The organism is Algoriphagus persicinus (assembly GCF_035156415.1).
Classification (GTDB): domain Bacteria; phylum Bacteroidota; class Bacteroidia; order Cytophagales; family Cyclobacteriaceae; genus Algoriphagus; species Algoriphagus persicinus.
Genome location: NZ_JAYEEY010000028.1, coordinates 1 through 57671, shown reverse-complemented (window position 1 = coordinate 57671; position 57671 = coordinate 1). Strand labels below are relative to the sequence as shown.

General features: G+C 41.3%; 40 protein-coding genes and 1 pseudogene. 35 read left to right on the top strand and 6 right to left on the bottom strand.

Features of this window, described 5'->3' with window-relative positions; translation table 11 throughout:
* The first annotated feature begins 178 nt into the window (after positions 1–178).
* The 24 genes and pseudogenes from U3A58_RS18320 to U3A58_RS18205 all read left to right on the top strand — a co-directional run bounded on the left by U3A58_RS18320 (position 179) and on the right by U3A58_RS18205 (position 39972).
* Positions 179–1081, top strand: a complete 903-nt coding sequence (locus tag U3A58_RS18320; RefSeq protein ID WP_323825849.1) for an alpha/beta hydrolase — start codon at positions 179–181, stop codon at positions 1079–1081.
* Positions 1082–1167: 86 nt separating this feature from the next.
* Entirely contained in the window at positions 1168–2061 is an 894-nt protein-coding gene (locus tag U3A58_RS18315) for an alpha/beta hydrolase (RefSeq protein ID WP_323825848.1), read from the top strand.
* A 113-nt stretch (positions 2062–2174) separates the two neighbouring features.
* Positions 2175–2933: a hypothetical protein gene (locus tag U3A58_RS18310; protein ID WP_323825847.1), complete on the top strand. Its 759-nt coding sequence runs from the start codon at positions 2175–2177 to the stop codon at positions 2931–2933.
* 38 nt (positions 2934–2971) lie between these two features.
* Positions 2972–3688 carry a hypothetical protein gene (locus tag U3A58_RS18305; protein WP_323825846.1) on the top strand — a complete coding sequence of 239 codons (717 nt, stop codon included), beginning with the start codon at positions 2972–2974 and terminating at the stop codon, positions 3686–3688.
* Between the two features lie 60 nt (positions 3689–3748).
* Positions 3749–4375 carry a hypothetical protein gene (locus U3A58_RS18300; protein ID WP_323825845.1) on the top strand — a complete coding sequence of 209 codons (627 nt, stop codon included), beginning with the start codon at positions 3749–3751 and terminating at the stop codon, positions 4373–4375.
* A 79-nt stretch (positions 4376–4454) separates the two neighbouring features.
* Positions 4455–4976 (top strand): hypothetical protein, encoded by a 522-nt coding sequence (locus U3A58_RS18295; RefSeq protein ID WP_157370083.1) that lies wholly within the window; start codon positions 4455–4457, stop codon positions 4974–4976.
* 82 nt (positions 4977–5058) lie between these two features.
* Positions 5059–7194: an alpha/beta hydrolase domain-containing protein gene (locus U3A58_RS18290; RefSeq protein WP_323825844.1), complete on the top strand. Its 2136-nt coding sequence runs from the start codon at positions 5059–5061 to the stop codon at positions 7192–7194.
* Positions 7195–7249: 55 nt separating this feature from the next.
* A complete protein-coding gene (locus tag U3A58_RS18285; protein ID WP_323825843.1) occupies positions 7250–7942 on the top strand; it encodes a DUF6090 family protein in 693 nt (230 codons plus the stop codon).
* A 25-nt stretch (positions 7943–7967) separates the two neighbouring features.
* A complete protein-coding gene (locus tag U3A58_RS18280; RefSeq protein ID WP_323825842.1) occupies positions 7968–8795 on the top strand; it encodes a DUF6090 family protein in 828 nt (275 codons plus the stop codon).
* Positions 8796–8807: 12 nt separating this feature from the next.
* The gene (locus tag U3A58_RS18275; RefSeq protein ID WP_323825841.1) at positions 8808–9599 is read left to right on the top strand and encodes a hypothetical protein; all 792 of its coding nucleotides are present in this window, start codon (positions 8808–8810) and stop codon (positions 9597–9599) included.
* 16 nt (positions 9600–9615) lie between these two features.
* Positions 9616–10341: a hypothetical protein gene (locus U3A58_RS18270; protein ID WP_323825840.1), complete on the top strand. Its 726-nt coding sequence runs from the start codon at positions 9616–9618 to the stop codon at positions 10339–10341.
* 10 nt (positions 10342–10351) lie between these two features.
* Positions 10352–11083 (top strand): gamma-glutamylcyclotransferase family protein, encoded by a 732-nt coding sequence (locus tag U3A58_RS18265; protein ID WP_323825839.1) that lies wholly within the window; start codon positions 10352–10354, stop codon positions 11081–11083.
* 29 nt (positions 11084–11112) lie between these two features.
* Positions 11113–12297 (top strand): annotated as a pseudogene (locus tag U3A58_RS18260) (DmpA family aminopeptidase).
* Between the two features lie 154 nt (positions 12298–12451).
* Complete coding sequence (locus tag U3A58_RS18255; protein WP_323825838.1) at positions 12452–13363, top strand: amidohydrolase family protein; 912 nt, start codon at positions 12452–12454, stop codon at positions 13361–13363.
* A gap of 27 nt (positions 13364–13390) precedes the next feature.
* Entirely contained in the window at positions 13391–13600 is a 210-nt protein-coding gene (locus U3A58_RS18250) for a hypothetical protein (protein WP_323825837.1), read from the top strand.
* 377 nt (positions 13601–13977) lie between these two features.
* Positions 13978–23850 (top strand): ATP-binding protein, encoded by a 9873-nt coding sequence (locus tag U3A58_RS18245; RefSeq protein ID WP_323825836.1) that lies wholly within the window; start codon positions 13978–13980, stop codon positions 23848–23850.
* On the top strand, positions 23840–29680 hold the full coding sequence (locus tag U3A58_RS18240; RefSeq protein ID WP_323825835.1) for an ATP-binding protein: 5841 nt from the start codon (positions 23840–23842) through the stop codon (positions 29678–29680). The genes U3A58_RS18245 and U3A58_RS18240 overlap by 11 nt, the downstream gene beginning before the upstream one ends.
* On the top strand, positions 29677–30837 hold the full coding sequence (locus U3A58_RS18235; protein ID WP_323825834.1) for an FIST signal transduction protein: 1161 nt from the start codon (positions 29677–29679) through the stop codon (positions 30835–30837). Before U3A58_RS18240 ends, U3A58_RS18235 begins: the two co-directional genes overlap by 4 nt.
* 24 nt (positions 30838–30861) lie before the next feature.
* Complete coding sequence (locus U3A58_RS18230; protein ID WP_323825833.1) at positions 30862–32001, top strand: FIST signal transduction protein; 1140 nt, start codon at positions 30862–30864, stop codon at positions 31999–32001.
* Positions 32001–33089, top strand: a complete 1089-nt coding sequence (locus U3A58_RS18225) for a sensor histidine kinase (RefSeq protein ID WP_323825832.1) — start codon at positions 32001–32003, stop codon at positions 33087–33089. The genes U3A58_RS18230 and U3A58_RS18225 overlap by 1 nt, the downstream gene beginning before the upstream one ends.
* Positions 33090–33118: 29 nt before the next feature.
* Positions 33119–35737 (top strand): ATP-binding protein, encoded by a 2619-nt coding sequence (locus tag U3A58_RS18220; protein WP_323825831.1) that lies wholly within the window; start codon positions 33119–33121, stop codon positions 35735–35737.
* Positions 35734–35883, top strand: a complete 150-nt coding sequence (locus U3A58_RS18215) for a hypothetical protein (RefSeq protein ID WP_323825830.1) — start codon at positions 35734–35736, stop codon at positions 35881–35883. Before U3A58_RS18220 ends, U3A58_RS18215 begins: the two co-directional genes overlap by 4 nt.
* 85 nt (positions 35884–35968) lie before the next feature.
* Entirely contained in the window at positions 35969–37921 is a 1953-nt protein-coding gene (locus tag U3A58_RS18210) for an ATP-binding protein (protein ID WP_323825829.1), read from the top strand.
* A 2-nt stretch (positions 37922–37923) separates the two neighbouring features.
* Positions 37924–39972, top strand: coding sequence for a tetratricopeptide repeat-containing sensor histidine kinase (locus tag U3A58_RS18205; RefSeq protein ID WP_323825828.1), 2049 nt, complete (start codon positions 37924–37926; stop codon positions 39970–39972).
* A gap of 183 nt (positions 39973–40155) precedes the next feature.
* Here the strand turns inward: U3A58_RS18205 and U3A58_RS18200 are convergent, their stop codons facing one another.
* On the bottom strand, positions 40156–41430 hold the full coding sequence (locus tag U3A58_RS18200; protein WP_323825827.1) for a hypothetical protein: 1275 nt from the start codon (positions 41428–41430) through the stop codon (positions 40156–40158).
* Between the two features lie 571 nt (positions 41431–42001).
* Here U3A58_RS18200 and U3A58_RS18195 point away from each other — a divergent pair.
* From U3A58_RS18195 to U3A58_RS18180, 4 genes are all read left to right on the top strand, one after another.
* Positions 42002–42901 carry a sugar phosphate isomerase/epimerase family protein gene (locus tag U3A58_RS18195; RefSeq protein ID WP_323825826.1) on the top strand — a complete coding sequence of 300 codons (900 nt, stop codon included), beginning with the start codon at positions 42002–42004 and terminating at the stop codon, positions 42899–42901.
* Between the two features lie 70 nt (positions 42902–42971).
* Entirely contained in the window at positions 42972–43790 is an 819-nt protein-coding gene (locus U3A58_RS18190) for an alpha/beta hydrolase (protein ID WP_323825825.1), read from the top strand.
* A gap of 152 nt (positions 43791–43942) precedes the next feature.
* Complete coding sequence (locus tag U3A58_RS18185) at positions 43943–44080, top strand: hypothetical protein (RefSeq protein WP_323825824.1); 138 nt, start codon at positions 43943–43945, stop codon at positions 44078–44080.
* A gap of 10 nt (positions 44081–44090) precedes the next feature.
* Complete coding sequence (locus U3A58_RS18180; protein WP_323825823.1) at positions 44091–45632, top strand: M20/M25/M40 family metallo-hydrolase; 1542 nt, start codon at positions 44091–44093, stop codon at positions 45630–45632.
* Positions 45633–45940: 308 nt separating this feature from the next.
* Here U3A58_RS18180 and U3A58_RS18175 read toward each other — a convergent pair whose 3' ends face one another.
* Positions 45941–46771: a hypothetical protein gene (locus U3A58_RS18175; protein ID WP_323825822.1), complete on the bottom strand. Its 831-nt coding sequence runs from the start codon at positions 46769–46771 to the stop codon at positions 45941–45943.
* A 309-nt stretch (positions 46772–47080) separates the two neighbouring features.
* Here U3A58_RS18175 and U3A58_RS18170 point away from each other — a divergent pair, with 309 nt between their 5' ends.
* The 4 genes from U3A58_RS18170 to U3A58_RS18155 are packed head-to-tail and all read left to right on the top strand — an operon-like array spanning position 47081 to position 50729.
* Complete coding sequence (locus tag U3A58_RS18170; RefSeq protein ID WP_323825821.1) at positions 47081–48850, top strand: MutS-related protein; 1770 nt, start codon at positions 47081–47083, stop codon at positions 48848–48850.
* Between the two features lie 44 nt (positions 48851–48894).
* On the top strand, positions 48895–50037 hold the full coding sequence (locus U3A58_RS18165; protein ID WP_323825820.1) for a 5-(carboxyamino)imidazole ribonucleotide synthase: 1143 nt from the start codon (positions 48895–48897) through the stop codon (positions 50035–50037).
* Positions 50037–50552: a 5-(carboxyamino)imidazole ribonucleotide mutase gene (purE, locus tag U3A58_RS18160; RefSeq protein WP_323825819.1), complete on the top strand. Its 516-nt coding sequence runs from the start codon at positions 50037–50039 to the stop codon at positions 50550–50552. The genes U3A58_RS18165 and purE overlap by 1 nt, the downstream gene beginning before the upstream one ends.
* 36 nt (positions 50553–50588) lie before the next feature.
* Entirely contained in the window at positions 50589–50729 is a 141-nt protein-coding gene (locus U3A58_RS18155) for a hypothetical protein (protein WP_323825818.1), read from the top strand.
* Here U3A58_RS18155 and U3A58_RS18150 read toward each other — a convergent pair.
* Together U3A58_RS18150 and U3A58_RS18145 are read right to left on the bottom strand one after the other, a co-directional pair.
* Positions 50726–51187, bottom strand: a complete 462-nt coding sequence (locus tag U3A58_RS18150; RefSeq protein WP_323825817.1) for a hypothetical protein — start codon at positions 51185–51187, stop codon at positions 50726–50728. The two genes, U3A58_RS18155 and U3A58_RS18150, sit on opposite strands and share 4 nt — an antisense overlap.
* Before the next feature lie 15 nt (positions 51188–51202).
* On the bottom strand, positions 51203–51550 hold the full coding sequence (locus U3A58_RS18145) for a DUF3127 domain-containing protein (protein WP_323825816.1): 348 nt from the start codon (positions 51548–51550) through the stop codon (positions 51203–51205).
* 348 nt (positions 51551–51898) lie between these two features.
* On the opposite strand from U3A58_RS18145, the gene U3A58_RS18140 reads away from it, so the two are divergent.
* Entirely contained in the window at positions 51899–52501 is a 603-nt protein-coding gene (locus U3A58_RS18140; RefSeq protein WP_323825815.1) for an RNA polymerase sigma factor, read from the top strand.
* Entirely contained in the window at positions 52476–52709 is a 234-nt protein-coding gene (locus U3A58_RS18135) for a hypothetical protein (protein ID WP_323825814.1), read from the top strand. The genes U3A58_RS18140 and U3A58_RS18135 overlap by 26 nt, the downstream gene beginning before the upstream one ends.
* 33 nt (positions 52710–52742) lie before the next feature.
* Here the strand turns inward: U3A58_RS18135 and U3A58_RS18130 are convergent, their stop codons facing one another.
* The gene (locus U3A58_RS18130) at positions 52743–53612 is read right to left on the bottom strand and encodes an alpha/beta hydrolase (RefSeq protein WP_323825813.1); all 870 of its coding nucleotides are present in this window, start codon (positions 53610–53612) and stop codon (positions 52743–52745) included.
* Between the two features lie 183 nt (positions 53613–53795).
* Positions 53796–55232: an aldehyde dehydrogenase family protein gene (locus U3A58_RS18125; RefSeq protein WP_323825812.1), complete on the bottom strand. Its 1437-nt coding sequence runs from the start codon at positions 55230–55232 to the stop codon at positions 53796–53798.
* Positions 55233–55671: 439 nt separating this feature from the next.
* Between U3A58_RS18125 and U3A58_RS18120 the strand changes: the two genes are divergently transcribed.
* The coding region (locus tag U3A58_RS18120) for a DUF7507 domain-containing protein (protein ID WP_323825811.1) at positions 55672–57671 on the top strand (2000 nt) is incomplete at its 3' end.

The following is a 57671-nucleotide window of genomic DNA, read 5'->3' as shown; positions in this document are numbered from 1 at the left end:
AACTTCAGACTTTGTTTGTCATTATTTAACAAGTGAAGAATGGACAGGCATTAAAGAATCAAAAAAAAACAATTTCAGACTGGAGAACAATCTTTCCTGATTGGCATGAAGAAATAGTTGGTATCGTTCAAGAAAAAGATAAAGTCGTAAACCGATAAGCCCAATTATAAAATTTAATATGAAATATTTACCCCTGTTAATTCTAATAGTACTTATCCTCATCCTAAGTATTTTAGACGTATCCGCTCAGGTAGAATGGTTATCTACTCCAGAAAGTATTAACCAATTTCGTGAACAAGTAGAACGAATAAAACCTGATTCATCAAAATTTGATGTTGATATTTATGATAAAACTATTCAATTAAAAGGTAGACAAGTGGACATTCGAATATATAATTCGGATGTAAACACCATAAAGCCTGGATTAATTTATGTTCATGGAGCTTGCTGGGTTGCAGGAAGCCTCAATAGTCATGATGAAATTTGTAGATACCTATCTAAAAAAACGGATGTGGTTGTAATAGCAATTGATTATCGACTAGCACCTGAAAACAAATATCCATCTTCACATAACGATGTCTATGATGCATCAGAATGGATATTTAACCATTCCAAAGAACTGGGAATTGATAAGAATAAATTTGCCATATCGGGTGAAAGTGCTGGCGCTTATTTTGCCGCAGCTACAGTCTTAAGAGCAATTGATACAGAAGACAGTCCTGAATTTCGGTTCCAACTTCTTGTTTATGCTGCCCTTGACGGGGGTGGGTCATCATGGACTGAATGTAAGGACTTATATTTTACAAGCAAAGAAGAAGTTAGAAGTAGATATGGCTCACCTCTCTGGTCTGATAATCTTACTAGGATACCTCTGACCTTTAATATTTTTGGTCAGTATGAAATATCAAGGGCTGAAGAAGAACTATATATCAGAAAATTAAAAGAAAATGGAGTGGAAGTTAAAAGCTTTATGTATAAAGACAACGGACATGATGTGGTAAATTGGGGTTCTGTCAAATCTGAAACAGACGCTCATTTAAAAGCTATTGAATACATAAAAGAAGGATTTGGATTAAAATAAAAATTCCTAACAATGTATAAAAGCAAATCGAGTTGGAATCCGTTTCTGCTATTATACTAAACGTCAAGCAAATAAAACTATCCGAATTGAAGAAAAAACTAAAGTCATTATCAATTATCAGCTTGATTATTTTGTCATCATGCTCTAAAGAATTGACATCTATTGGAAATCTGTCCTCCGCAGAAAAGGAAACGGTCTACAAAGAATTAAAAGATCTCTCCTACGGCACAGATGCGGAACAGGTCATGGATATTTACCTTTCCAAGCAGGCAAAATCCTTTGGTAAACGCAATTACACGATTGTCTTTCTCCACGGAGGAGGCTATTATTTTAGCGACAAAAGTCAGGAGGAAAGATACATCGAACCTTACCTGAGGAAAGGCCTGAATGTAGTCAATCTGAATTACCGTCTTAAAATAGGCGTTCCCCTGGCCACAGCTGATTTGACCCATGCCTTGAATTTTCTCAAAGCCAATAATGCTGACTATGGATTGAATTTGGACAATGTGATTGTGACAGGATTTTCTGCGGGCGCGCACATTGCGACCAATGTTGGCCTTGCGCAAAACAACCCCGAATATCCTTATAAACTTAGTGAAGGCATTGCGATCACAGGCATTATCAACTTTTCCGGCCCAGTGGATGGGTTGGATGTGGTGGAAAGAATATTTACTGAGCATGAGAATGAACAGTATAAAGCCGTAGGCCGAGCACTATTCTCCCCTGCCGATTATGAATCAAAAGAAAATATCGCCATCTATGAACCGATCACTTATTTTGACCCAAAAGATCTGCCCATTTTTCTCTGGAATGGAGGCTTGGATGATCAGATTCCTCCCGTGACTTTTGAAAAGTTCGTTTCCCTGCTATGGAAAAAGAAAGACATTCTACTCTTTATACCCCATGGAGGACATAACCCGACGAAGGAAGAATTGGAATATGCAAATATCGAGATATTTAAATTCTTGAATAATTTATAAAACGAAAGAAAATTCTGGATATATAGGGTAAATTGAAAATACATTCAGCCTCAGGCTAGCTAAATATTGATATGGCAGTTTTGGGCTTGAAAAAGTATTAATCCAAACCACCATTGATTAAATTTTTCAGGAGAATAAGGCAAAAATTACTAGAACAGGGAAACCTCAAAAGGTATCTGATTTATGCTATTGGAGAAATTCTATTGGTAATCATCGGTATTTTGATAGCGCTATTTATAAATGACTGGAGAAATGACTTGAATGTTCAAAAAACAGAAGCCTTGATCATAGAATCCCTTCATATCGAATTTTCTGCAGGTAATGTTGCAATTCAGGAATTCATTGAAATAAATGAAAATATCATTACCACCAATAAAAGTTTACTATCCTACTGCCTGAATGTTGAAACCGAATTTGATGAGCCTACTTTCGACAGCTTATTTTATTATGCAGCATGGTCAGAGAGTTTAAGGCTTAACCAAGGAGTGTTTAAAGAACTTCTAAACACAGGTAATCTATCCAAATTGTCCAATACCAAGCTTAGAGTTTTATTATCCTCTTGGGATGAACTTTTAGAAAAAGTAGGGAGATCAGATCAAGTGGGATTGGATTACCTCCAAGATAAATTAATGAATTATTTTGATCAGAATCTTTCCTATGCGATGATGTCCAAAGATGAGAAATTAGGATTGGGAAATTTGCAGCTAAAAGGAAGGGAAAGAAGTATAGATAAGATCAGCGTAGCAACAGATTTAGAGTTTGAAAATTTTATTTTCAATCAAATCTGGTTTACTCAGAGTAAGGTGAATAGGGCAAAAGAATTACTCGCCTTAAATATTGAAATCATAGACGAGATTCAGAAAGCAAGATAGGTAAACCATTCTACTGAAAACATATACATCAACCTACCATGGAAAAAGGATTTAAAAATATTGCTTTATTCTTTGCTGTCACTGCCGCAATTGTTCTCATTGGTTTTTTTCCCACCTACTTATCCCATTTTCCATATTTTGAAGGTTTTGTGGCCTTACACCATTTCCATGGTTTTGTTATGGCATTGTGGTTGGTGGTTCTCATTGTTCAGCCCATCCTGATCAACAAGAGGAAATACCATTGGCATCGCTTGATTGGGAAATTTTCCTACGTTCTCGTACCTATTATTGTGATTTCAATGGTGCTTGTGTATCAAAGGTCATTTGTCATTAGCGTCGCAGAAAATGGGACAGACCATATCAAGAGTCTTTCCATGTTGTTTTTACCCCTGACGGATATTCTACCATTTACTGTTTTTTACCTATTGGCAATAATCTATAGGAAGAAGGTAGCCAATCACCTAAGGTTTATGATTTCTACAGCTATAGTGGTTGGTAGTGCGGGAATTGTAAGAATATGTATGGTTTGGTTGGGAATGGATTTCGTTGGGGCAATGTATGCCAATGCCGTACTGATGATTTTGGTTTTAGTTGGGCTGGTTATGTATGACTTATATCATAAAAAACTTTCTGAAAACAAGTCATTCGTAGTTGCCTTACTTGTTTTGGGCATTCCCAATTTGCTTTTGATGTATGTTCCTTATACAGCATGGTGGCAGTCCTTTACGGAGGGAATAGTAAAAGCCATGAATTGAAAAAATGTATTGAAAATTGATAAACCCTGATTTGGCAATGATTACATAAAATTTCTAAAAATGGAAAAGGCATATAAAAATTTAGGGTACTTCTTCCTGCTTTTGGTTCCATTTGCTTTTTTGGGATTTTATAAAAGGTATTTAAGTCAATTTCCGGAATTTCAGGAGACCACAACCTACATTCATATACATGCAGCAATTGCTTCAATTTGGCTTTTTATGCTGATCATTCAGCCCTTTTTGATAAGGAACAGGAAATATAAGCAGCACCGGATAGTTGGAAGGATTTCATATTTTGTTTTCCCCTTGCTCATTCTTTCATTTATTCCTGGAATCATGCGGATGGCAAGTTCTGGTAGCCCAAATTTATTTTTCCCTTTATCAGATGCCATCATGTTGATTATTTTGTATTCGTTGGCAATATATCATAGAAAGAATGTTGCAAAACATATGAGATATATGATTGGCATCGCATTGGTATTTCTTGACCCTACGCTGGGTAGAATAGGTGTGTTGCTTTTAAATCTATCGGATAACATAAATCAGAATGCGCTCTGTGTGCTGATTTATCTGATACTGATTTCATTGATATTGCTGGATAGAAAGAATGAAAAGGATTACCAACCTTATTTGTTGATTCTCTCATTATGGATAATCCATCAAATTACCTTCAATTTGATATTTTGACAACAAAAGAAAGAACAGCAACAAAGCAAAAAATGAAAACGAACCACCAACAACGCATAAAATAACTAAAAAGAAATCGATGAGAATCACTTCATTTCCAACACTTGCTTTAGCTCTTTTAATGTTATTTGCATGCAATCAAGGTAAGGATGCCGAAAATAAAATGGAAAAAAATGAAGGGTTAGAAATAGCCAAGAAGGAGCTACTGATTTCCACCGTAGAAACCTACATAAAAGGAATTAAGGAACGGGATTTTTCAATAATACCTTATGCTGAAAAGGTTACAATGCGTACTCCATTTACCAAAAATGGTACTAAAATACAATTAAAAGGAAAGGAAGCATTGTTTAATGAATGGTGGAAACCACTTCTATTAACACCGAATGCAAAAGAAGTGGTCTTTAAAGTCACGGATTATTACTTTAATGAGTCATTAACAAGCATAGTTGTAGAAAGTGTCGTGACTGATTACAATGCTGAACCACCTGCTATCGTCTATGTTGCCGAACGATTTACCTTGAATGAAGCAGGTGAAATAATTGACCAAATCAATCATATAGATGTGCGTGATGTTTTGACGCCTGGATGGTCTGAAAAATAACGGATAATTTAAAGAAACAGCCATGACAACCCACCCAAATAGAATTTCATTTTCCCCTACCACTGTCAAAACCCACATTAAATTGGATAATATACTATCTAATCATAGGCCTTCTGTAGGACAATATGCAACTACGTTTTCCCGGTTAATTTTAATGATGATGTTTGCCTTAGCAATGAAAACAGCTGAGGCTAAAGTAGTCCGGGTGGTGGTTGAGAAGCGTGTACTGTTAGCAAATGGACATTTCTTTGGCAATGTTGGCCAATATGAAAAAATAAGGGGTACAATCCATTACGAGGTTGACCCGGAAAAGCCTGCAAGTGCAGCGATAGTCGATTTGGAATTTGCGCCAAAAAATGTTCGGGGAATGGTGGAGTTTTCCGGAGATTTTATGCTGCTAATACCTCTTGATATGAGCAAGGCAAATGGACGATTGGTTTATGAGGTCAATAACCGGGGGCGCATCTTTACTTTTGCCAGTCTTAATGGAGGTCAATTAACCAATAACCCTCAAACATTAGAACAAGCCGGTGATGGGTTCCTTTTACATCAAGGATACAGCCTTCTTTTCAGTGGTTGGAATTGGGATGTGACTGAGGGAGATGACAGGTTTCAATTTGAGGTGCCCTATGCTAAGGATGGAGAGCAAAGCATTAGGCAAAAAATAGCAGCAGAGATTGTTAATAATATGAGTTTGAAAGCTTTGCAAACTATGCCTTTGGCAAAGCAAAGCCGTGGTTATCCCTCAGCAAATTACCCGAATAATAACAGGGATGTGCTGACTGTCAGAGATACTCCTGAAGGGAAGAGAACAATAATCCCAAATGATCAATGGAGTTACTCATCCCAAAAAGGCGATGAAATTTTTGTTGACTCCCTAAGTTTATATTTTAAAAATGGATTTCAACCGGGGGAAATTTATGAGCTGATCTATGAGGTTAAGAATCCAAAAGTTGCGGGGCTAGGTTTTGCCGCAGTAAGGGATATCTTATCCTTTTTTAAATATGAGTATGAGGATGCTTTCGGTTTTCACAATCCACTGATTGCTGAAACCGAACTCGGGAAAGAACTTGCCATCAAATACACTTATGTGTTCGGATACTCTCAGCCCGCTCGTTTCATTGCACATATGCTTATGCAGGGTTTTCATGTGGACGAAAAAGAAAGAATGGTTTTCGATGGCGCCCGTATTCATGTGGCTGGAGGTGGTAAAGGTGGTTTTAACTCCCGTTTTGTCCAGACGACCCATCATCCCTTAGATTTGCAAGGCAATTATATGCCGGCTGATTATCCGCCGTTTAATTTTCTTGCAGACGATGATCTTGGTTCAGGTGGCGAAAATGACGTATTGGCTGTGGCTAAGAAGCTCGGCAAGATGCCCAAGATTCTGATTACCAACTCAGCATTGGAATACTGGAACCGTTCGGCATCACTAGTCCATACCACCATAGATGGAAGCAAGGATGCTAGTGTTCACAAAAATGTTAGGATTTATTTGATCAATGGCGCCCCACATGGTCCTACTCCAAGGAGATACCTTGAAGTTGCCCAGCATTCATTAAGTATTATAGATTCCGGGCCTTTATTAAGATCCTTTCTAATTATGATGGATGATTGGGTTACAAAAGAAATAGAACCTGCGGATAGCAGATATCCGAGGATTGACCGTGATGAATTGATCACCGCTGCAGAACACAAGCAGCTAATGCCGGCCATTCCGGGTATGCGGCATCCGGGCAGAAACTTCCAGCCTCCGATATGTGACTATGGGCCCGAATTTTGGAACAAGGGTATAATGAGCAACATTCCACCGGTGGTCATTGGGCACTACCCTACCCTTGTACCTGCAGTAGATAAAGACGGCAATGGAATTGGGGGCATCAGACTACCGGATATTACTGTCCCCCTAGGCACATACCAGGGATTTAATCCCCGCAGAAATGAAGCAAATGCTCCAAACTACATGACCAGCTTTTTTGGTTCTTTCTGGCCTCTAGCTTCGACACAAGCTGAGCGGGAAAGTAGCGGCGATTCCCGCCTAAGCCTCGAAGAGCGATACGATGGAAAAGAGTCCTATGTTAAAAATGTGATTATTGAAACAAACAAATTGCTTGGGGACGGATTGCTGACGCAGGAAGACGCTGATAGAATCATTGCTGATGCAAAAGCGAAAATCTGGCCACCAGTGATGCTGGAAACATGGCCTTTCTGGAAGTAGCAATAAACAAAACAATGAATCGATGATAAAATTCTTTAGAAAAATTAGGCAAAATATGCTGACTGAAAATAAATTCAGCAAATACCTGCTCTATGCCTTTGGTGAAATAATTCTCGTCGTCATTGGGATTTTAATTGCGCTTCAAGTCAATAATTGGAACGAGTTAAAAAAAGACCGATTTGTCGAACACAAACTCTTGACTGAGGTTAACGAAAACTTGGAAATCAATGCCGACCGGCTCAAAATCGACATGCAGCAGGAACTTAAATCAATAGAATCAATAGATTTTGTGGTTGACCACCTCGACAATCGGCGACCCTATGATGATTTTTTGGACACTTATTTTAGAGCTGCTTTTTTCTCTCCTGATATAGTTTTATCCACTTCAGGATTTGAATCTCTAAAATCCAAAGGATTTGGAATAGTAGAGAATGATGAAGTCAGAAAGTCCATTTTAGAATTGTTTGATGTTACCTACGCCTTCATGTTATCTCAAACCATAAGAATAGAGGATCAATTTTGGCCATCAGGTGTGATTCCTTTATTGCACAAGCATTTTAGGGTTTTGGATGATAAAAGGTTCAAGCCGGTTGATTATGAAGCTTTGCTCAATGATGAAAGTTATAAAAACATGCTTTTGCACAGAAAACACTTTAGGGAACTAGCCTACCAATTAAAATCTGAGGCTTTAGGTCAAACCGAATCTACAATGGCTTTGATTGAAAATGAATTAAATAAAAGGAAATAGTCAGTTTCATTATAAACGCAAATTGATGATCAAATTCTTTAGAAAAATACGGCAGAAACTATTAGAGGAGGGAAATCTGAAAAGATATCTCATTTATGCATTTGGAGAAATCCTGCTTGTGGTTATCGGAATTCTGATTGCGCTTCAAATCAATAATTGGAACGAAGGCAGAAAAGAATTGGCAAAAAGCCACGAGATATTGCGGGAAATAGCAGAAAACCTAGAGTACAACAATGCGCAGTTCCTACATGAAATCAAAGAAGAAGAAGCTGTAGTTAAGTCTATTGATATTGTGTTAGAAAACCTAAAAATGAAAAAAGGCTATCACGACAGTTTAGGTTTTCACTTTTTAAATGTTGCCTATTGGCCTGGTTCACTCAAGAAATCCTCAGGATANAAAAAAGGCTATCACGACAGTTTAGGTTTTCACTTTTTAAATGTTGCCTATTGGCCTGGTTCACTCAAGAAATCCTCAGGATATGAATCACTCAAGTCGCAGGGACTGGATATCATCAAATCTACCGCACTGAGAAAAGCAATCATCGATTTGTATGAAGGCAATTATCAGGAGATTGCTGAAATGGGACGAATTTCAGAGGACAACGTAGCCAACACCATGTGGCCCATGGTTACAGCACTTTTTGAAACGATGCCTTCTGTACCACATCAAGCATTTGAAAGCCTTAAAATAATTCCATTTGATTACAATGAGCTTGTAAATGCCCAAAACTATCGTGGTTTTCTAAGCTGGTGGCGACATTCAAGGGTCGTTTCCATTGAAGTGAGAATGACTGCCATAGAGCAGAACAATAAGTTGATGGCAATGATAGCGGAAGAGTTGAATAAAAAATAAGCAACGAGATCAATGATCAAATTCTTTAGAAAAATACGGCAGAAGTTGATAATTGAAGGAAATCTGAAGCGGTACCTGCTTTATGCTTTTGGAGAAATTTTGCTGGTGGTAATTGGGATACTTTTGGCACTTCAGATTAATAATTGGAATCAAAACAGACTCAACGCCAAAGAAGAACGACGCATCTATCAGGACATTACCGATGAATTTCAACTTTACAGATTTCTTTTTAAAAATGGCATTGGAACCTGGGAGACAGTGATTGGTAGCGCGGATAGTTTGTTCATGATCATCAATAATCCAGCAATTCGTCCTGCAGAGGAAAAATTGGCGATATATATCCATCAATTGACTTTGAATTGGATGTCAGGCACTTCCACTACCGTCTATGATGTGTTGGGTAGTTCTGGTGATCTTGAAATAATTTCTTCCGAATTGCTTCGAAACTCTCTTGCGGAGTTTAAATATCAGATGGAGCATTTGAAACAGTCTGAGGAGTCATATGTCCGATTCGCAGATCAGGAGTTACGACCATTTCTGAATCGCTTCGTGGATCGGTCGGCTACACGTGGTAACCGTGTGAAAGGTCAATGGATTATCACTCATCATCCATCTCCTTTTAGATCTTCTTTTGATGACCTGATTCAAAGTAGGGAATTTGCTAATCTGCTGATAGATCTTATAGATGCTTCAAACAAACTGATCAATGTTAACCGAAGACTTGAAGAAAATATTAACCAAATAGACTCCCTGATTTTGGCAAAGTATCCCTCCATGCAAGCCAAACCATATATTCCTAAATAATAAAGAAGAAAACTGCATGATCAAATTCTTCAGAAAAATAAGACAGCGATTACTGACAGAAGGTAATCTGAAACGTTACCTGATTTATGCTATCGGAGAGATTCTACTCGTTGTCATTGGGATTTTGATTGCCTTGCAGATCAACACCTGGAACGAATGGAGGAAGGATAGGATCAAAGAAGAAAACATCCTCCATGATTTGGCGAAGAATATCGAAATCAACATACAGACTTTCCAGAATGACATCAACTTGCTTGAAGAATGGGGCCGTTCAAGTGAAATAATTATTCTTGCCTTGGGAAATAAAACAGTCTACTCAGATACCTTAAGGAATCATTTTCATATGGCGAGGATAACAAAGCAAAAGCTGTTTGTTTCAAACATTGGTTTTCAAGCTTATAAGGACTATGGATTGGATTTAATTACGAATAAGAATTTGTCTGCAGAAGTCATCAAACTCTATGAATTCACCATTCCGTCTATTTTATCCACCAACGATTTGGTCAATGAGATTGATGCCGAATGGGACAATCATATCGTACAGAATTTCGATTTCGTAGAAGGGGTGGGGCTTATACCCAATGATTACGAATCCCTGTTTGCAGATCATTATTATGTCTCTTGGGTCAAAGCATATAATCAGGGAAGGAAATCTTTAATCAAAACCGATCAAACATTGATTAAAGAATGTGAAAACGTATTGCAGTTAATCCAGAATGAACTGAAAAAATCTAATTCATAATAAAAATTTTATGAAACAAATTACATGGCTTATGCTTTCTTCTTCTCTTTTACTTTTGATGGGAAGTTGTCAGGAGAAATTGGAAACCTTCACCATTCCCGAAGGCCATGTGGGCATGTTTGGTTATGGTTCTTTGATGTCCAAGAACCTGATCGAAACGGGACTCTTGGATAAGGCCTATGATGGGCCATTTTTGCCTGCCCACCTCAAAGGCTACAAGCGGTCATGGACCTTTTCATGGCCAACGGACCTTCCTTTATACAATGTAGACAGTACCTTTTCCAAAGATTATATCCTAGTGGAAGGCGATACTATCTATCCAAAATACCTGCACTACCTCAACATCCGCGAAGATCCGAATACGGTTATCAATGGCGTTCTATATATTGTTCCGCAGGCTGATTTGCCCAATTATGATGCTTGGGAGTTGGGGTATGAACGATTTGAGGTAACCGATTTGATCCAAGGGTATTCCATTGAGGGAGGTCCGGTATTCGCTTATAAGGCTCTTCCTGATTTTGAGTTGGTGCCAAATAAAGATTACACTCAAAACGTCATTGAACGCAGTTATGTGAAAATCCTTGAGGACGCTTTTAGATATTGGGGAAAGGGTTTTGAAGCTGAATATCATAAAACCACAGAACCATTTGATCCTGCTATTCTGCATGAAACCCACAAGGTCTTATTGACAGATCCTGCAATGGAGAAAGTGGAAGAATTGAAGGCGGTTTTTAAATATTGAAAGAAATCAATGATCTAAATTTCAAAAAGATGGAATGGAAAAAAAAACTAATTCTACTTATAACCATACCCTTCCTTAGTGCCATAGCTTATGCCCAAAAACCACGCGCCAGAGATTTGGGAGTTCCCTTTAACGGTACGACAGGTCAATTCAATGCCATTACCGATGTCAAAGGTGTGGAAGTGGGTTACAGCACAATCATCTCCGGAAGCGGTGAAAACATTGTGAGCAAGGGACCTGTCAGAACCGGCGTCACTGCCATTTTCCCTAGGGGCAAAGCTCAAAAATTCAGCCCCGTATTTGCCAATTGGTACAGCCTGAATGGAAACGGGGAGATGACCGGAACTACTTGAATCACCGAATCCGGCTTCTTGGAAACCCCGATCATGATCACCAATACCAACAGCGTGGGCGTCGTAAGGGATGCGGTGTTGAAGTGGTACGTGGATACCAATTGGTATCAGGGTGAGAACTGGTGGTACACGTATCCTGTGGTAGCGGAGACTTACGATGGCTTTTTGAATGATATTTATGGGTTTCATGTCAAAGAAGAGCATGTGCTCGAAGCAATCAATAATGCATCAACCGGTAAAATAGCAGAAGGAAATGTGGGTGGGGGTACCGGAATGATGTCTTTGGGATTCAAGGGCGGAACTGGTACCTCATCGAGAATCGTAAAGATTATCGATTCCACTTACACAGTTGGGGTTTTGGTACAGGCAAACTTTGGTAGAAAATCATCCCTCACGATTGCCGGGGTTCCGGTTGGAAAGGAATTGATGGACACCTTGAACAACGAATTGAAATTGCCTCCGCAATCCTATCGAAAAGAAGGAGATGGGTCGATCATTGTAGTGGTAGCGACAGACGCACCCTTACTTCCGCATCAGTTGAAGCGGATTGCAAATCGAATTCCGATAGGAATTGGGAAAACGGGAGGATATGGAACCAATGGTTCGGGGGATATTTTTATAACTTTTTCCACCGCAAATCCCGAGGCTTTTCAGCGCTATGATTTCTCAGAAGCGGACATGCTTCCAAATGATCTAATCGATCCGCTATTTGAAGCAACTGTTCAGTCTGTCGAAGAAGCCATCATCAATGCCATGATAGCAGCAGAAACCATGGAAGGCATCAATGGAAATAAGTCTTATGCATTACCTCATGGATTGCTTGTGGAAGTGCTTAAAAAATACAATCGGTTGAATAAATAAGATTGAACAAGCTGAAAATCAAATTATAAATAGATGAAATCGAGCATGACCCAAAGCGACACACAGAGGTATGGTTATAATGCATGCGAAGATTCCATCCCGTTTCCTACGTCACGGGACAGGTTATGGCCTTTAAAAATCAAATTATAACCACATGAAAAAGATCTTAGCTCTTTTAGCCTTTGCACTTTTACCTACGCTGGTAGCCGTATCGCAAACGAGAATCATTGATATGCATATTCACTCCTATACAGACAGTGATTTTGGTGAACGCGAACCTGCCGCTGACCACTATGGTGTGAAAGGAGCTGTCAATGCAGAACAACATCGCATGGAGACTTTTGCGGCATTTGAACGATTCAATATCGTGAAAGCCGTGGTCAGCGGAAATCCTGAAAGTGTGAAATATTGGAAGGAAAAGGATGACAAGAACAGAGTGATCCGGGGTATTTTGAGTTTTTCACCTGACGATCACAATATGGATATTGTCAGGTTCGAGCAAATGGTCAAAGCCGGAGAAATTGAAATTTTTGGAGAATTAGGCCCTTACTACAGCGGTACCACTTTAAGTGATTCCATTTGGCAGCCCTATCTGAAAATCTGCGATGAATATGATATACCTGTGGCTGTGCATACAGGAGGTGGCGATCCATTAGGAACGCACACTTGGGCACCAAAAGCAAGGCTACCCTTGGGCGATCCTTATCTCATTGAGGATGTGCTGGTGAAGTATCCAAAACTCAGGCTTTATATGATGCATGCCGGAGGAGAGGACTGGCCCGAGCATGCCATTCGATTGATGGCCTACTATCCCCAACTCTACACTGATATCGCAGTGTTGCTTTGGGTGGAACCCAATACCCAACGCTATGTCACAGATTTTCTTCGAAACATAAAGCATGCTGGCTATCTGGACCGTGTCATGTTTGGATCTGACCAAATGATCTGGCCTTATGCGATCGAAAAATCAATTGATTTCTTGAATAGTCTTGACTTCCTGACTGAAGAAGATAAAGAAGGTATATTCTATGGAAATGCTGCAAGGTTCTTGAAATTGGAAGAATAGTAGGAACAGAAAGCTTTAATGAGAAAAATGAAAAATTCGATTGTATTCAACCTGATTGTATTATTTGTTTTGCTTGCTGTATCGAGTTGCAGCGAAAACACTAAAAATTCCTTTAAGGATGAAACACCTGAGCAAACTATGACCCAAGCAGAAATTGAAAATGAAGCTTGGCACATGGAAGAACTGTATTGGGAGTATGTTCAGAACATTGACACAGTCTCCTATAAAACCCATTAAAATTAAAGAAGATCGATCTGGAGAGGATATCAATCGAAATTGGAAAATAGGTTGATATTGTCCTCTAAAAGGCGCAGAAATAAGTAGGTAAAAAGCTTTTTCCTGCCATTTAATTTGTTGAAAATAGTTTAATTCATTAAAAACCAAGAAGTTCTTAGCTCGGATCAAGAATTGATTTTGTATTTTGTTTTTACCAAACAGGGTTTTACCAACTATTCAAAAGGAAATGGACAGCTTCTTTCAGTCCATTAGCCTTTTTTCAGATTATCATAAGTAATTGTTCATTCAGTTTTATCAGTATTTCTCTAGCATTTGAAACTTTTTCTGCTGTCAAAGAACACAAGTTTCTAACAGCTTAGATTTTAATTTTCGATTTTATGAAGTTGAGTAAAGAAGAAACTGCCGAAGTATTACGCGTCTATGAAACTTGGTTGAGCAGTTATATTTCTGGGGACATCGAAACCTACGATTCATATTTTGATGATGCCTATAGATTTGTAGGATCTACCAATAATGAGGAGTTTTTATCCCGAAAGGAGACCACTGAATTTTTTAGAAAAACAGCGGATCAACTTGCCGGAAAAACCGAACTCAGGAATAATCTAAAAACCTTGGAAAAACATGGTGAGATCATCCTTATCTCCCATTTTTTTGATGCCTATTTTCTGAATGGCACGGACTGGATCTATTATGAACGATTTAGATTTACCTCCACACTTCATAAAACGGAGCGAGGTTATTTATTCCTATACCAGCATTTTTCAACTCCCGATACGAATGCGGAGGAAGGCGAAACCATAGGCTTTGATCAGGTCAATGCTGAAAATCGCGAATTAAGGGAAGCCGTCAAACGTCGCACTGCCGAACTGGAAAACAAAAACCGGGAATTGGAGATCGAAGCGGCTCTTGAGCGTGTGCGTGCTGTAGCCATGGGCATGAAAAAACCCGAGGATATGCTCGATGTGTGTCGGGTCATTTCGGATCAGTTGCAGGTTTTTGGAGTCGATAAAATCCGAAATGTACAGATTGCCATCATTGATGAAAATATCGGTCAATACCTCTGCTATCAGTTTTTCACTCCCTACAGCAAAACAGCTGTAGAAAAAACAGAATACCTCAAAAGTCCGGTAGAGCATGGCATGGTCAAGCAGATGCTTGCTTCACGGGACGGGTATTTTATCGGCCGATTAAGCGGTAGAGAACTCGAAGACTTTCGCTCACACCGAAAAGAAGAAAACCATTTTCCAGATCCATTTTTGGATAAAGCCACCGAATTAGATTATTGCTTTTTGTCAATCGGCGAAGGGGGACTGGGACTGACCTTGTACCAGCCAATGAAGGAGGAAATCCTGACTTTGTTCAAGCGATTTCATCAGGTATTTTCTCTGGCTTATCAGCGCTTCCTCGATCTCCAAAAAGCTGGAGCACAAGCCCGAGAAGCGCAGATTGAGGCTGCTTTAGAGCGCACTCGGACCCAAAGTATGCTGATGCAGCATTCGGATGAAATTAAATCTATTTCGAATGTATTTCATGAGCAACTTCACCTCTTGGGAATACCTTCAGAATTCTCCTATGTTTGGCTCCCGGATGAAGCTAGTCAATCCCATCAATTTTGGGCTAGTTGGTCTGAAAAAAATGAAGGAGGAACAACTCTTCAAAGCAAACAGGTTACCTACCCTCTCGACAAAACCGAACCCTATACCGCGGCATGCTATGCCGCTTGGGCCAATCCTGATGTAATTCTGGAGGAATTCATTCCTCCTTCGGAAATTGCAGGGTTTTTTGAAGTGTGGCAGGAGCTTTTAGCGGGAGCCACGAAACTGAAATCTGACTTTTTCCCAAAAGGGATTTATTATTCAGAAGCTTATATGCGCTATGGCTGTTTTGGGATCAATATCCGCCGTAAACTTTCGGAAGAAGAAAAGAATATTTTAAAACGGTTTTCTATTGAATTTGAAAGAGCATACACCCGCTTCCTCGACCTGAAAAAAGCCGAATTACAAGCAAGAGAAGCGCAAATAGAGGCAGCGCTAGAAAGAGTCAGAGCTCAGACCATGGCCATGCACAGCAGTGAGGACGTGGGGAAGTGTGTTGTCAAGATGTTCTCTGAACTTACAGCCTTGGGGGTGGATGAAGGTACCCGCTTCGGTATCGGCATCCTGAACCATGACAACGAAAACAATCAGCTTTGGACCGCTCGCAAAAATGGAGATGAAGTCAACATGCATATCGGCAACATCGATATGGCCTCCCACCCTTTGCTGAAAAGTGCCCGCAAGGCTTGGAAGGAGCAGGTTCCCTTCCACCGCTATGTATTGGAAGGCGAGGATTTGCTGAATTACTACCAGATGCTCAATAATGCTCCTGACTACAAAATTCAGATCCCGTTAGAGAAATTACCCAAAAGAGAGATCCAACACTGTTTCATTTTCGAGCATGGATTTTTTTATGCCTTCAGTCCCCGTGAATTTCAACCCGATCTGATTCACATTACAAAAAGATTCAGTTCGCTTTTTGAACAAACCTACAGACGGTATCTGGATTTAGTAAGAGCAGAAGGCCAAGCTCGTGAGGCAGAAATTGAATTGGCCCTGGAACGGGTAAGGGCAAAGACCATGGCCATGCACCATACCGAAGAACTCAAAGATGTCATACAATTGGTGTTCGACCAATTTTTGGGGTTGAAGATCCATGTTGAACATGCCGGATTTATTCTGGACTACAAGGAACAGGATGATATGCATATCTGGCTGGCAGACTTACAACAAGGAGTACCAACCGAAATCATTTTTCCCTATTTTGATTCACCACATTGGAACAGTTACCTCGAGGCAAAAGCAAAGGAAGAATCTTTCTTTGCCAACCTGCTGCCCTTTGAAGTAAAAAACAAATTCTACCAGGATCTTTTCCAATTGATTCCGGAATTGACGGAAGAAGCGAAGCAAACCATTTTCAGCAAACCGGCACTTGCCATCTCCACCGTATTGCTGGACAATGTGGGATTGTATATCGAGCACTACTTAGAGACTCCCTTTACACCCGAAGAGAATGCAATTCTGATGCGCTTTGGAAAAGTATTCCAACAGACCTACACCCGCTTTCTCGATCTGAAAAAAGCTGAAGCACAGGCCAAAGAAGCACAGATTGAAGCGGCTTTGGAGAAAGTGAGAAGCCGTTCACTTGCCATGCATTCCACAAACGAACTGGGAGAAGTGGTTACAGTCATAGTGGAGAAACTCACAGAACTGGGTGTAGTGCTGGATGCCAATGGTGTGGTGCTATGCACCTATTTTCAGGATTCAAAAGATGTATTGCACTGGATTGCATCACCTGATTTCAGTTTTGCCGGCAGTTATTTGCTACCCTATTTTGACCATTCTATTTTTAATGATGCTTGGCAATCCAAGGAAAACGGCGAGTTGTATTTTTCAAAAGCTTATTCAATTGAAGATAAAAATAGTTTTTTTGAGTATGCTTTTGAACATTCTGATTACAGGCATTTCCCGGAAGATTTTAAGCAGTGGGTATTTCAGAACGACAAACACATCCTTTCCTTTGCCTGGCAAAAAAATTCAGCCATACTCATTCCCTCGCACACCGGGGTAGTTCCTTCAACAGATGAAGTAGCCATTTTAAAACGCTTTGCCAAAGTCTTCGAGCAGGCCTACACCCGCTTCCTCGATCTACAAAAAGCAGAAGCCCAGGCCCGTGAAGCGCAGATAGAAGCAGCGTTGGAAAGAGTGAGAAGCAGGAGTATGGCCATGCATAAAAGTGAGGAACTAGCTGAAGTTTCACTCATTTTGTTTGAACAGGTTGAAAAACTTGGCATTAAGACCTGGTCAACCGGTTTTAATGTTTGGTTGGAAGACGAAACATCTTACATCGATTGGGTAGTTAACAGTGCAAGCGGAAAGTTTTTAGAACCCTACAAAGTTGATCTCACCGCTCATCCTTCCTTTATGGAGATAAGTAGTGCTAAAAAACAAGCAGAGGATTTTTTTGTACATGAAACTGAAGGTGAAACGTTAGAGGAACTTTATCGCCTTCTTTCCCAGATGGCGAAAACTCAATTTGAGGATATTGTTAAAGCAGGTTTTCAACTGCCAGAACATCAAATTAATCACTATGTATTTGGTTCTAAGGTGAGCCTGATGTTTATAACTTTCGATCCTTGTCCTGAAGCTCATGATATTTTCAAGCGTTTCGGAAAAGTTTTTGAACAAACCTATACCCGATTTTTGGATCTTCAAAAAGCAGAAGCACAAGCCAGAGAATCACAAATTCAATTGGCATTAGAGAGAGTTCGAGCCAGAACCATGGCTATGCAGCACAGTGATGAGCTGATGGAAACATCAGAATTGATGTTTGGGCAAATAATAAATCTGGGTATTGAATTATGGTCTTGCGGATTTAGCTTATGGTATGATGATGACAGTTATTTTTTAGGGTACAATCCGGGGCCACATGGGAAATTGGGCAATCCACTTAAAATCCCACTTACAGAAGATATATTCTTCACCACAATTCGTGAGGCTAAACGTAGGGGTGATGAATTCCTTGTATTCGAATCCGAAGGAGAATCACTGGTAGAAACCTATCGCTACATGGATGGCCTTCCGGTGGTAGGTGAAACCATGCGGGGCTTTGTGGAAGCAGGATTTCCTCTTCCAACATTCCAAGTGACTCATTGTGGATTTTTCTCAAATGGTCACTTGATGTTCATTACGAAAGAACCCAATTCGGAAGCGGTTGATATTTTCAAGCGCTTCACTAAGGTTTTTAATCAAACATATACCCGCTTTCTCGATCTGCAAAAAGCAGAAGAGCAAGTTCGTGAAGCACAGATTGAAGCAGCCTTAGAGCGGGTTCGATCCAGAAGTTTGGCGATGCATAAAACTGCTGAACTACAAAGTGTGATCCATACAGTTCACCAAGAGTTGCTTAATCTGAACATATCCATTTCTGGTGGATCTTTTATAGTAATCAACAGTGAAATTGATAATGAAATCCATTGCTGGGGCTCAGGAGGTACTGCAGACACTTCAGACAAAGTTCGTATCCCTCGCTTTGAAAAGCCATTCTATACTCACCTATTAACCGGGATAAAAAGTGGTCCGGGGTTTTTCACCGAGGAATATAGCCGAGAAGAGAAAATAGAATTTTTCACCTTTTTATTTCAGCAGCAGCCTTGGTCAAAACTGAGTGCCAAAGAGAAAAAAAATACGCTATCAGCACCGGGCGGATATACACGATCTTGTGCTGTATCTAAGCATACAAGTATTTTTATAATCAACCACTTTGGAGAAAAATTTTCTGAAGCTGAAAATGCTATTCTCAAACGTTTTGGAAAAGTCTTCGAGCAAGCCTATACCCGCTTCCTAGATCTCCAAAAAGCTGAGGCCCAGGCGAGGGAAGCACGGATTGAGGCGGCTTTGGAAAGAGTAAGAAGCCGCACCATGGCCATGCAGAGCAGTTCTGAGTTGGGTAATGTGGCTTCAGAGTTGTTTGCACAAATGAATCAACTGGTAACCAATCTTTGGACTTGTGGATTTGTGCTGTGCGAAAAAGACCGGGATGAAGACGAATGGTGGCTTAGTATGGATGGGGACTTTACCCGTGGTTTTTTTCTATCCAACGTTGGCGATTACGCACATGCCACACTGTATGAGGGATGGTTGAAAGGTGAAGCATTGAGGGCTGTGCAATTGGATGGCGAAACGCTTCAGCAGCATTATGACTGGCTGATGGAAATTCCAGTGTCACGCGCAATATTTGAAGAGATGGATGCTGCCGGCCTTGCACGCCCGGATTGGCAGAAGTTGCATGCAGCTTATTTTTCTAAAGGGTACCTAGTATTAATTACAAGAGAACCTTGCGGCGAGGAAGAAATATTTAAGCGATTTGCGCAGGTATTTGATCAAACCTACACGCGTTTTCTCGATCTCCAAAAAGCAGAAGCGCAGGCCCGAGAAGCACAAGTCAATCTTGCTGTAGAACGGGTACGAGCACGTGCATTAGCGATGTTCAAATCTGAAGAAATACTGCAAGTTGTGCACAAACTGAAGGATGAGATTATGAGCCTCAATATCCCAAACGTAGCTGCGGCCACCATTCATCTTAAAGAATCGGATGGCATGTGCCGGGTTTGGGATTTAACCTCCCTTGAAATAGAAGACGACGGCCTCCACCTTCCATTGGATATTCGTTTCCGCCTCGAGGATACCAATCCGGGTTTCTTTATGAGAAGGGTATGGGAAAATGATTCGGACTACTTTGTGGTGGTACAGGAAGAAGCCGACTATAAACACACCGTGCAATGGCTGCGCGATAATGCCTTGCATGAACAGGCGAACGAAGCCGAAGCATTTTTCAAATCTACACAACTCCCAAAAGTGTACCATCCAACTGTTCCATTGAACAATGGAAGGATGTGTATAGACTTGCTGGATTCACCCACGCCAGAAGTAGCCTCCATTCTTACAAAAATGGCTGGCGCTTTTGATTTGGCTTATAAGCGATTTGAAGATCTGCAAAAAGCCGAAGCACAGACTAGGGAAGCAGAGATTCAGTTGGCACTGGAAAGGGTTCGTGCACGAAGCCTCGCCATGCACCGAAGTGAGGAACTGGCGGATCTTTCACTTGAGTTGGTCAAGCAGGTGCAGACTTTGGGCATGGAAAGCTGGTTTTGTGCATTTAACATTTACGATGATGACCCTAGAGGATCTGTGGAATGGGGAAGCAATGGTCAGGGTACTTTTCCTCAATACAGAACTCCACGGGAAGGCGTATTTCTGCGGTATTTTGAAGCGGGTCAAAGAGGAGAAACGCTCTTAGTCAATGAAATCGGGGAGGAAGCCTGTCCTGCCCATTACGAATACCTGTGCAGTTTGCCAGGGGTAGGAGAACAATTGCTTCAGATGAAGGCAGCCGGAATCCCGTTTCCAACCTCGCAGATTGACCATGTGGCATTTTTCAAATACGGGTATGTCCTCTTTATCACCTATGAGCCCGCCCCTGAATCACATGATATTTTCAAACGCTTCGCAAATGTTTTTGAGCAATCCTACACCCGCTTCCTCGACCTTCAAAAAGCAGAAGCACAGGCAAGGGAGGCGCAGATTGAAGCAGCTTTGGAAAAAGTGCGCTCTCGCTCTATGGGCATGCAAAATAGTGAAGAACTTACAGAAGTGATCGCACAGATAAATGCGGAAATCACCAATCTGGGCATCCGGTCAGATAACACAACATTGATAACCGATATAAAGCTGAATGAAAAATCAGGTTCCTATTGCACGTGGTTTTCAATACCGGGAAAAATATACAGCAATAAATTTCATATTCCGCGAATGCAACATCGGCTATTTGAAAAAATGGAAGAAGCTTACCGGAAAAAAATAGAATTTTTTACCATAAGCATTACAAAAGAAGAAAAGGATCGATATTTAAACTTCGCCTTTGCTGAATCTGATTTAAAATCTCTTCCCGAGGCAAGGAAAGAGTTTCTTTTAAATGCTCCCGGATGGACTCAATCCGTAGTTTTACATAAAAATTCCGGATTGGTGCTAAATAGGTTTAGCAATGAGGCATTTTCAGAGGAAGAGAATGCAGTTGCCATCCGATTTGGCCAGGTATTCGAGCAAACCTACACCCGCTTTCTTGACCTGCAAAAAGCAGAAGCTCAGACCCGGGAAGCAAAAATAGAAGCCGCCCTTGAAAAAGTCCGCTCGCGCACCATGGGCATGCAGAGCAGTAATGAATTGCCAGAGGTTGCCAATCTGTTGTTTTTAGAAGTACAGGGATTAGGTATACCGGCCTGGAGCTGTGGCTATTGTATTTTATTGGAAGACCGTAAGTCGAGTACCTGCATCATGAGCAGTGAAGGCACCCTTCAAAAGCCTTTTTTACTTCCACATTATGGCGAAGTTTCTTTTGAGGAATGGAACAATTTTGTACAGGGTGATCAGACCTTTTTTACTCAGGAATTGGGAGGAAATGCCATTGAGAGTCACTATAACTTCATGAAATCCCTCCCTCAATTAACCCCGATATTTAAAGATATCAAAGATGCCGGGCTTTCCCTCCCCACCTACCAAATCAACCACCTTTGCAAATTCAACCAGGGATTTATTCTGTTCATCACCTATGAAAAGGTGCCCGAATCCCATGCGGTTTTCAAACGCTTCACCAACGTATTTGACCAAACCTATACCCGATTCCTAGACCTGAAAAAAGCAGAAGCTCAGGCAAGAGAAGCACAAATAGAAAATGCCTTGGAAAAAGTCCGCTCAAGGTCATTGGCGATGCAAAGCCCCGATGAACTAATTGAAGTCGCTCAATTGCTTCGGGAAGAAATGGGAGTATTAGGGGTGGAAGAACTGGAAACAAGCTCGATCTACATTCACGATGATAACAACGGTTCGACGCAATGTTGGTTTACAATAAAGAATTCCGAAAATCCCGGCAAGTCAGTTACCGACCAAATGACTCTTGACCTTCAGGATACTTGGGTGGGAAGGAAAATGCTTGATTTTTATCGATCTCCTTCCAATCAGACTTCCATTCTGATGCAGGGTGAGCAACGAATTGAATGGATCCGCTATTGCGAAGAAAAATCCGACCTGTTTGGTACCAGCAATTTTTATGGAGAAACTATTCCCGATCGTACCTATCATTTGTACAAATTTTCCAATGGCTACATCGGTGCCGCTGCTCCCGGAGAGATTTCGACTGAAAGCTGGGAACTTTTGAAACGAGCAACGGCAGTATTTTCATTTGCTTATACCCGTTTCAGGGATTTACAAATGGCCGAAGCCAGTGCTCGGACCGCCGTGCGACAGGCTTCTTTGGATCGGGTTCGTGCAGAAATTTCTTCGATGCGGCATGTTGATGATCTTGACAGAATCACCCCGCTTTTCTTTCATGAACTGACTACGCTGGGCATTCCATTTATTCGCTGTGGGGTGTTCATCATCCACGAGAAGCAAGAAATTGTAGAAGCTTATCTTTCCTCACCTGATGGCAATTCGCTTGGAATTTTAAGACTTCCCTTTCGGGCGAGCGAACTCACCTTTCAGACAGTCGAAGCATGGCGAAAAGGTGTGGTTTACCGACAGCACTGGAATAAGGAAGATTTTATCCAATGGATCAACCAATTGATGGAGCAGGATCAGATCCAAGACAGCAATACTTATCAGGGCGCTGCTGCACCTCCCGAATCGCTTGATCTTCATTTTGTTCCTTTCACACAGGGAATGCTCTATGTAGGTGCAGTGAATCCTCTGCAGGAAAATGAATTGGAATTGGTACAAGCTCTGGCAAAGGCTTTTTCAATTGCCTATGCCCGATACGAGGATTTTGTAAAACTGGAACAGGCTAAAGTGGAAATTGAGTCGGCAATGATTGAACTCAAAGCCACTCAATCCCAACTCGTCCAACAGGAAAAACTTGCCTCCCTCGGTCAACTTACTGCAGGTATCGCCCACGAGATCAAGAACCCGCTGAATTTTGTAAATAACTTCTCCGAGGTGTCGATTGAACTGGTTGATGAGGCAATTGAGGAAAGAAGCAAAGGTCCCGAAGCAAGGGATGAGTCTTTGGTGGATGAAATTCTGGTAGACATCAAGTCAAACCTCAAAAAAGTACACGAGCATGGGTCGCGTGCCAATGGCATTGTGACTTCGATGCTTCAGCATTCCCGAGGAGGTTCGGGCAAAATAGACCCAACCGATCTAAATGCCTTGATCAAGGAATATGTTAACCTAAGTTTTCATGGAATGCGGGCAGCAAAGAATCCGATCGATGTCGAAATCGCCTTTGAGCTCGATGATGAGATTGCTAATGTTCCGATCATCAAAGAGGACTTTATCCGAGTGATAATCAATTTGTGCAATAATGCTTTTGACGCCATGCGGGGGAAAGTTTTAAAGACGGGAGACGGAAGACGGGAGATAGAAGATGGTTTCTCTGTTGCTAAGTACGATCCTAGATTGAATGTGACAACTAGTTTTGAGAAAGGACAAGTTCGAATAGCTATCCAAGACAATGGATCCGGAATTCCCAACGACATCAAAGACAAAATTCTACAGCCTTTCTTCACCACCAAAAAAGGAACAGAGGGAACGGGATTGGGATTGAGCATTACGCATGATATTGTGAAGGCGCATGGGGGGGAGTTGAAGGTGGAAACTAAAGAGGGTGTTGGTACTACGTTTATAATTGAATTAGAAAAAAGGCAGGGGCATGGATTCTAAAAAGAAAAAAAACCTGGAAGAGACCTACGAGCGGATCCTAAATGTGGGCTTCTGTATAGTTCCCTATGAAGATATATCGGATATCATAGGTCCCGACCCTATGGTATACGGCACTGCAAAAGATGAAAGGATCCTTTCCTTTGAAGGCGTGGAGGCTTTGTTCAAATCCCAGTATGAACAAATGGGAAACATGAAGCCAGGTTATGAGCGCAAACGTATTGCCCTGCGGATATCAAACGGTGGAAACAATGCCAGCATCATAGAAGAACTTACGTTTACACTTTCTTCTGATGAAGAAATTCATACCATCTTTATGCGGGCTACATGTGTGATGGAATACCTGGAAAACCAATGGAAACTCACCCACTGGCACACTTCAACTCCTGTAGATACGGAAAATGATCCATGGCACATGGAGGAGTGGAAACGGGAAAAAGAGAAGCTCCAGCAGCTAGTCGATGAGCAGACAGCGGCATTAAAGCAAAATAACCGTGAATTACAGATCGAAGCGGCTTTGGAAAAAATACGTTCCAGCTCTTTGGCAATGCAAAAAACCGATGATTTACGGGACGTAGTAAAGGTGCTGTTTGAGCAAATGCAAGGGCTAAGTGTGGATATGGGTTTTGCATCGGTAAGCATTTTTATTTTTGAAGATGGATCCCGGAATATCAGGCAATGGCTGCCCTTTCCGGATGGGGTTTCTTCGCTTAGTGTACCCTATTTTGACCACCCGATCTCTTCCGACCTTTTTGATGCGAAGGAAAGTGGGGAAGATTTTTTCACAAAGATTTATACGCTTGAAGAAAAGAATACCTGGATAGAACATGGTTTTGAGCATACGGATTACAAAGACCTTCCTGTAGAATTTAAATCTTCTCTACTCCAGGCTCCAGGCTATGCCATGACCATCACGCTTGCTAAGAATTCGGGAATATGCATTCCCAGTTTTGAAGGCAAACTTCTTTTGCCTGAGGATATTAAAATCATGAAAAGGGTGGGCAAAGTTTTCGAACAAGCCTACACCCGCTTCCTCGACATCCAAAAAGCTGAAGAACAGGCAAGGGAAGCACAAATTGAAGCATCCCTGGAAAGAGTAAGAAGTCGTGCCATGGCAATGCATAAAAGCGAGGAGCTCACAGAAGCCGGGGAATTGTTATATAAAGAGCTTACCAAACTGGGCATAGAAAACCTCACAATTGGTTATGTGCTTTTCAATGAAAATGCTACTATAGGTTACAGTCATGGTGTCAATCCTATGACTAGCCGCATCCGGCACTTACCTGTAGGAATACCCCATAATGAAACCTGGGTAATGAAGTCAATTGTCGCAAGCTGGAAAAAGAAGAAACCTTTGTTGGTTCTAGAATTAGATCCGAAGGAAACAATAGCCCATCAGACATTTATAGCCGAACGAAGTTCGAACTTCCCTATTTCTGTGGAACAGTTATTATCTCTATCACCTGAAAGACTAAAAGTTCATGTATTCAATTTTTTTCAGGGTTACTTATTGATTGTGGGCGGAACCTTGTTGACTGAGGCACAACAGGAAATGGTCACACGATTTGCAAAAGTATTTGAACAAACTTACACCCGATTCTTAGATCTGCAAAAAGCAGAAGCACAGGCAAGGGAAGCGCAGATTGAAGCGGCTTTGGAAAGAGTGCGAAGCCGCTCTATGGCCATGCATAAAAGTAATGAACTCCGTTCCGTTGTCAATACGCTTTACGGCGAATTGCAAAGTTTGCAGGTAAACTTTCATGTGGTGGGTATTCAATTATTACCCGATCCCTCCATGGACATCCATATGTGGTTGAGCACAGCAGATGGACTGTATGACAATATTATTTATTGGCCTTTCTCAGACCTGCCTGTGTTTCATGAAATTTATAAAGCACGAACCACAGGTGATATGTTGAAATACACCATGTTCGAAACCACCACACAAGAATTTTTCGAGGAATATTTTAAGATTGAAGGGGTTCCGCAGGCCCGTAAGATTGCTTTACAAAATGTGAAGTTGATAGACATAGCTGGCGCCTATCAGCAACTTACCGGAATATTCCTGATGCGATATACAGAGGGTTCCTTTTCAGAATATGAAAAGGATATCATCAGGCGATTTTCAAAAGTCTTTGAACAAACCTATACCCGCTTTCTCGATATCCAAAAGGCGGAAGCACAAGCTCGGGAGGCGCAGATCGAATCGGCTTTGGAGCGGGTTCGATCACGAACCATGGCCATGCACAGCAGTCAGGATGTCGATATTACGGTAACCACACTTTTTGATGAATTACTCAAACTTGGCGTAGATAAATCTATCCGCTCAGGAATCGGAATACTGGACAAATCCAGAAGAATGGAAGTTTGGACCGCCTCCACCAATCCATCAGGACAAACGGCCCTTGATAAGGGTATTTTGGATATGGGAATACATCAATTATTGATAGAAGTCCAAGAAGCATGGGAAGCCAAAAAACCTACTCATTCCTATGAATTGGTAGGCGATGATTTGATCAAGTACTTTAAAGCAATCAACGAGGCCCCGGAATATTCCCTTCAGGTAGATCTTGAAAAATTACCCGGAAAAATTACCCACTACGATTTCTTTTTCCCAGAAGGGTTTCTTTTTGCTTTTTCTCCCACTCCCCTATCTGCCGAAATATCAAGAGTATTTATGCGCTTTGCCTCCGTATTTGGCCAAACGTACAGACGATTCCTTGATCTCCAAAAAGCCGAAGCTCAAGTAAGAGAAGCGCAGATTGAAGCTGCATTGGAGCGGGTCCGGTCCAGAAGCTTAGCGATGCATTCCAGTGATGAATTTGTGGATGCCTCAGATGTCATGGTCAATCAATTGAAAGAATTGGGAATTGATACACTACGTATAGGAATAGGAATTATCAATAAAGAAGATGATAGCACTGAGATTTGGTCCAAGTCCGAAATTGAGGGTAAGGTAAAAAACACCATAATTGGGATTGTCCCTAGCGGATTGCATCCCATTTTTGATCAAACCGTGGATGCATGGAAAAAAAACAAATCCTTCTACTCCAGCACAAGAATAGGAGATGAGGTAAAGGAATACTATCAAAAGTTGGATGCTTTTCTTTCTTACCCTGAGCGAAAAAAATTTAATGAGCGGGAAACCATGACCGCATTCTTTTTCCCTCTTGGATCACTTAATGTGATATCCCTGGATCCTCTAAAAGAAGAAGATTGTGCGATCATGATACGTTTTGCAAAAGTATTTGGTCAGATCTATCAGCGCTTCAGAGACCTTCAAAAAGCAGAAGCACAGGCAAGAGAAGCACAGATTGAAGCAACTTTGGAGCGAGTCAGATCACATGCTATGGGTTTGCGAAAAAGTGATGAATTGGAAAACATCATTACAGTTATTTTTGAAGAATTACAAAAGATGGGCTTGTCCCTCTACGAGTGTAGTATTTTTCTAAGAAATGGGAATTCCCGCGAGTTTTCAGTTTGGGGGAAAAGCAATTCAACCAAAGACGAGTTCCTGACCAATTATCAGTTTCATTTTGTGGATCATCCCTTCCTAAATGCGGTTCTCCAAGATCTGGATCTTAACCTCCCTTATCGGGAGTTTACCATGGACCAGGGAGAAATCAGATCCTATGCGGATCTGATTTTTGAACTACCAGCCTTCAAAGACAGCTCACCGGAATACAAAGACTCGTTCTATTCCTTGACTCAAGTATATGGAGCTCAGGCGCTATTTCAACATGGCTTTTTAGAGGCCGTAGGTATGGAACCCCTCCCAGGAGATTTACCGGAGGTGCTGAAGCGTTTTTCTCAAGTAATCGACCTGACCTACACCCGCTTCCTCGATCTACAAAAAGCCGAAGAGCAAGCTCGAGAAGCTGAGATACAACTGGCTCTGGAACGAGTCCGGGCCAGAACTATGGCCATGCACAAAAGTGATGAACTATCTCAAACTGCGGCTGTACTTTTTGAACAATTACAGGTGCTTGGAAATACACCTGAACGAATAAATCTGGGAATTTTCAAAGAAGAATCATGCACCATTGAATGGTGGATCACGACTCAGGAAGGCCACCAGATAAGTACTAATTTTTTCACAAAGTTTGAGGATCATTTTGTTTTTCCTACCATGCTGAACACATGGAAAGCGAAGGAAAAATCGACTGTGATAACCCTTTCCGGAGTTGCTGTGACCGATTGGATACGATACATTACCCAGCAAATAGGAATGCCGGTCAATCCGGGTTTAATCAAGGAAAAAAGGATTATCAGCTGTGCGTTTTTTTCCCAGGGATTGATTGGAACAACGACCTCTGAACCTCTGTCACTAGGTATCATTCACTTGCTGGAAAGATTTGCGAGTGTATTCGAACAAGCCTACACCCGATTCCTCGACCTCCAAAAAGCCGAAGCTCAAGCGAGAGAGGCAACCAAGCAAGCCTCGCTGGACCGTGTCCGTGGCATAATTGCCAGCATGCGATCAGCTGCTGACCTTGAGCTGATTACGCCATTAATATTCAAGGAACTGACAATTTTGGGGGTACCCTTTATCCGCTGTGGAGTTTTTATCATCGATGAAAAACAAGAATTAATCAACGCCTACCTTTCCTCTCCTGAGGGGAATTCTCTTGGAGTGTTAAGGCTCCACTACTGTGTAAGCGAATTGACTCAAGGCACCGTAGATGCCTGGCGGAAAGGTGAGGTTTACCGACAGCACTGGAACAAGATGGATTTTATTCATTGGATCAACATCATGATGGAGCAAGATCAGATCCAGGACAGCAGGACTTATCAAGGGGCAGCGGTACCTCCGGAATCGCTCGATTTGCATTTCGTTCCTTTTGCCCAAGGGATGCTCTATGTGGGGGCTATCAGTCCCTTGGATAAAAAGGAGTTAGAGTTAGCAATGTCTCTCGCAAAAGCATTTTCTATCGCCTATGCCCGATACGAGGATTTTGAAAAACTCGATAAGGCAAAATCAGAAATCGAATCTGCCCTTTCCGAACTCAAGGCCACTCAATCCCAGCTCGTCCAACAGGAAAAACTCGCCTCCCTCGGTCAGCTTACCGCCGGCATCGCGCACGAGATCAAGAACCCGCTGAACTTTGTGAATAACTTCTCGGAGGTATCGATGGAACTTATCGAAGAAGCGCTGGAAGAAATTGGACAGATTGAGGACAACCAACATGCCACAGAATCCGCCGAAATCCTGTACGACATCAAATCCAATCTCACCAAAATTCACGAACACGGCACCCGTGCCAACGGCATCGTGACTTCAATGCTTCAGCACTCTCGAGGAGGTTCGGGCAAAATTGACTCGACCGACCTCAATGCTTTGGTCAAGGAATATGTCAACCTCAGTTTTCATGGAATGCGGGCAGCAAAGAATCCGATCGATGTCGAAATCGACTTTGAGCTCGATTCTGAAATTACTGATGTTCCGATGATCAAAGAGGACTTTATCCGGGTGATAATCAATTTGTGCAATAATGCTTTTGACGCCATGCGGGGAAAGGTTTATCAGACGGAAGACCGAAGACCGAAGACGGAAGAAGGTGATACTGGTAATGTTTACAATCCTAGATTGACGGTGACGACAAATTTAAAAAATGGACAAGCTCAGGTAGCTATTAAAGACAATGGCCCAGGCATCCCCGACGACATTAAAGACAAAATCCTGCAGCCTTTCTTTACCACCAAAAAAGGAACAGAGGGAACGGGATTGGGGCTAAGCATTACCCATGATATCATCAAGGCTCACGGGGGAGAATTAGAAATCGAAACTTCTATCAACAAAGGGACAACTTTTATAATCAAACTAAGCAAATGAACGCCAAATCAATCAAAGGAAAAACACCTTCAGAAATACAAAAAGTATTGGAGGAAAGCATAAGTGATGCCAACCAGGCTGATGGGCAGGATTTCAAACCAACCCTTGCCATCATCATGATAAGCAACATGGAAGATGCGGAATCACTCCGCTCTATTTTTGGGAAACAGGGCATTGCAATTTTCGGGGTAACAGCACCTCAAAAATTTTCCGAAGACGGAATTACAGAAGATGATATCCTAGTGATGCTCTTGGATATAAAACCGGACAATTTCAAAATAGTATTAAACGATTACGAGGGATCTTCTGCTTATGAAGCCGGGTATAAAACAGGGTTAGCCGGGAAGGAAGCTTTTCCGAATCCGGGCTTCATCATTTCACCATTGGATTTCAGAGTTTCCAACGATGAACTAATCAGAGGATTGACGGATGCGGCAGGCCGTGATATCATGATTGCGGGTGGCGGTAGTGGTGATCCGGCTGATTTTTCAGGGGTCGTTTTTACCAATGATGCATCAAGTAAAGGGGGCTTGCTAGCACTCATTCTTGATCAGGACAAGGTTGCGATAAGCGGTCTGGCAGTTTCTGGGTGGAAACCGGTTGGTACAACCAAAACAATTACCAAAAGTGAAGGTTCCTGGGTTTTCACCATTGATAATGAACCGGCTATGAAGGTCATTCAAAGATTCTTAGGGAATGATATAGTAAGGGCGAATTCAGAAGGAAGTGGATTTATTCCAACAGACCTGGGCTATCCATTACAGTTTGAGAGGGCATCAGGAAATCCTATTATGAAGCCTGCATTGTTTTTTAATCCTGCCGATCAATCCGTCATGATTGCAGGTGATGTAAATGAAGGAGATCAATTCCGTTTTTCCCTGCCACCGGATTTTGATGTGATTGACAAAGTGATTGAAAGTACTAGGATCAGAAAAGAAAAGGAGATGCCGGATGCCGATGTGTTGTTGGTTTTTTCATGTGTAGGAAGATTAGGGACTTTCGGCCCTTTGATATCCACAGAAATAGAAGGATTGGCATCCACCTGGGGCAAACCCATGATTGGCTTTTTTTCACTGGGTGAATTTGGGAAATTGGACGAAGGCCGCTCTGAATTTCAGGGAACAACAGTAAGCTGGGTGGCCTTGAAAGAAAAATAGTAATCCTAACAAAACACTGAACCCATGAAAGCAAAATCTATTAAAGGAAAGTCTACCGCAGAAATTAAATCAGTTCTCACTGAAAGTATGTCAGACGGTTTCAGGCCTACACTGGCTATTGTATTCCTATCTGTTGCACAAGACCGCACCGCTATCTGCAGCACACTCGACGAAGAGGGTATTGCCATCTTTGGCTCTTCCACCAATGGCGAGTTTATCGATGAAGAGACTGAATCAGGTGCTGTGGCCATTCTTCTTCTGGATATTAAAAAAGAACATTTTAGAATTCATTCAGAGGTATTCCAGAACAACAACTATCGTGAAACATCAAAATCCATTGCCTTGAAAGCCAAAGAGGACTTCGAAAATGTTGCTTTCCTATTGGCAATTAGTAATGCGGCAACTGATGGCGAAGAGGTGTTGCTGGGACTTCAGGAAATCGCTGGTGATGAAGTCAATGCGTTTGGTGGAGCTGCCGGTGATGATTTGACTTTTGACAAAACATGGGTTTTTACAAACGGATGGGAAAGCGATCGTGGGATGGTTTGTATTGCGTTAGATGAAGAAAAAGTCTCGGTCAGTGGCATCGCTACCTGTGGCTGGAAAGCCATGGGAACGGAAAAAACGGTGACTAAAAGCGAGGGAAATCACGTGTTCACGATCGATAACGAACCTGCGCTCGATATTACCACAAAATATGGGGGACTTGAGAATATCACCCCCGACAACAAGGATGTATTATTGGAACTTGCTGCCAATTTCCCACTGCAACTGCAGCGTAAGAAAGGTGACCCGGTCATGCGCCCTGGCCTAGTCGTCGACTGGTCTGACCATTCCTTCTACACAAGTGGTACGGTCCCAGAAGGATCAAAAATCCGATTTTCCTTACCTCCCGATTGGGATGTGATGGAAAAGGTCGTGAAAGGCGTTCAAAACCTGAAAGATACTGAAATGCCGGAGGCAGATGCCCTTGTCGTGTTCAGCTGTGCCGGCAGGATACTATCTTTTGGTCCCATGATGAATGCTGAGATAGAGGGAGTTAAACAGGTTTGGAATGTCCCGATGGCAGGCATGTTTTCATATGCGGAATTGGGCAGAATGGCTGGAGGCAACTTGGAAATGCATAATCTCACCACCTGTTGTGTGGCATTAAAGGAAAAATAATGAACCCACATCTCCAGCATATTCTCGACAGGCTACTTCAGATTGAAGCCATCACTGATGAGCAAAAATCTGCTCTCGCCAAATCCCTGAAGGATGCGGATAAAGAGGTCACAATTTTGGAATTCAAACTGGACCGCACCGAAAAAGTAAAACGCACCACTGCCATTTTACTCGAAGAAACTATTGAGGAGCTTGAACTGAAAAGGAAAGCCATTGAAGAAACCAATTCGGCACTAGAAAAATCATTTGAAGAACTAAAATCAGCCCAGGATCAATTAGTCCAGCAGGAAAAGCTCGCCTCATTGGGTCAACTCACAGCAGGCATCGCCCACGAGATCAAGAATCCACTGAATTTTGTGAATAATTTTTCGGAAGTCACCATGGAGTTGATCGGGGAGATCAAAGAAGAAAGAGCCAAGAAACAAGAAACAAGAGATGAGACTTTAGTGGATGAAATATTGGAGGATATCCAATCTAACCTTGAGAAAATCCACGAACACGGTACACGTGCCAACAGCATTGTCTCTTCCATGCTCCAGCATTCCCGTGGGGGATCAGGCAAAAAAGACCCTACCGATCTTAATGCCCTGATCAAGGAATACATAAACCTGAGTTTTCACGGCATGCGCGCGAGTAAAAATCCGATCGATGTCGAAATCGATTTTAACCTCGATCCTGCTATAACCAATGTTTCGATCATCAAAGAGGACTTTATTCGGGTAATTATCAACCTCTGTAATAATGCTTTTGATGCGATGCGGGGTAAGGTTTATCAGACGGAAGACCGAAGACGGAAGACGGAAGAGGGTGATACTGGTAATGTTTACAATCCTAGATTGAAGGTGAGGACAAGTTTGGAAAATAGACAGGTTAGGATATCAATTGAAGACAATGGCCCCGGAATTCCTGAGGACATTAAAGACAAAATTCTGCAGCCTTTCTTCACCACCAAAAAAGGAACGGAAGGTACAGGTCTTGGGCTGAGTATCACCCATGATATTGTAAAGGCTCATGGGGGGGAATTGAAGGTGGAAACTATTATTGGTAATGGAAGCAAGTTTATTATCTCATTTCCCCTGAAAGGATGAAAAAGGAAAATCAAATATTGAAACGAAACATGATCCAGTATACATGGTTTTGGCATATCCTGCTCATGATCCTTTTTGGGTGGACTTTAAGTCAGCCAGGTTTCTCTCAAAACTCAAACGTTCCAACTGATCAAATTGATAGTCTTAAAGTTTATGTAAGTCAGCTTTCGGAAAATGATCCACAATATACCAGCCTTACATCCCTATATGCACAAATGTGTTTCGACAGCCTCCGGATAATTGATGGGATGGAAGCCACGAAAAGATTAAAAGAGATCGCTGAAGTATCAGGCAACGACCAAGACCTGGGTTATTTCCATGAGGCTTTGGGATTCCTTCACTCCTATTCACAACTGAAAGAAGCCAACCAGGTGAAAGCCGACTGGCTTTTAAAACAACACAGTGAGTTTAACCGATGGGGAAATATTGAGGGGCGTAAGGACATTCAGAGCGACACTGCCGGGGTAGCCATAGATGCTTATGAGCACGCATTGAAACACTACCAGTCGTTAAGAGATACCTTTTCTGTCAGGCATCTCCATGCAGAGTTAGCCATGATGTACCGGTGGTGGAAACTGCCCAGAAATACCTATAAAGAGACAGAAGAAATTCGAAAGTACCAGATTCATCGGGACGAGGTGCTCAACCTTTATCCCGATAACTATCGGGACACACCGGAAGGAATCCTACTCAACCTTGTGATGAAAATCCAGCAGCTTGAAGACCTGTGGTTTCAGCAAATCAACCAGACATCGGAAATTGAATTGTCACTGGCCAATCAGGTTTCAACCATTAAAGATCCTTTTAACCGTGCCTGGGGATATCATATGCTCAGTCGAAATTACGGAGGCAATAACCGGTACTTCTTGGGGCTGAGCTACAATGCAAATTCGCTTGATCTATTACAACAGCTTGGAGAAACAAACCTTCAATCATTTTGCTATTATCATGCCGCATCAATCTATCAACGGGCCTCTGTTAGGCAACCGGAGTTGCGAACTAAAGTTATTGAGAATTGCGAAAAAGCGATACGCTTTCACCAACAAATGAATTATACCAAAGGAATAGAGAAGGTATATTGGCTTTATGTTCAAACCAAGCGCGGGCTCAATGAGGATGCTATTAATCAAGAACCTCACGAAACTGGCCGGTCCGAAGCTTCAAGCATTCCCGACAGTATTAATAGAGCCATGGATCACTACTTCAACTACCTCGGGAATAATCTTAACTCTACATTGAATAGGCAACTATTTGCCTTTCATCAACAGGAGGAGGCAGCCAAGCTGTACAAAACTGGCAACGCAGAACAGGCTTTGGAGAATAATTTTCGTGCGCTGAACCTGCTGCTGTCTATTGCCGACTTTCGAGGCGCGAGCTACAGTGCACTCGTAATCGCTAACAATTTTAAGGAAGAAAAAAGCTATGAAAAAGCATTGCAGTATGCCATTCAGGGATATCAATACGCAACCGAAACCACCTGGACTATCACCATGATCTCCGGTTCAGCATTGGTGGCGGAGCTCTATGAAGAAACCGGGCAGTTGGGCAGGGCTATCGAATATTTGAAAATTAACCAACAACTGGTGACAGAAAACGAGCGGCTGAATAACCAGATTCAGTTTACTGAGATGCAAGTGGCTGGAGCGATCAAAGAGAGTCAGCATGAAATTGACCGGTTGGATACTCAGCGCAAAATGGTGGAAAGTGAAAATGAAAATCAACGCATCATTCTTGTAATGGCAGGCATATTGTTGGTCTTCTTGCTGGTGTTTTCTGTTGTAATCTATCGAAATAGTGTTTCCAGGAAGAAAGCCAACCAGGAATTAAGTCAGCAAAGAGATTCGTTGCAGAAAACACTGCTACAGCTGCAATCCACCCAATCCCAACTCATCCAATCCGAAAAAATGGCTTCGCTTGGCGAGCTCACCGCCGGTATCGCCCATGAGATTCAAAACCCATTAAACTTCGTGAATAACTTCTCGGAGGTCAATTCAGAACTGGCTGCGGAATTAGAAAGTGAGCTAGAGCAAAAAAATTATGCCGAAGCGAAGGAACTCGCAAAAGACATCCGGGAAAACGAAACGAAAATCAACCACCACGGCAAGCGAGCCGACGCCATCGTGAAAGGCATGCTGCAGCACAGCCGCAGCAGCACCGGCACCAAAGAGCCCACCGACATCAATGCCCTGGTAGATGAATACCTCCGCCTCTCCTATCACGGGTTGAGAGCTAAGGACAAAAGTTTCAACGCAAGTATGGAAACTGATTACGATAAGTCGATCGGGAATATCAACATCATCCCTCAAGACATGGGTCGGGTAGTGCTGAACTTGATTAATAACGCATTTTTCGCAGTCCATGAGCAGGCAAAGTCTGGAAAAGAAGGCTACGAGCCTACCGTTTCAGTTAGCACCAAGAAGTCAGGCGACCTGGTGACCATCTCCGTCAAAGACAACGGCTCCGGCATCCCCGACTCCATCAAAGAAAAAATCTTCCAGCCCTTCTTTACTACCAAACCTACCGGATCTGGGACAGGATTGGGGCTGTCTTTGAGTTATGATATTGTAAAGGCGCATGGAGGGGAATTGACAGTAAAATCGCACGAAAATGAAGGCACCGACTTCACCATTAAATTATCCTTATCATGAAAACAAAATCAGTGAAATCCAATAATTCCTATAAACCCGTGATTCAGACTTGTATCGTGAAAGCGCATGGTGGGGAGTTGACAGTTCAATCTACTATAAGCAGCGGATCAGAGTTTACAATTATAATGCCTCTTAATTCAAAATAATATGAGACCAATTTTTTGTACATTATATTTTGTTTTATTCAATTCTTCGGTTTTCTGTCAGGACACAGTAAAAAGTTTCGACACTTTGATCAGAAACCTGACATTAGAAATCAGAAATTCTGCAAACGATAGTCTCAATTCGGAATATTATTTAGAACTAGCGAGTTTAACTCAGAATAGAAATCCAGACTCATCAATTTACTATGGTGAAAAAGCTTTTGATTTAGCGTCAAAAAGCCAAAATACTTCTGTTCAAGTGGGGGCTTTAGGGATTATGGCTGGAGCTAACCGCAATAAAGGGGACTTGCCCAAATCTATTGAAATTTCATTACGTGCTCTTCAGTTAGGTAAAAATATTCCCGTTCGGATAGCGGCGGGGATAGGTCCAGCCTATAGCAATTTGGGAAATACTTATATACAAATCGGTGATTATGAAAGAGCCAAAAATTATTTAGAGAAATTAATTGCCTTGGGTCACCAAGACCAATTAGGCGTAGCCTATGGGCATTATTATTTGGCTTCGATCTACGAAAAACAAAATAAACTTGACACAGCTCAATACCATTTAGATAAATGTTACGAGGAATTTAAAACTATAAAATTTGGGCCTTATCCTAATGTTTATGATGTTTATCCACCATGGTATAATTTGAGAGCTAAAATTTATCTAAATAAAGGTCAGGATCAGTTAGCTCTATCAGATTATTTCCATGTTTTGGAAATGACACGTCGAAACGACGAGCCATTTTTTTCATCAGCTACATACAACGATATTGCCTCGTACTATAAGCAAAAGAATCAAATCGATTCGGTTATTTATTATGCTGAAAAAGGACTGACCGAAGCTAAAATTTATTCTACACAAAAGGAGATTCTAAGGTCAAGTGAAATTCTTTCCGAATATTATGAGAAACAAAATCCTGCTCAAGCACTGGCCTATTTGAAGCTGGCCAATAAAACTCGTAATACCTTTTATGGAGCAGGAAATATGCAAGTAATGAGGGATATGATTGAGGAAAATGATAAAAAACAGAATGAGATTATAGCCGCTGAAATGGCCAATAGGAATCGCTTGATAATGGGTGGAATATTAGGAATTGCCTCACTCCTGCTGATCACCGCAATCTTCTTATATAGAAATAATCGAACCAAACAAAAGGCAAAACTTAAAATCGAAGCCGCTTATCAGCAACTCAAATCCACCCAAGCCCAACTCATCCAATCCGAAAAAATGGCGAGTCTGGGAGAACTCACAGCGGGCATCGCCCATGAGATCCAGAACCCGTTGAACTTCGTCAATAACTTTTCAGAGGTAAGCACAGAGCTAGTGGATGAAATGAAAGAGGAGTTGGTAGCTGGTACCGAAGCTTCGGTACAGTTTGCAGTGGAAATCGCCGATGATCTCAAACAGAACTTAGAAAAAATAACACTCCACGGTAAGCGTGCCGATGCCATTGTCAAGGGAATGCTGGAACATAGCAAAAGAGGATCTGGTCAGAAGGAGCCTACTGATCTCAACGCATTGGCGGATGAGTTTCTTCGCTTGAGTTATCAATTTTTTTTAGCAAAGGAACCCGAATTCAAAGCTGAGCTGAAAACAGACTTTGACCCCAATCTTCCCAAGGTTTCGGTTATTCCACAGGACATTGGTAAAGTTCTTCTCAATCTGATGAACAATGCTTTTTACGCCTGTGCTGAGCGCAGTCGAAGTACGGTAAACGAAAAAGCTAAATCTGAAAACACAGATTCTGATTTTAAACCAATGATCCAAGTGAGCACCCGCCAACTCCTCCCTGAGGGGGGCAAGGGGGGGTATATTGAAATCTCAGTTTCCGACAACGGCTCCGGCGTCCCTGACTCCATCAAAGAAAAAATCTTCCAGCCTTTCTTTACTACCAAACCAACGGGTTCGGGAACTGGACTTGGTTTATCATTATCTTATGATATAGTGAAGGCGCATGGTGGGGAGTTGAGGGTTGATTCAAGTGATGGAATGGGTGCTGAGTTTATTATTCAACTACCAGCTAAAGGAAATTAAACATGAAACAGCTTATTTTCACCCTATTTTTCCTTTTCATATGGGATATTGGCTTTGCACAAAACCCTAAAATTGATAGCCTACGACAAAAATTCGCCCAGTCGAGGCTTGACGAAGATCTGATTTATCTTTATTACGAATTATCTGATTTCTACCAGAATACAAATCCAGATTCAGCGATAATCTATGCGCAAAAATCAATAGAATTAGCAGAAAAGGTTAAAATTTACCAAGACAATGCGAGTTACATGCTGGGCCAGGCTTATCGTGTAAATGGAGACTACCCAAAAGCATTAGAATTTTTATTTAGGGCACTTCAATTGTTCGAAAAGCATAAGAATCACAAACAAATTGGAGAATGCGAGAACCAAATAGGCATTGTTTATTCTCAACTTGGGTATAATCCAGACGCAATCATCTACCAAAAGAGGGCGATAAAGTCTTTTGAATCTGCCAATGATCTTGATTTAGCTATAAATTCAACCTTAAATCTTGGAAGGGGTTATCGAAGAAATAATCAGTTTGATTCAGCTTCTATCTACCTAGAAGAAGCATACAATAGCTTGGACCTTTTTAGAAATAAGTCGAGACATGCTTTTCTATTTATGGAGATGGGAACCCTTCAATTTCAATTAGGTAATCATAGTGAAGCATTCAATTTTTTAAGAGAAAGTACACACATCAATGAGTTGAACAATAATCATTTCTACAACTCACTTGCCTATAACGTGTTAGCTGTTTTTTTCAACGAGTTGAACCAAACAGATTCATGTATTTTTTACGCTAAGAAAGGATTTTCTGAAGCGACGGAAATCTCATATAAATATAACATACTGGAATCAAGTATCATCTTGGCGCAGCAATATGACTCAGTCAATTTTAGGGAAGCTAATTTTTATCTTAAAAAAGTAAATGAAATAACGGACGAATTGTATGGTTCTAAAAAAGTCCAGGAGTTACAAAAAGCAATTTCTGATGAACAACAACGTCAAAGGAAAATTGAACAAGATAGGGTCGAAAACGAAAATAGAATAAAGCAGATTTCACTTCTGGTTGGTTTTGTGCTGTTGTTATTTATTGCCCTACTACTTTACGCCAACAACAAAAGAAAGCATAAAGCCAATATTTTGCTTCAAAATCAAAAAGAGGAAATTGATATTCAACGTAATAAGGCTGAAAAATCATTAGTCAAACTCAAATCCACCCAAGCCCAACTTATCCAATCCGAAAAGATGGCCTCCCTCGGAGAACTCACCGCCGGCATTGCTCATGAGATTCAGAACCCGCTGAATTTTGTGAACAACTTTTCTGAGGTAAGCAGCGAGATGATCGAGGAGTTGGATGAGGAAATTGAAAAAGGTGATAAGGAAGAGGCAAAAGCTATATCGGCAGATTTAAGAGAAAACCTGAACAAAATAGCTCACCACGGAAAACGAGCAGATGCTATTGTCAAAGGAATGCTGGAGCACAGTCGTGCAAATAAAGGTGAAAAAGCTCCGACAGACTTGAATGCTTTAGCTGATGAGTTTGTACGACTTTCCTACCATGGATTAAGAGCTAAAGACAAATCATTTAATGCAGACTTCAAATTAGAGCTTGATCCGGACTTGCCTAAAGTAAATGTGGTGGCATCGGATATCGGAAGAGTCATTCTCAACCTGGTGAATAATGCTTTTTATGCAGTCAATGAAAAAGCGAAAACTACCCACCAACCCTCCCGAAACATCGGGTCAGGCTCTGAAGGGGGAGAAGTTTACAAACCTCTAGTAACAGTAAAAACAATGGTGATGAAGTCCCCTTCAGGCCTGCCTGACGGACGGGCAGGGGATTTAGGGATTCAAATCTCCGTCCAGGACAACGGAAACGGCATCCCTGACTCTATCAAAGAAAAGATCTTCCAGCCTTTCTTTACTACAAAGCCAACTGGCTCTGGTACTGGACTTGGGCTGAGCTTAAGCTACGATATGGTGAAGGCGCATGGTGGGGAACTCACAGTAAACTCAAGGGAAGAAAAAGGATCGGAATTCATAATCGCCCTACCTCTTCTGTAATTTGTAAATCAAATCCGCATAATATTCTCATGAAAGTTTTTTAACTGTTAAAAAGCTAAAGAATTAGAAATAAACCTTGATTTCTTAGCGATTCGAAAAGCAGGTTGCTATTCATTTAGCAAAATGAACCCATTGCTAATTTAGCTTATACTCTTGCACACTATAAATCTTATAGAGCCTTTCTTATAATCGGGTATTGACAATACTGTTGTAGATGGAGCCAAAACTATAGCTGATACCAACCGACATTGACACTCCAAAACTCGTAGCCAATTGCCGCTGCTGGAGCAGGATGTCTTCTAAAGAAACATCGCCTTTAGGAAGGGATAGCTGATCGCGAACAATACCAAGTTCGGAAGAAAGATTCACAGAGAGCCCTTTATATATTCTCCATGCCAGATTGCTGTCAAAGGAAATCCTGTATTTGCTCAGATCGTGTAAAAATTGAGAACCTTCCAGTTCTATTCTAAGTGATCCCCAGGGTTGACGGATTCTCACCCCAAACTCCAATGCATGACTGGGTAGGGTTTCTTCCAGTTTGCCAAAAATTGTTTCTTCCATATAGGTCCGCCTGTCAAATCCGGCACTGTAAGCTATGGTGATTTCCTTGCGAAGAGCCTCTGTGTAGGGAAATATACTGTACTCAATAGCTGGGGCAGCAGAAATACCCAAATCGATATTACTAAATGTGGAGGAAATGACATTGGTAAATAAGCCAACTGACCAATGTGAACTGATACTTCTTACCGCTCTTCCGTAAAATCCGTTTCTATGGAGTATGCTCTCAATCACCTCACCATTCCTTGCAAAATCCCTTTTATTATAATTAAAATATGGCCTTAAGCGAATACGCCATTGTTCCGTAATATGCTCCGCGGAGAATCCATACCTCAGATCTAAGGCACTTACACTTGTTTCTTTGGAGAAATCAATTCCTCCATATATTTCAAAAATCCAATTTTTCCATTTGTCTTTTTCAGGTCTTTGTTCAATATCAATGTCTGAAATGGAAACCAATAATTTATCTGCCATGGAAGTGTGTGCCACATATGGCACTAAGCCCAAAGTAATTATGGAATTTAAACCTTCCCGCTCTTCATCTCGCGTGTTGGTTTGAACAGAAGAGTAGGAAAGGGTATTGTTGATATCCAGAAAACGCTGCTTGCCGATAAACGAAAGCGTAAAGACTCGGCCCCCTCCGGCTGTACCCTGACTCGTGATAAACAGATGAAGTTGCCCCAACATGGGATCTCTTACATAATTGACAAAATTTATCTGTTGGCGAATGAAATTATTGTCGCAAACCTCACAATCAAGAAATACGGTGATGATATCCTGACTGACTGTATCCAGGGCTTGAGCTGTAGTAGTATCCTGATCCGTAAGTTCCCCTGAAGTCTGGGCAGAAAGAGGTCCCAAAAAGAATAAAAAAATTAGCCCAAAGGATAGCCTTTTCATGGTTGAGCAAATCGTTGAGCAATTAAAATAAACGGTATTATAAAGATGGAAGGGTTTGGAAATGATTCGCATTTATAGTTGAAAATACAGCGGGGTTTTGGATTTGATTTATACTATTCGAAATTTAGTATCAGAAAGGGAATAGGAGGGTCTTGCTAATAAAGAAGGCTTATTGATGTAATTTAGTTCAAAGAAGCAAGGAAAGCTGCCAGAATCCGTTGGATGATCTCTGCTGGTAAATAGCCAAAAGGAAATTGTGCTCAAAATTAGTTGATGGCAGTTGTAAAAGAATTCCTCATCGCCCAAATGAGATACTAATTTGAAATGTTATTTTGAACTTTGGACTATCTTCCTTCAAAAGGAATAGTAGTATATCGGTGGACAATTCAGGCCCTTTTATAGCAATGTACTTACCTAATGATAGTCAAATAACTCTACAGATGTTCATTATTGGCACTTTACCAGAACATCATTTCAAGACAATTTTGCGAGGCTTAACGATGCGATAGGGCAAATTAAATTAATCAAACCCGCTATCTTCAACGCTAACTAATTAACCCAAACCTAATCTATGATTAATCGCCGTAATTTTATCAAGCAATCTGGACTTGCTCTTTCAGCCGCAGGCTGTGGCCTATCCGGTTTCCGCCTTCCACCACTGAAGTCCTACAAAATGGGTCTGCAGCTATTTACGATTAGAGCCGCTATGGCTGAAGATCCCAAGAAAGCGCTTAAAACGATAGCAGAATTTGGCTATCAGGACACTGAAATCTACGGATATGATGGTCCCTCGAAGAGCTTTTACGGCATGCCCGCAATTGATTTTAAGAAAGTGTTAGAGGATAATTCCCTTGACAGCACCAGTGGTCATTACGATTTTATCAAATACTTCAGAGCCGCAGACGATGAACTTATTCGCTATACAGATCAAAGTATAGAAGGTGCTCATGCCTTGGGACAAAAATATATTACCTGGCCGTGGCTTGATCCAGAGTCCCGCTCCATAGAGAGTTTTAAAATCTTGGCCGATAAGCTAAATTTGATTGGAGAGCGCGTGAATAAAGCCGAACTTGGATTTGCCTATCACAACCATGATTTTGAATTTACTGATCATAATGGTGAAAATGGCTATGACATCATTCTTCAGAATACTGATCCAGAACTAGTCAAACTCCAAATAGATCTCTTTTGGGTAGCTCACAGCTCTCAGCGTACAGCGCATGAGCTTTTCATGGAAGCGCCAGGCCGATTTGTCATGTGGCACATTAAAGACTTGGATAAGATCAGCAGAGACTATACTGAGATGGGAAATGGCTCTATCGATTATACCAAAATCCTTCCGGACGCATCTCTCTCGGGAATGGAACATTACTACATAGAGCAAGGCGGAAATTTCGCTCAGAATCCCATGCAAAGTGTAAAAGACAGCGCAGAATATTTTAAGAAAAACCTGATCAACTTATTTGAATAGCGGCATCATCACACCTCTTTAATTCAGTAGACTAACTTTTCAATTTCCTTAAATCTATTTGAACCCTTAAATGAAAAACAAATTTCCCATACTGCTCTCACTTAATTTTCTGCTATCTCTGAATGTCTTCGCCAGTGTGGACACCGTGGCCACCTTCAGTTCTTCCATGCAAAAAGAGATTAAGGCAGTAGTGATTACTCCATCGAGTTACTCAGAGACTAAAGAATATCCAGTTGTCTATCTGCTACATGGATATTCAGGTAATTACAGCGATTGGATAAGTAAAGTACCCCAGCTGCAATCCTACGTCGATCAATATGACTTCATTATCGTCAATCCAGACGGAAATTACGGAAGCTGGTATTGGGATAGTCCAGAAGTGCAGGGTTCCAAGTATGAAACCTATGTAGGAAAAGAATTGGTGGAGTTTATCGACCAAAAGTACAGCACGATTCAAGGCCGTGAAGGAAGAGCAATCACGGGCTTAAGCATGGGTGGGCATGGAGCACTTTATCTGGCTTTTCGCCATCAGAACACGTATGGTACAGCAGGAAGCTTAAGTGGTGGAGTGGACATAGAGCCATTTCCAGAAAACTGGGAGATGAAAAAATACCTAGGCACCAAAGCCGAAAATGCTGAGCGATGGGAAGAATTCTCCGCGATGGGTCAAAGCAATCGACTACTTCCAAATAAACTAAAGTTAATCATTAGTTGCGGCACTGAGGATTTCTTCTACGATGTCAATGTGAAACTCCACGAAAAACTAGCATACAATAACATCCCACATTCATTTATTACTGGACCTGGAGGGCACACTTGGGAATACTGGGCAGATGCCGTGCAGTATCAGTTGCTGTTTTTCCATAAGTATTTTGAACAAAGGCCGTAGAAATCTATTATTTCCGATATCCCCATATTTTTATAGAATATTCAATTCTAAAGCCCAATGAAGCACTTGATGCTTTGCCTACTCTACAAATCCACCAACGGCGCGGAAATGAGCGGAGCAAAGTATAATTTTAACCATAAAACAATCCAAAAATGAAATCGAGCATGACTCAAGAGTCACACCCTGGGATGATTATCAAATATGCGAGATTCTCCCGATCCGCCGCGGCGGACGGGACAGGCTATCCCGTTTCCTTCGACACGGGACAGGTTATGACCTTTAAAAAATAATTATAATTATATGAAATCGAGATACTTATTAGGCATGGGTCTGATGCTACTTCTGGGCAGCAATGTCCAAGCTCAAGACGAAGTAATTGACAAAATTATTAAAGAGGAAACTGAGAACTCTCAGTTGAAGCAGATAGGCCATGAATTGATGGATGGAATCGGTCCAAGGTTGGTAGGATCTCCTCAAATGCAAAAAGCACATGATTGGGCTCTAGCAAAATATAAAAGCTGGGGAATCGAAGCTAGAAACGAGCAATGGGGAGAGTGGAGAGGCTGGGAGAGAGGAATCACCCACATCGACATGGTAGCTCCTTGGACTAGATCTCTAGCTGGCACTCAACTAGCTTGGAGTCCTTCTTCACCTCAAGGTGGCGCTCAAGGGGAAGTAGTGGTGATTCCAGATTTGGTTGATTCATCTGCTTTCGCAAAATGGCTCCCATCCGTAAAAGGCAAATACGTTATGATCTCAGCTCCTCAGGTAACTGGTCGTCCTGACTACAACTGGGAAGAATTTGCCACTGAGGAATCTTTCTCCAAAATGAAAGAAGATCGTATGGCTTCAGGTAGAGCATGGAATGAAAGACTTCGAAAAATAGGCAAAGGAAGAAGAGATTTGTCAACAGTGCTAGAAAGTGCAGGAGCCTTGGGAATCATTACTTCCTACTGGTCTCAGGGTTTCGGAGCAAACAAAATCTTCTCTGCATCTACCAAAAAAGTGCCTACGGTAGATCTTTCATTGGAAGACTATGGTATGCTTTTTAGACTAGCAGAAAGTGGAAAGAAACCAATGATCCACCTAAATGCTCAATCTAAAGAAAACGGGATGGTACCAACATTCAATACTATTGCTGAAATCAAAGGAACTGAGAAGCCGGACGAATATGTGATGCTTTCTGCTCACTTTGATTCTTGGGATGGCGGTACAGGGGCGACTGACAATGGTACTGGTACCATCATGATGATGGAAGTGATGCGCGTGCTGAAAGAAGTCTATCCAAATCCTAAGAGAACAATATTGGTAGGTCACTGGGGTTCTGAAGAACAAGGATTGAATGGTTCAAGAGCTTTCGTAGAGGATCATCCGGAAATAATCCCTAAGATCCAAGCGCTTTTCAATCAGGATAACGGTACTGGACGAGTAGCTAATGTATCAGGTCAAGGCTTTGTAGACAGCTATGAATACCTAGGAAGATGGATGGCTAAAGTACCAAGAAGTATCACTAGAGACATCGAAACTACCTTCCCCGGCAATCCAGGTGGCGGCGGATCTGACTACGCTTCCTTCGTGGCAGCGGGCGTTCCTGCCTTCTCATTGAGCTCGCTTAGTTGGTCCTATGGCACTTATACTTGGCATACCAATTTGGATACCTATGATAAAATCATCTTCGACGATGTGCAAAATAATGTGATCATGGCAGCTATAATGGTCTATATGGCAAGTGAAGAAGACGGAATGGTTTCCAGAGACGTAAGAATCCCGATTGGAAGAAATGGTGAGCCTACAGATTGGCCTGCGGTACGTTCTCCTACCAGAAAAGGCGGCGTAGAATAATCAGTATGCCTCATTCCATGAGTTTAAAAGCATTAGATTTGGGATCAGGCTCCAAAGTGGGACTGGTCGCAAATATTTAAAGCTTTGAAAAGAGTCCGGTGTTATGCCGGGCTCTATTCAGTTAAGTTTATTTATCAGCAATTTTCAAATACATATAAAGAAGTAGAGAGGCGTGATGAAGCCCTTTGCCGGCTGGTATTGTTGAGAAAAGTGCAAATAATACCATAGCCCTCAAATAATTTCTTTTCTACAACAAAAACGGCTACCTCGAATAGTAGCCGTTTTTTCTTTTCTTTATCAGATGAGAATTAGTCTAGAGTCACTTCTTTGGAGCCGTTTGGATAAAAGATGGTAACCTTTTTATCACATGCACCATCCCCGTAATCAACGGAAGCCTCAATTTCAGAATACTGAAATTCCAAGACGCCTGATAGAGGGACAGTTACTCCAGATTCTAGGCAGCTTTTGGTATAAATCAACGCCTCTGTAACCGAGGATGTGTATGCAAATCCACTACGACTTGTCCCAACGGCAGTTCCTGTAATAGAAGCTTCGTATGCTCCTTGAGTACCAAGTTTGATGTCTCGAAGCTGGTCGCTGGTCAAGGTCACAAAAGTGTCATCAGGCCAGGTGACTTTCCCATTTTCGATTTTTACCTCCAAGTTGACCGTATTCGATTCTATGTCAACCCCCTTATTCGTGATAGTTCTGGTGCCTTCTACCTTGTACCCATTTACTTCATATCCGTCGAATGTTGTGGTGACTTTTGCCCCAGTAAGCAGCAGATTTCCGGTATAAGTAAGATTGATGATTCCTTTTCGGATCACCCCATTGGAGCTGGTGCAGCCATCACCGAAGTCAACCTTGATCGTCTTTGCACTTTCATTTATTGACACCACTGCTCCATCGCAAATATTGCCTGCAGGGATATCAATTGCGGTTCTTGCACTGAGACCGCTGCTGCTGAGCACCGTAAGTGTAACATTATCTAAATCTTCAAAAGCCATGTTGACTTGCGTGTCTTCCTCTACTACTGTTAGGTTTGGCTCAGTAGGTTCATCATTCATGTCGCAGCTGGAGATGAGCATAATGCTGCAGATCATGAGAAATAAGAATGAGGGATTGAATGTATTTTTCATAAGGGAAATAGTTGGTAAAAGTGTATTTGTTAGTTAGTTGATTTCATATTCGTATTACTATGCTTTTGGATTTTGCCACCTGCACAGCCGATATTTTGAGTAAATGGGATTTCATTAGGAAGTATTCCCATTACTCAAGAAAGATCTCATTCTTCTTCTAGGTTATTTTCAGACTTTTTTTTGTGTTTGCCGGGTTTCATACCTAGTGTGTGATAGATGATAAACGTCTATGACTCGTTAAAATTTGAATATGTTTCAAGGATTGAGCCAAATTGATCCGTTAGCTTGGCTCAATTCATATCTTTGGGCATGAAAGGATTTGATTTCGAGAATTCTGATCTCGCAGAGAAGCTGAAAACAGTGAAAAGTAAGGTTGTCACCTTGTCTTTCCTGAGGTTGATGGTCTTTTTTGCGATGGGCGGGCTGTTTGTTTTGGCTGTTTCGGATAACCCTGTGTGGTTTTTGTTTTTTGGGGCTTCTGTTGTTGCTTTTATTTCTTTGATAAGAAAATATAATGAGCTGAAAGATCAGGAAGCCATTTATTTGGCACTGGAGAAAATGAACCTGAACAAAAGATTACGAGTAGGCCGAAAACTGAAAGAACTTGATGCGGGGATAGAATATCAGGACAAAACTCACCCTTTTTCCAATGACCTGGATCTCTTTGGAGACCATTCTCTTTTTCAACTCTTAAACCATACCGTTTCAAAAAAAGGGAAGGAAGCACTCGCCGCAAAACTTAAATCTGCGTTTGATCTGGACAGAGCGGCTACCTTTCGCGAGGCTTCTGCTGAGTTATCCACCAAGTTGCTTTTCCTTCAGGCAATGGAAAGCATAGGGTTGGCTTTTTACAATGAAGAAAAATCAAATTCGGGGTGGGTAAGTTGGTTAAAGGTAGATGAGAGAAGCACACTATTGATTCGCATAGTTGCCTTCCTAGGGCCAATAGGAGGCCTTACACTGTCGGTTTTAGCATATTTAGAAATCATCCCAGCTGTATTTCTAGGGATTTGGATTTTGATTGGGATTGTATTTCTAGGGATAGTTTTCAAGCCCTTGAAAAAGGCAGCGGATTCTATCCCAAGTAGAGATCAGCTAAAAACATATCGATATTGGCTGGCAGTTTTGGAAAAAGAGCAAATGGAATCCCCGCTTTTGAAGATGATGCAAGCACCATTCCTCACCAAAGGGGTCAAAGCCTCCACACTTTTCGATCAGCTGGATAGTTTAGGACTTTGGATACAGAACAGAATCAATATACTTTATATTCCTTTGAATCTGTTTTTTTGGACGGATCTGTTTTTATTTCTACAGCTGATGTCTTGGAAAAGAAGTCATGGGAATTTGGTTGCCAATTTCCCTGCTCAGCTAGTGGAATGGGAGGTTTTGATATCTCTGGGTGCATTTGAAGAGGAAATTGGCGGTAAAGGCAAGGTGCTTCCTGTTGAGAAAGGATTGGTGGCAAAGGAAGTTTCTCACCCGCTGCTTTTGCCAGGAGTAGCTGTGCCGAATGATTTCATTATTGACGAAAATCAACGTATCATTTTGCTCACAGGAGCAAATATGAGTGGGAAAACCACTTTCATGCGAACCCTGGGGATTAATTGTGTGTTGGTCAACCTAGGTTTGAGTCCCTTTGCTCAAGAGTTCGGTTTCTCTGGGTTTCAGCTCTATACCAGTATGCGTAATACGGATAACTTGGGAGAAAGTGTCAGTTCCTTTTATGCCGAACTTAGTCGGATCAAGCAATTGATCGATAGAATAGAAAAGGGAGAAAAGATCTTATTCTTGCTTGATGAAATTCTGAAAGGAACCAATACTGAAGACCGTATAGCTGGTTCGGAAGCGCTAATCAGGCAAGTAGATCATACGGCTGCACTGGGGATAATCAGTACGCATGATATTGAACTTGCCGAATTGGAGGATAGAATGGATTCGGTAACTAATTTCAGTTTTCATTCGGAAATACACGATCAGAATATTGACTTTGATTACAAAATAAAACGGGGAGCATGCCCGAGTTTCAATGCCCATAAACTTATGGAATTGATGGGAATCCGTTTTCAACCGGAAAAGTGATTTCTCTTTCTTGAGATTATCTTATTTTTGATTTCAAATAAACTATGGCTATACCATTGCAATCACCCATTTTGGGAGTCCTCGGAGGAGGTCAATTAGGCCGAATGCTTATTCAGTCGGCGATCAATTACAACCAAGACATTCACATATTGGATCCTGATCCAAATGCTCCTTGCAAGGATCTCGCCCAGCGATTTACGGTGGGTTCACTCAATGATTTTGAAACAGTATATGCCTTTGGGCATGGATGTGATGTCATAACAGTGGAGATAGAAAGTGTCAATATAGAAGCACTTGAGCAATTGCAGAGGGAAGGAAAGAAAGTTTATCCACAGCCTGATATTCTGAGCCTTATAAAAGACAAGCGCAAGCAAAAACAGTTTTATCAACTGCATGGGATTCCTACTGCTGATTTTATTCTAACAGTGGACAAGGCGGATGTTATCCACAATTCCGGTTTTCTTCCGGCAGTTAATAAGCTGGGTAAAGAAGGGTATGATGGTCGAGGAGTCCAGGTATTGAGATCTGAATCAGATTTGGAAAATGCCTTTGATGCGCCTGGTCTTTTGGAGAAACTCATTGACTTCGACAAGGAGATTGCTGTGACGGTGGCAAGAAATGAAGCAGGTGACCTGATCGCTTATCCTGCTGTGGAATGCGCTTTTCACCCGACTGCCAATCTGGTTGAGTTTCTTTTTGCGCCGGCAGAAATCTCTCAAGAGGTTGCTGAGAAAGCTGAGAATATCGCGAAGGATGTGATTTTAAAATTAGGAATGGTTGGAATTCTTGCCGTGGAAATGTTTGTGACCAAAGATGGAGAAATACTGGTAAATGAAGTGGCTCCCCGTCCACACAATAGTGGGCACCATACTATTGAAGCTAATTTTACCTCCCAATTTGAGCAACATTTACGCTCGGTTATGAACTGGCCGCTAGGAAATCCAGACTTGAGATGTCCCGCTGCCATGATTAATCTGCTTGGAGAAGCTGGTTTCACTGGGTCTGTTTTGGTGGAAGGTCAAGACGAAGCGTTGGCTGAGCAAGGGGTTTACATTCATCTATATGGCAAGAAAATCACCAAGCCATTTAGAAAAATGGGACATGTGACCATTTTATCAGATACGGTAGTTGGCTTGATGGAAAAGGCGCAACGAATCAAAGAATTAATCAAAATCAAAGCTATATAATGAATCCACAGGTAGGTATTATTATGGGAAGCCAATCGGATCTTCCTATCATGGCGGAGGCCGCGCAAATGCTGGAAGAATTAGGTGTAACCTATGAACTGACGGTAGTTTCAGCACATCGTACACCGCAGCGTATGATTGATTACGCGCATTCTGCACGGGAGCGAGGTATCAAAGTAATAGTGGCTGGTGCTGGCGGAGCGGCGCATTTGCCAGGTATGGTAGCGTCGATAACAAGCCTTCCGGTAATTGGGGTTCCTATCAAAAGTTCTAATTCCATTGATGGCTGGGATAGTATTTTATCCATTTTGCAGATGCCTGGAGGGATTCCTGTTGCGACAGTTGCGCTGAATGGTGGTAAAAATGCGGGCATTCTAGCCGCTTCAATTGTCGGCTCTTTTGATGCTAAAGTGGGAGAAAGCTTAGATTCTTACAAGAAAACGCTGAAGGAAAAAGTGGAGGAGTCTGCCGCCCAGATTGAAGCTAAAGGTTGGAAAGCGATACTTAAAAAATAAAAAATGCGGTGAAAAGCCGCATTTTAATTGAATGCCATGAATTGGAAAAAGATAATTCGATTTAAGATTGGAGAGGTGCCGTGGGAGGTTCCTTTGGATGTATTAGTTCTTCTGGGGGTGATCACCTTGGTGTTGATGGGAGTGGGAGCCTACTTCGGGTTTCAATTTGGAAGTTAATCAGTGAAGATCCCCCAGCCATCATCATTTTTTTCGCTTGGGTCAAATCCCTTGGTCCACTCAATAAAGAGTATGCGATATTCCTCTATGGCTTCCCTGAGTAGCTCCAAATGCTCTTCTGCATGAGTTTCTTCCATTCCAAGTTGATAGGTCATAGTATTGAGGATTTTCGCATGCACTTTCATGACTACTGCTTTCTCCATTTTCAGAACATAGTCAGAAATCCCTTCTGCTTCAGCGAATTTGGTGCTCATCATCATGGCATCTTCCATCATGATATTGCCATAAAGCTCTTTCCTCGCCTCATCCAAACTCCCTACTAATGCCCGGGTCAAGGAAAAGATATCCCTGGCCTTTTTCATCAATGGATGCTTATAAATGTTTTCGTGCTCCTTGCGTGCATCGAACTCATCGTCCTCATCCCAATCTGCCTCGTCGTCATTGAAATCGTCCCACATATGGCAGTAGTGTTTTTAGAAAGGTAATTTGTCTTCTTCTCCTTCAGAGTGGAAAGTGTCCACCTCGGGCATTGCAGATGGGGAAGCAGATGCGCCTCCGTTTTTCTCTACTTTGAAAGCCTTCACTTCAGTGTACCATCGGCCATTGTATTCTCTACTTTCCACATCTATGCTCAAGGTTACATTTTCACCTGCATTAATAGAAAACTGATCGATTTTATCTCCCCAAAGAGAAACACAAACTTTTTTAGGGTATTGTCCTCCTGTTTCAAGGATGAATTCCTGCTTTCTCCAGGGGTTGCCACTTTTTGAATTTCCACCTACTTCGGGTAGTTTTTGGATTATTTTTCCGCTCAATTCCATTGTTGTATTTTTAAATTTCTATCTCCGCGAAGGTACACAATGCGGTTGAAATGTTTTGTTTGGATCACTGCAAATTACTTTATTTCAAAAGTGGGGTTTAACATTTTTTGGCATAAACATTGGTTAAAGTGAAGTCTGAATTTTACATGTTTCAAATAAAATTTTGTTTTCGTCTTTTTTGAGAAATAAAATTCGGATTGTGTCCATGACTCTATTAGTAAGGTAAAATCATTGAATTTTCTTTGCAGAGTTGTTTTTGAAATCATACTTTTAAAAATGTTTCTTTTTGTTTCACCCTTATCAGATACTATGGCCTAGACCTTTACGTTTATAATAAACCAACTTAAAATGAGTAAGCGAATTGGTCCTAAGGACAGTGAATTGATAGCACAGTATCGAAATGGTAGTGATGCAGCCTTTGATCTATTAGTAGATCGATACCAAAGTAAAATGTTCACCACCATATTTCTGATCGTCAAAGATCAGAAGGTAGCTGAAGATTTGCTTCAAGATGTATTTGTGAAAGTGGTCAATACACTTAATTCAGATAAATACAACGAAGAGGGAAAATTTCAGCCTTGGGTGATGCGGATATCTCATAATCTGGCCATTGATTATTTCAGAAAGGCCAAAAGATATCCCACCATATTAATGGAAGATGGATCTAACATTTTTAATTCACTGAAATTTGCGGAGGAAAATGTGGAAGACCGTCAGGTAAGGGAAGAGAACATTGAGCTCGTGAAGCGCCTGATAGAGGAGCTTCCTGAGACTCAGAAGCAGGTCTTGATCATGCGACATTACTTGGACATGAGTTTCCAAGAGATTGCTGATCAAACAGGCGTAAGTATAAACACCGCTCTTGGGAGAATGCGATACGCGCTGATTCACCTGCGGAAAAAGATGAAACAACTAAATTTTGCATATGACAAAACCATTTACCCCAAATGACCTGGTAAGGTATATTTATCAGGAAATGACGGAGGTAGAGCAAGAACTCTTAGTGCAAGCCTTGCATAGTGATGATTCACTGATTCAAGAATATGTAGAAATGCTGAGCACAATAGAGCAAATGGATCAGATCCTGCTTCAACCTTCTGAAAAAGTAGTACAAGCGATCAAAAAGAGAGCTCAATCTACGGGACTCGAACGAGTCTGAAAACACGGTAATCCCGCTTAATGCGGGATTTTTTTATAGCTCATTGGCAATGAACTGAGCAGCTTTTTGTATTACTCCTAAGTAAGTAATAGGTTGGAACCCATGCACTTCTCCAGGAATTGCCTCAAAGTAATTAGCAACGCTGTTTTTTTCTAGCTCAGCAGCTAACGATTCACTTTGTGAAATGGGCACCACCTCATCAGCTGCTCCATGGAATAGGACGGTTGGAATCGAGGTGGAACTTACATACGTAATAGGACTGGATTCCATATAAGCACCTGATTGACTTACTGGATTGCCATTTAGCATAACCGAAAGTAACAGCTGGCTATTGGAGTTGAAATCAAAAAAGGTAGTTAAATCAGTAATTGGGAAAAGAGCCATCACTGCTTTAATATTTCCGATTTCTGGGTGCTTGTAGCTGTGGAGTAATGCCAGGTGGCCTCCAGCACTTGCCCCTGCTAGAATAAGCTCTTGAGATACATCCCAGTCTTCAGTTTTCGAGAGTATGTGATTTATTGCCGCTATGATATCATTTTCCTGTTCAGGAAATTTCCCAGTTCCGGAGGCAAGGTCAAGAAGGCTATAATTCAAAGAGATGATTGCATAGCCAGGGAATGCATTTTCTACTATTGGACGAAAAGCTTGGATTTCACTCTTGTCACCCGTAATCCAACCGCCTCCGTGAATGTAAATAAATAGAGGGGTCGTTTCTTTAGATCTTCCCTCTGGCAAATAAATATCCATTGAATTATTCGCATCAGTACCATAGGCTTCATTTGTGATGTCTAATGCAGCAATTGGATTTGGAATAGGTTCTTCTGAATCAGAATTACAAGAGTAAAAAATTATCGAAGAGGACAGGAGTACTAAAAAGCGAAATTTGAAAAATTTGTTTAACATGACAATAAGTGCTTGAGTTGAAATAATTTATTTGAGGTTAGGTTGAACTTTAATTTTTTAATAAAAGAGTTGTCTAGTTCTGAAGATGTGTTTGCCCAGCTAGAATATTTCAAATTGACCAACTTAAATTTCCTTATAAAAGGTGTTATTACCTAGTCGGGGCAGTATCAATTTTGAAACACTTCAAAACCATTTAATTAATGAAGCTATTATTTGTTTCGCTTTGATGCCGTATGGAGGTCTGAGTAAGGTTGCATTATTTAATCCTATACGTTGCTTGAGTACTCCTTTTTCATTGCTGAAGGCCAAAAAACCATGATAGCCATGTGCTTTGCCAACTCCGCTGTTATTTACTCCGCCAAATGGTAATTCCTGATGAAGGAAATGAATTACGCAGTCATTGATTACTGCATTCCCTGAGCTGGTTTCTTGAAGTATTTTGGCGGAGAGGTCAGCGTTTTTTCCAAAATAGTAGAGAGCTAAAGGTTTTGGTTTGGAATTGACGAATGCTATTGCTTCGTCTAATGTAGCAAAGGGAACTATTGGTAAAATAGGGCCAAAGATCTCCTCTTCCATTACCAGCATTTCGTCAGTTACACCTGTAAGAATCGTGGGTTCTATGTGTCGTGAATGTGGCTCATTCTTGCTCCCAAATTCAACCTTGGCTCCTTTGGAGACAGCATCTTCGACATAATGAACAAGTCGCTGGAATTGTTTGTCATTTACAATTCTAGCCAAATCCTGAGATTGATCTATTCCTTTATATTCTGGATCGTACATCTTTTGTATAGCAACTTTCATCTCTGAGATAAGTGCTTCCTGGATCGACTCATGAGCTAATATATAGTCAGGTGCTACACAAGTCTGTCCACAATTCATGTATTTCCCCCAAATCAACTTTTCAGCAGCATCTTTTAACTCAGCATCTTCATGTATAATCACAGGCGACTTCCCACCCAATTCTAAGGTGACAGAGGTCAGATGCTCCGCTGCAGCTTTCATGACAATTTTACCTACAGCTGGGCTACCTGTGAAAAAGATATGATTGAAAGGAAGCTTTAGCAAAGCTTGAGAAACTTCCACTTCGCCAAGGATTACGGCTACCTCATTCTGTTTGAAAAGTTCAGAAATCATTCTAAAAATCAACTCAGAAGTATGTGGAGTCATCTCCGAAGGCTTGATGATAGCGGTGCAGCCTGCAGCTAAAGCAGAAATCAACGGTCCAATTGTAAGATTAAAAGGATAGTTCCATGGGGAAATTATTAAAGTAGTACCCTTAGGCTCGGTATATATTTTGGCCGACGTCCCTAGCATAGGAAGCGGAGTTGATACTGACCTTGGCTTCATCCATTTTTTCAGGTTTTTTATTGTATGGTTGATTTCGCTTGTTACAGGAAATATTTCTGTCAGATCAGTTTCCGCTTCTGGCTTGCTGAAATCATTCTTCAATGCTTCTCTGATGTCTTGCTGATGGTCTTTTACCCAGGAGCTTATTTTTTTTAAAAGAGCAATTCTTCCGACCGTAGAAGAAGTTCTCCACCTCATAGAAGTCTGTTGCTGGCTTTTGAACAGCTGGTCAAAATTATTGATTGAGGATTCCTTGCTTGGATGTTCTACCATTTCAGTAATACTTATTTTATCTGAAGTTACTCTCAATTCATAATGTACATATGTTATTCCGAGAAGCGGAGTTAATAAATATACATGGTATAAACGAGGCTCATTTAGCAGAATATAGTGCTGATTTGAATGGCTAATCTCAATAAAAAACACTTTTCAACACGTGAAAAAATATTTTCACATAAAAAAAAACGCATTATGTATCAAAATATTTTCAATAAAGCTTGCATATGAAAAACATAAAAGTGTATTTTTACAGCAAATAAATAGCGTTGATCGGAGAAACGGCTTCTCATTCTAGGTTTTTTGAATGATTAGGTCTCCGAAAAGTAAGGAAAAAAGTAGTTTGAGAAGTAGATTTTTTCTCTACCAAGTATCTGAAAAACAGAATATTATAGAACGACGATTACGAACTAGAAAAATTTTAAATAATAACGATATGGACAGTATATCCAATTGTCAATTCAGCGGCCAGCCTTCCAAGGGTGGATTTTTATCGAAAATAGGCTGGCAGTCCGATTTTCGGATGCTATTTATTTTTCCGCTAATTTTTCTTCTAGGAATATTTAGTGGAACTGAGGTTTTTGGCCAAGTCGGGGTTGTAAACCCTGCTACCCCATTTAACATTGATCCAAATAATCCACCTGCTTGTCCTCAAAATAATCTTCAGATTGTTGATGTTGATTTTAGGGATCCTAATACGGGTGTGGCATTTGAGCCGAATGATCTAGTCGGAACCCCAATAGGCACGCCTATTGACGGTGATATCTTTGTAACATTTGCTGTAAGTGGACAAGGATATAATTTCCATGTTCAATTCGACCTTATTATAGATGGTGTAAACCAAGGTCAACAAGCCTTGTGTATCGTTGTCGAAGATGCTCAAGGAAATACGATTAATATCACAAATGGTCTGGAGCTGAAAGTGGCTGACTTCACTTGGAATTACGGGACCAAAGTAGAGATTAAAAATGTTTATCAAACTTGGATTACTGGTAATGCAAAGCCGAATGATAAAACTTGCCCAGCAACTGCAGGTAATTCTCAGTGTGATTATGTGGGAGAAGGTTTTGTTGTAGAAACTCCAGTTGCAGCAAATTTTGAATTTGAGACTTTTTGTGAAAATCTTAATGCTTCATTTACCAACCTTTCAACGGGCGGTGCAGATGGTGTTGCATTTAGCTATTCTTGGGATTTTGGTGATGGAAATACGTCGACGGAAACAAATCTAACGCATACTTACGACAATGCGGGGACATATTCTGTTACATTGACTGCTACTAAAGGTATTATTTCCGATGAGGAAACTTTTGATGTTACTGTAAATGACCCGATTATACTTACGATCAAATCTCCACCGGCAGTTTGTAGCCCAGGTACTGTAGATCTTACTGCAGCTGCCGTTACTAATGGTTCTTCTGCAGATTTGGTGTATACTTATTGGACTGATGACTTGGCTACTATTGAATTGGATGATCCAGATGCGGTAGCTACCAGCGGGACTTATTTTATCAAAGCAACTGACCCCTTAACAAACTGTGAAGTAATTAAGCCGGTTGTTGTATCTGTAGGTGCTTGTAGTCTTACTTTAGTGAAAGAGGCAACTAATGGTCCAGCTGGAGAAGATTGTTTGGATCCTACTTTGAATCCTACTATTAACTACAGTTTCACGGTTACCAACAATGGAGATTATGATTTAACAAATATCCAGATTTCTGATCCACTTTTTGAAGCTCCAAATGCATTAGTTGATTTTACTCTTTTTGACAATGGAAATGGCGACGCTACTTTAGGTGTTGGAGAAACTTGGATTTATACAGCTACTTATGCTATTACACCTGCAGATATTGAAGCTGGGCAGGTTCAGAATCAAGCATCAGTAAGTGGTGATGCCAATGGCTTTACTGCTTCTGATTTATCTGGTTCTTTAGCAGATAATGATGAACCAACGATTGTCCCTATTTGTCAGGATCCTGTAATTGAGATTGTTAAAACAGGTTTATTCAATGATGAGAATGCTGATACATTTGCAAATGTAGATGAGACAATCACTTATACATTTTTAGTTAGTAATGGAGGGGATGTAAGCCTTTCTAATATTTCTGTAACAGATCCACTTCCTGGTTTATCTACTCCTATTTATGTAAGTGGTGATACAGGAGATGATGGTATTTTGGCCACTGATGAGATTTGGACTTATACAGCTACTTACTCTGTTACTCAAGATGATATAAATACTGGTCAGGTTGATAATACCGCTACTGCGGATTCAAATGAATCTGAAGAAGATACGGATGATGAAACTGTTCTATTGGCTCAGGATGCATCGATCATGATTGAGAAGACTGCTTCCCAGTCTACCTACAATGCAGCAGGCGATGTGATCACGTATACTTTCGAAGTGACCAACAACGGAAACGTAACGTTGACAGAAGTGAC

What these genes read in the sequence shown, in the direction of transcription:
- U3A58_RS18305 (WP_323825846.1), top strand. Translation starts at nt 2,972, where the DNA reads ATGGAAAAAGGATTTAAAAATATTGCTTTATTCTTTGCTGTCACTGCC.
- U3A58_RS18320 (WP_323825849.1), top strand. Translation starts at nt 179, where the DNA reads ATGAAATATTTACCCCTGTTAATTCTAATAGTACTTATCCTCATCCTA.
- U3A58_RS18270 (WP_323825840.1), top strand. Translation starts at nt 9,616, where the DNA reads ATGATCAAATTCTTCAGAAAAATAAGACAGCGATTACTGACAGAAGGT.
- purE (WP_323825819.1), top strand. Translation starts at nt 50,037, where the DNA reads ATGAATCCACAGGTAGGTATTATTATGGGAAGCCAATCGGATCTTCCT.
- U3A58_RS18265 (WP_323825839.1), top strand. Translation starts at nt 10,352, where the DNA reads ATGAAACAAATTACATGGCTTATGCTTTCTTCTTCTCTTTTACTTTTG.
- U3A58_RS18165 (WP_323825820.1), top strand. Translation starts at nt 48,895, where the DNA reads ATGGCTATACCATTGCAATCACCCATTTTGGGAGTCCTCGGAGGAGGT.
- U3A58_RS18175 (WP_323825822.1), bottom strand. Translation starts at nt 46,771, where the DNA reads ATGAAAAATACATTCAATCCCTCATTCTTATTTCTCATGATCTGCAGC.
- U3A58_RS18125 (WP_323825812.1), bottom strand. Translation starts at nt 55,232, where the DNA reads ATGGTAGAACATCCAAGCAAGGAATCCTCAATCAATAATTTTGACCAG.
- U3A58_RS18235 (WP_323825834.1), top strand. Translation starts at nt 29,677, where the DNA reads ATGAACGCCAAATCAATCAAAGGAAAAACACCTTCAGAAATACAAAAA.
- U3A58_RS18195 (WP_323825826.1), top strand. Translation starts at nt 42,002, where the DNA reads ATGATTAATCGCCGTAATTTTATCAAGCAATCTGGACTTGCTCTTTCA.
- U3A58_RS18150 (WP_323825817.1), bottom strand. Translation starts at nt 51,187, where the DNA reads ATGTGGGACGATTTCAATGACGACGAGGCAGATTGGGATGAGGACGAT.
- U3A58_RS18295 (WP_157370083.1), top strand. Translation starts at nt 4,455, where the DNA reads ATGAGAATCACTTCATTTCCAACACTTGCTTTAGCTCTTTTAATGTTA.
- U3A58_RS18205 (WP_323825828.1), top strand. Translation starts at nt 37,924, where the DNA reads ATGAAACAGCTTATTTTCACCCTATTTTTCCTTTTCATATGGGATATT.
- U3A58_RS18180 (WP_323825823.1), top strand. Translation starts at nt 44,091, where the DNA reads ATGAAATCGAGATACTTATTAGGCATGGGTCTGATGCTACTTCTGGGC.
- U3A58_RS18215 (WP_323825830.1), top strand. Translation starts at nt 35,734, where the DNA reads ATGAAAACAAAATCAGTGAAATCCAATAATTCCTATAAACCCGTGATT.
- U3A58_RS18135 (WP_323825814.1), top strand. Translation starts at nt 52,476, where the DNA reads ATGACAAAACCATTTACCCCAAATGACCTGGTAAGGTATATTTATCAG.
- U3A58_RS18145 (WP_323825816.1), bottom strand. Translation starts at nt 51,550, where the DNA reads ATGGAATTGAGCGGAAAAATAATCCAAAAACTACCCGAAGTAGGTGGA.
- U3A58_RS18250 (WP_323825837.1), top strand. Translation starts at nt 13,391, where the DNA reads ATGAAAAATTCGATTGTATTCAACCTGATTGTATTATTTGTTTTGCTT.
- U3A58_RS18300 (WP_323825845.1), top strand. Translation starts at nt 3,749, where the DNA reads ATGGAAAAGGCATATAAAAATTTAGGGTACTTCTTCCTGCTTTTGGTT.
- U3A58_RS18220 (WP_323825831.1), top strand. Translation starts at nt 33,119, where the DNA reads ATGATCCAGTATACATGGTTTTGGCATATCCTGCTCATGATCCTTTTT.
- U3A58_RS18225 (WP_323825832.1), top strand. Translation starts at nt 32,001, where the DNA reads ATGAACCCACATCTCCAGCATATTCTCGACAGGCTACTTCAGATTGAA.
- U3A58_RS18140 (WP_323825815.1), top strand. Translation starts at nt 51,899, where the DNA reads ATGAGTAAGCGAATTGGTCCTAAGGACAGTGAATTGATAGCACAGTAT.
- U3A58_RS18255 (WP_323825838.1), top strand. Translation starts at nt 12,452, where the DNA reads ATGAAAAAGATCTTAGCTCTTTTAGCCTTTGCACTTTTACCTACGCTG.
- U3A58_RS18245 (WP_323825836.1), top strand. Translation starts at nt 13,978, where the DNA reads ATGAAGTTGAGTAAAGAAGAAACTGCCGAAGTATTACGCGTCTATGAA.
- U3A58_RS18170 (WP_323825821.1), top strand. Translation starts at nt 47,081, where the DNA reads ATGAAAGGATTTGATTTCGAGAATTCTGATCTCGCAGAGAAGCTGAAA.
- U3A58_RS18130 (WP_323825813.1), bottom strand. Translation starts at nt 53,612, where the DNA reads ATGTTAAACAAATTTTTCAAATTTCGCTTTTTAGTACTCCTGTCCTCT.
- U3A58_RS18275 (WP_323825841.1), top strand. Translation starts at nt 8,808, where the DNA reads ATGATCAAATTCTTTAGAAAAATACGGCAGAAGTTGATAATTGAAGGA.
- U3A58_RS18185 (WP_323825824.1), top strand. Translation starts at nt 43,943, where the DNA reads ATGAAATCGAGCATGACTCAAGAGTCACACCCTGGGATGATTATCAAA.
- U3A58_RS18190 (WP_323825825.1), top strand. Translation starts at nt 42,972, where the DNA reads ATGAAAAACAAATTTCCCATACTGCTCTCACTTAATTTTCTGCTATCT.
- U3A58_RS18240 (WP_323825835.1), top strand. Translation starts at nt 23,840, where the DNA reads ATGGATTCTAAAAAGAAAAAAAACCTGGAAGAGACCTACGAGCGGATC.
- U3A58_RS18230 (WP_323825833.1), top strand. Translation starts at nt 30,862, where the DNA reads ATGAAAGCAAAATCTATTAAAGGAAAGTCTACCGCAGAAATTAAATCA.
- U3A58_RS18285 (WP_323825843.1), top strand. Translation starts at nt 7,250, where the DNA reads ATGCTGACTGAAAATAAATTCAGCAAATACCTGCTCTATGCCTTTGGT.
- U3A58_RS18155 (WP_323825818.1), top strand. Translation starts at nt 50,589, where the DNA reads ATGAATTGGAAAAAGATAATTCGATTTAAGATTGGAGAGGTGCCGTGG.
- U3A58_RS18200 (WP_323825827.1), bottom strand. Translation starts at nt 41,430, where the DNA reads ATGAAAAGGCTATCCTTTGGGCTAATTTTTTTATTCTTTTTGGGACCT.